The sequence below is a fragment of the Streptomyces sp. NPDC032472 genome, from assembly GCF_040636955.1.
Classification (GTDB): domain Bacteria; phylum Actinomycetota; class Actinomycetes; order Streptomycetales; family Streptomycetaceae; genus Streptomyces.
Genome location: NZ_JBEZVK010000047.1, coordinates 1 through 51,705, shown reverse-complemented (window position 1 = coordinate 51,705; position 51,705 = coordinate 1). Strand labels below are relative to the sequence as shown.

Below are 51,705 nucleotides of genomic sequence, written 5' to 3'. Positions count from 1 at the left end.
CGCCGCGCGGGCTGAAATCAGCCCCGCCGGCGTTTGAGGCGCTGGGGGAGGGTCCGGGGGCGGAGCCCCCGGTTTCGGGAAGGGGCGGGGTGGGGAACGGCCCCGCGCAGCGGACCCACCGCACGCCCCCCGGACCGCAACCCCGGGGGGTGGTTACCCCGTTCGGGTCGGATCGTTGTACCGGGCGGGTGCCCGGGCCGCCACCGCGGCCGACCGCACCTCCCGCCAGGTGCCCGCACAACAGGGCCGGCCCCCGCCACCGACCCACCCCGAGGACACCATGACCGCGCCCGGACCCCCACCCCCGCTCGCCGGCGGCCGTACCGGCGCCGACGCCCTGCGCCCCCTCCTCGACACCGTCCTCGACGCCCTCGCCACCGGCGCCCGCGCGCGCGGCGGCCCGCTCCCCGCCGGCGGCCCCGACGTCGTCACCGCCCGCGTCACCGCCGCACTCGGCGACGTGCTCCCCGCCCACGGCACTGGTGCACACGAAGCCCTGCGCACCCTCGTCCACACCCTCGCCGAAGGCGCCGCCGACCCCGCCGAGCCGCTGTGCGCAGCCCACCTGCACGGCCCGCCCCTCGCCGTCGCCACCGCCGCCGACCTCGCCGCGAGCGCCCTCAACCCCTCCCTGGACTCCTGGGACCAGGCCCCCGCCGCCTCGGCGATCGAAGCCCTCGTCACCCGGGCCCTGGCCGCCGAGTTCTACGCCACCCCCGGCGCCCCCGGCACCGCCACCCCCGACGCCCTCGTCACCACCGGCGGCACCGAAGCCAACCAGCTCGCCGTCCTCCTCGCCCGCGAACGCCACGGCCCCGCCCTCACCGTCCTCCACGGCGAGGGCGCCCACCACTCCGTCCCCCGCGCCGCCTGGCTCCTCGGCCTGCGCCCCGCCACCGCCCTGCCCACCCCCTCCGGCGTCCTCGACCCCGCCCGCCTCGCCGACGCCCTCGCCGCCATCCCCGGACCCGCCCTCGTCACCGCCACCGCCGGCACCACCGACGCCGGCCTCATCGACCCCCTCGACGCCATCGCCGACGTCTGCTCAGCCCACGGCGCCGACCTCCACGTCGACGCCGCCTACGGCGGCCTCCTCGCCCTCAGCCCCCGCCACCGCCCCCGCCTGGCCGGCCTCCACCGCGCCCACTCCCTCACCATCGACCTGCACAAACTCGGCTGGCAGCCCGTCGCCGCAGGCCTCCTGGCCGTCCCCGACACCCGCCTGCTGGCCCCCCTCGCCCACCGGGCCGACTACCTCAACCCCGCCGACGACACCGAAGCGGGCCTCCCCGACCTCCTCGGCCGCTCCCTGCGCACCACCCGCCGCCCCGACGCCTTCAAGATCGCCGCCACCCTGCGCGCCCTCGGCCGCGACGGCCTCGCCCACCTCGTCGACCGCACCTGCGAGCTCGCCCACCAGCTCGCCGCCCGCCTAGACGCCCACCCTGCCTTCGAACTCCACGCCCCACCCACCCTCACCACCGTCCTCTTCCGCCCCACCCACACCGACGACAAAACCCTCGCCGACCTGCGCCGCACCCTCCTGCACACCGGCCACGCCGTCCTCGGCCGCGCCACCGCCGACGGCCGCCTCTGGCTCAAGGCCACCCTCCTCAACCCCCACACCACCCCTCAGGACCTGGACACCCTCGTCACCCTCCTGGAAGGCAGCAACCGCCGATGACCGCCCCACTCGATGCACCCCACGACCTCGTCGGAATCGGCATCGGCCCCTTCAACCTCTCCCTCGCCGCCCTCGCCCACGGCCTGCCCGCCCAGGGTGCAGGCGCACTCGCCACCGCCTTCTACGACGAACGCCGCACCTTCCGCTGGCACCCCGGGCTCCTCATCGACGGCACCACCCTCCAGGTCCCCTTCCTCGCCGACCTCGTCACCCTCGCCGACCCCGCCAGCCCCTGGAGCTTCCTCAACTACCTCAAGCACAAAGAGCGCCTCTACCCCTTCTACTTCGCCCAGCAGTTCCACATCCAGCGCGCCGAATACGACGCCTACTGCCGCTGGGTCGCCGACCGCCTCCCCGGACTCCACTTCGGCCACCAGGTCGACGCCGTCCGCTGGAACCACGAACACGACCTCTTCGAAGTCGACTTCACCCAGCTCGACGCCGACGGCGAAGCCGAAGCCCTCGGCCGCACCCACACCCGCCACCTCGTCCTCGGCATCGGCACCGCCCCGTACGTCCCCGAACCCCTGCGCCCCCTCGTCGAGGCGCCCACCGTCCCCGTCATCCACTCCGCCGACTACCTCGACCACCGCGCCCGCATCCTCGGCGCCGACCACGTCACCGTCATCGGATCCGGCCAGTCCGGCGCGGAAGTCTTCCTCGACCTTCTGCGCTCCCGCCCCGCCGGCCGCGAACGCCTCACCTGGCTCGCCCGCACCCCCTCCTTCGCCCCCATGGAGTACAGCAAGCTCGGCCTGGAACACTTCACCCCCGACTACACCCGCTACTTCCACTCCCTGCCCGAAGCCGTCCGCGACCGGCTCATCCCCGCCCAATGGCAGCTCCACAAGGGCATCGACACCGACACCATCGCCGCCATCCACCACGAGCTCTACACCCGCACCCTCCACGGCGGCTGGCCCGACGCCGTCCTCACCCCCGGCGTCACCGTCCGCACCGCCGGCCGCGTCGCCACCACCAAGGTCGAACTCCACCTCGAACACGCCGAGCAGAGCGCCCGCTCCCGCCTCACCACCGACGCCGTCGTACTCGCCACCGGCTACCGGGAACGCCCCCTCACCCGGCTCCTCGCCGGCCTCGACCCGTACCTGCGCAAGGACTCCTCCGGCCGCCCCCGCATCGACGAACGCCACCGCATGGTCCTCGACCCCGGCGTCACCGGCAGCATCTTCGTCCAGAACGGCGAACGCCACACCCACGGCGTCGGCGCCCCCGACCTCGGCCTCGCCGCCTGGCGCAGCGCCGCCATCCTCAACACCCTCACGGGCAAGAACCCCTACCCCGAACCCACCCGCACCGCCTTCACCACCTTCGGCCTCGAACACCGCGAACCCGCCCGCCCCCGCCCCACCGTCGAACTCCGCCCCCTCGTGGACCACCCGTAGCCCCGGACAGGTGACGCGCTGCTATGGTGTGCCGCCAAAGCCACGGCACAACGGGGGAGTTGATGCTGGAACCCGGACGACGCCCGCGGCGTGCCGGCAAGGGCTGGATCATCACCGGCCTGATCGCCCTGACTCTGTTCCTTGCCGCCGAGACGGCCGCGGGCCTGCTCCCCGACCTGTTCAAAGCGGCCTTCGGTGAAAGACCCCGGTATCTGGCACTCGGCACGGCGGCCGCCCTGGCGGTCGCCGGGACCGCGATGTACATCCGGTACCGGCGCTCCCGAACGGAGACCGCCGACGGGCTGCCGGAGATCACCCCGGAACGGCTCCAACGGGCCAGAAACGGACTACTGCACCGCGTCCACCAGACGTGGACCCGCGACCTGGACCACCGATGGGACGACACCGTCCGCATCGAGCTCGGCCTGCTGGACTCACCCGACGCCGTCGACGACCCCTGGGCAGCAACACGCCTCACCACACAGACCGGCACGCCACTGCCCCACGGCACCAGGATGCGAACGGTGTACGAGCAGCACGGCTCGCAGCTCCTCGTCCTCGGCGCGCCCGGCGCCGGCAAGACGGTCCACATGCTGGAGCTGACCCAGGCGCTGGCCGAACGGGCCATGACGGACGGCGAGGCGCCCGTTCCGGTCTTCCTCTGGACGAAGTCGATCCGGGTCGCCACAAGCAATGCGCCACCGAGATCAACGGATTCCTCTCCGCCGACGGGCACCCCCAGGGCGGCATCGCAGTCTCCTGCAGAACCGACGAGTACGAGGCCCTCCCCGAGCGGCTGACCGTCAACGGAGCCGTCGTCGTCCAGCCGCTCCCCGTCTCCGTGGTGCACGGCTTCCTCAACGACGCCGGACCGAGACTCGAAGGCGGAGCGCCGTCCACAGCTTCGGCGCGCCCGAGAAACGCCGGGCCCTCGTCTACGAGGCCTTCCTGGAGAAGATGATCAGCCGGGACCGCACCCTGCGCGGCCGGAGAGTGCCCGCCCGGTACGGCGTGGACGAGGTGACCAGGCGGCTGATGAACATGGCGCGTGACGTGTCGCAGCTCAGCATCCGGGCGGCGTGACCCGGTTCGGCGAGGGCCGGGGGCCGGAGACCACCGGCGTGGCCCCCGCCCCCCAGCACCGCGAACCGGCTAGAACACCGGTACGCCGGCCCGCGTCAGGCGCCAGTCCACCGACGCGAACTGCGCCGGGTCGACCGTCCCCTTCGCCTTCACCCACTGGATGATCGTGTTGCGGATCTCGTCCGAGTTCGCCCACAGCTGCTTCGCCTGCGGCACGTGCGGGAACGCCCCGCCGCCCGAGGCCCGGTAGTTGTTCACCGCCAGCACGAACCGCGCCGCCGGATCCACCGGCTTGCCCTGGAACGACAGCCCCGAGATCCGCGAACCCTTCGGCTGCGCGATGTCGATGTCGTACGACAGCCCGTACACCGCGTCGTAGTTGTAGTCCGGAGTCGCCTCCGCGTTCGTGATCTTCGCCGGATCCACCACCTCACCCGGAGCCGTCTGCACGAAGTACTTCGCCGAGTACTCCAGGTAGTCCTTCAGCTGCGCACCCGTCAGCAGCCGCGCCTCCAGCGTGTTCTCGAACGGGTACAGGCCCGCCGCATCCTTGATCGTCACCTGCCCCGCCGGAATCGCCGCCGTCCGCGAGAAGCACGAAGCCTGCGACAGCACCGGCAGCGCCGCCCACTCCGTACCGGCCAGCGCCCCCTTCACCGTCTCCGCCTGAACGTGGTTGATCAGGTCGATGATCGCGACGTCCTTCACCGGACCCTCCGCCGACGACATCGCCTGCGTGGAGGTGCCGATCACCTGGTTGACGTACGCCACCACCTTGCGGTGCTCGTCCGACAGCAGCCGCACGATCTTCGGGTCCTCCTCGGCCGTGTTGGAGTTCAGCACCTGCGCCGACACCTTCGCCACCGACCAGCGGCCCTTCGCCCACGTCAGCTCGAAGTCGAACAGCGTCAGCCGCTGCCCCCACTTCAGCGGCTCCGACAGCACCACGTCCTTGCCGGTCGCCTTGTTCTTCACCCGGTACTCCGGGATCTCCGTGTGCGCGTGCCCCACCAGGATCGCGTCGATCCCCGGCACCTGCTCCGCCACCAGACCCGCCGCGTTCTCGATGTACGGCAGCTGGTCACCGTACGACGACGTGCCGCTCGACCCCGAGTGCGCCGACACGATCACCACGTCCGCGCCCATCGACCGCAGCCGCGGCACGTACTTCGCCGCCTGCTCCTCCAGCCCCGGGAACGTCATCTTCCCCTGGACGTTCGCCTTGTCCCAGATCGCGATGCCCGGGTTCGTCAGCCCCAGCACCGCCACCTTCACGTCCGGCCCGTGCGGCGTGCGCAGCCGGTGCATGCTGTACGGCGGGAACGCCGGCTGCAGCGTCTTCGCATCCAGCGCGTTCGCCCCCAGCAGCGGGAAACGGCACTGCTCCTGGAACTTGCGCAGCACCGGGATGCCGTAGTTGAACTCGTGGTTCCCGAGCGCCGCCGCGTCGTAGCCGATCGCGTTCATCGCCTGCGCCATCGGGTGCACCGGACCGCGCCGCGCCGTGATCGGGTCGACCTTCGCGTAGTAGTACGACAGCTGCGTGCCCTGGATGGTGTCACCCGCATCGATGAGGAGGGTGTTGCAGCGCCCCTTCTCCGCCCGCACCCGCTCCACCAGCGTCGAGATCTTCGCCAGGCCGACGTCGTTGTGCGCCTTGTCGTCGAACTCCTTGTCCGTGAAGTAGTCCCAGTTGAAGACGTTCCCGTGCAGATCGGTCGTCCCCATCACCGTGAACGCGTACGTCCGCGGGGTCTTGGAAGAAGCAGCAGAAGCAGAACCGGAAGCGGCAGGTGCATCAGCCGCGGCGGCCGGGGTGCTCGTGGCCCCCGCCAGAGCCACGGCCGCGCCGGTGGCAGCCGTGGTGCCCAGAAACGTCCTGCGGTCGAACGCCATTTACATCTCCCCTGTTGAGGCCTGTACAACGCGCGTAGATTCTGACTGATGGGTAACAAGCCGCAACACCCCCGCCAGGTTTCGAAACGATGACCACACCGCAGCACATGGCAGTGCGACAGTGAATCCATGACCACCCAGGACGCACCCCACCAGCCCTACGGCACCCCCGAGGTCCCCCGCGTCGCCGTCCGCGGCGAAGCCCGGCTCGAAGTCGAACCCGAAATCGCCCGCATCGGCATCACCGTCAGCGCCCGCGGCACCGACCGGCGCACCGCCCTCGAAGACCTCACCCGCCGCAACACCACCGTCCTCGAACTCGTCAAGAGCTACGGCGAAGCCGTCGAAAAACTCGAGACCGGCGCCTTCTCCATCACCCCCGAACTCACCCGCCACGGCCGCGCCGAACGCATCCGCGCCTACCACGGCCGCGTCCACGTCACCGCCGAACTCAGCGACTTCACCGCCCTCGGCGAGCTCACCACCCGCCTCGCCGACCTCGAACTCACCAGCGTCGACGGCCCCTGGTGGGCCCTGCGCCCCACCTCGCCCGCCCACGGCGAGGCCCGCCGCCAGGCCGTCCTCGAAGCCGTCCAGCGCGCCCGCGAGTACGCCGTCGCCCTCGGCGCCGAACTCGCCGCCCTCGTCGAGCTCGCGGACATCGGCTCCGAGAACGCCACCCCCTACGGCGCGCGGCCCGCGGGCGGCGGCATGCGCTCCATGGCCTTCGCCGGCGATGCGGAATCCGCCGCGCCGCCCCTCGACCTCGAACCCCAGCGGCAGACCGTTTTCGCCCAGGTCGACGCCCGCTTCACGATGACGCCGCCGCAGCTCTGAAACGCCCGCGGGGGTGCTCATCAGAGCACCCCCGCGCACATTCAACAATTGTCAACAACCTTTTGCCCAAAGGTTGTTGAGTGGACACCCGGAACCAATTACCTACCCATTGGTAGGGGCATACGCTCGCCCCATGCGCCGAGCAAAAATCGTATGTACCCTGGGCCCCGCAACCGACTCATACGACCAGATCAAAGCCCTGGTCGAAGCCGGAATGGACATCGCCCGCCTCAACCTCAGCCACGGCACCTACGCCGAACACGAGGAGCGCTACCAGCGCGTACGCAAGGCCTCCGACGAGACCGGCCGCAGCGTCGGCATCCTCGCCGACCTTCAAGGCCCGAAGATCCGCCTCGGCCGCTTCAGCGAAGGCCCCGTACTCCTTGAACGCGGCGACACCTTCACCATCACCGTCGAAGACGTCGAAGGCGACCGCCACACCTGCGGCACCACCTACAAGGGACTCGCCGCCGACGTCACCACCGGCGAACGCATCCTCGTCGACGACGGCCGCGTCAGCCTCGAAGTCACCGCCGTCGACGGCCCCCGCGTCCACACCCGCGTCATCGAAGGCGGCATGGTCTCCGACCACAAGGGACTCAACCTCCCCGGAGTCGCCGTCTCCGTCCCCGCCCTCTCCGACAAGGACATCGACGACCTCCGCTGGGCCCTGCGCACCGGCGCCGACGTCATCGCCCTCTCCTTCGTCCGCAGCGGCCGCGACATCGAGGACGTCCACCGCATCATGGACGAGGAAGGCCGCCGCCTCCCCGTCATCGCCAAGGTGGAAAAGCCCCAGGCCGTCGAGGTCATCGACGAAATCGTCGCCGCATTCGACGGCATCATGGTCGCCCGCGGCGACCTCGGCGTCGAAATGCCTCTCGAACAAGTCCCCATCGTCCAAAAGCGCGCCATCAAACTCGCCAAGCGCAACGCCAAACCGGTCATCGTCGCCACCCAAATGCTCGACTCGATGATCGACAACTCCCGCCCCACCCGCGCCGAAGCCTCCGACGTCGCCAACGCCGTCATCGACGGCACCGACGCCGTCATGCTCTCCGGCGAAACCAGCGTCGGCAAATACCCCGTCGACACCGTCAAAACCATGTCCCGCATCGTCGAAGCCGCCGAAGAGGACATCCTCGCCAAGGGCCTCCCCCCGCTCACCGACCGCAACAAGCCCCGCACCCAGGGCGGAGCCGTCGCCCGCGCAGCCGCCGAAATGGGCGACTTCCTCGGCGCCAAATTCCTCGTCGCCTTCACCCAGAGCGGCGACACCGTCCGCCGGCTCTCCCGCTACCGCTCACCCATCCCCCTCCTCGCCTTCACCCCCGACCCCGCCACCCGCTCCCAGCTCAACCTCACCTGGGGCGTGGAAACCTTCCTCGGACCCCACGTCGACTCCACCGACGCGATGGTCGCCCAGGTCGAGGAGGAACTCCTGCGGATCGGCCGCTGCGTACGCGGCGACGTCGTCGTCATCACCGCCGGCTCCCCGCCCGGAGTCACCGGCTCCACCAACCTCGTCCGCGTCCACCACATCGGCGACGCGGTCCGCTAGTCGGCCGCCCCTCCCCACCGCCCCGCACGCCCCCGCCCGGACCCGTACACCGGCCGGGGGCGCAGCCGTAAGGGGAGGCGAGGGCGAGACGAGGGGAGGACGGGGAGAGAGGGGGAGACGAGGGGAGAGGAGGTGGGGAAAGGAACCGGAATCACTGCGTCACCACCCCGCCCCACGGCACAATCCATGGAGTCGGCAACGAAACACCCGCACCACCCCACCCCACTTGGAGCAGCCGGTGTCGTCGCAGGAAACCCCCATATCCCTCACGCCGCAACAAGCCGCCACCGGCGTCGTGATCACCGTCCCCCTGCCCGACGGCACCACCGCCACCCTCCGCATCCCACCCGCCCGCAACGGCGACCTCGTCCGCGCCCGCATCGGCGACCGCGAAGTCCTCCTCCGCATCCAGATCGCCGGCGCCCCCGCACCACCCGCCAAGTCCAACCCCCTGGGCTGCCTCCTGGGCCTGGTCATCGCCATCGCCGTCATCGCCGGCATCGTCGCCCTCAGCAACAACGACGACGACCACAAGCGCCCCACGGCCCGCGCCACCCCCACGTACTCCTACTCCCCGGCCCCCCTGCCCTCCCTGAACCTCGACCTCGACCCGACCACCGCTGCCCCCGAACCCAGCCCCTACGACGAGGGCACCTGCCTCAACGGCAGCCTCCCCGACTCCACCACCGCCACCCGCGTCACCGGCGTGAAGGAAGTCCCCTGCTCCGCCTCCGACGCCCACTACCGCGTCATCCAGCGCTTCTCCTTCACCAAGGACATGGACCGCTGCAACGCCAACTCCGACACCCAGTACGCCTTCTCCCACAGCTACACCCGCAACGGCGTCCCCATCAACGAATACGTCTACTGCCTGATCGGCCTCGGCTCCTACGCCCGCCCCTGACCTCACACCAGCGACCGCCCCGGCCCCAGCCGAACGAACGTCACGGCCGCATGCACCACCACCGCAACCGGCAGGGCAACGAACACCTCACCCGGCATCGCGCCGAGCACGGCCAGAGAGCAACACACCAGAACAGCCAGGAAAGTGGGCACCGCCGAAAGGAAGGCGATCCGCACCCGGATACGACGACTCACCACACAACTCCTCAAGTCCATCGAACAACAGTGAAAAGGACGTGCCGGGCCCGTCAGGCCCCCGCAGCCCGACGAGCCGCATCCACATAGGCGGCCAACTCACGCCACTCATCGGCCACGGCATCGGCGGGCTCCCCGGACATGGCGGCCGGATCCTCCTGCCAAGCACCCCGCACACCAGCCGCGATACCGGCGTCCCCACCGGTGAACAACACGCTCAGCTCGTCCATACGGGCAACCAGCCGCCGTACCGCCGGATCCGCGACAGGAGTCCCGGCCACCCGCAGCCGATCCACCCGCCGATACAGCTCGGGCCACTCCACCTCCAGCAGGTAATGAGCCGCATCCGCCAACCCGGCCGCCCGCGACCGCAAAACCCCCATCTGCTCGGCATCCAGATGTCGGCGCAGCACGCCCTCACCCTCGGGACCGGCACCCCCGATCGCCCGCAACGCCTCGACCAGCGCATCCGCCGTCGGAGCCTGCCCGGCGGCCAACCGCTCACCCAGCCCCACCAGGCGATCCCGCAACACCCCGAGCGCGGCCAGGGAAGCCTCGACACTCGCCAGGTGATCACGGACCAGCCGCACCGGATCCACCCCGCGGTCGAGGCAGACGGCAATCGACTCCAGGCCCAACCCCAGGCCGCGCAGCGCAAGCACCTGGTACAGCCGCACCAGGTCCCCCTCGGAATACTCCCGATGCCCGCCCGCGGTGCGGCGGGACGGACTGAGCAGACCTATGGCGTCCCAATGGTGCAGCGTGCGTACGGTCAGACCGGAGGCCGCAGCAAGCGGCCCCACTCTCCAGGACATGGGTGCGTTCATGCACCCACCATGCATCCTGACGCCGCGTAAGGATCAAGCTAGTGCTTCGCCCCGACGTGAAGGTCCATGAGCGCCGCGGATTCCTTCCGGGCGATGGAGACGTTGAAGGGGTTGCTGCCCCGGGCCAGAATGGTCCACCGCACCCCGACCTTGGTCAGAGTTTCGGTGCAGAGGCGCCGGATGTCGTCGGACGTGTTGGTGAAGAAGTAACGCGGGTACTCGTACCGCTTGCCGTTGCGCACGGTCCAGTTGGTCGTGCGGCAGCCGTCCGAGTGAATGAGCCCCCGGATGAACTCCCAAGGGGGCGCGTCCACGATCTCCTGCTGCCAACCCTCCAGCGCGATGCGCCGCTCGTTCTTCTTGCCCGGCCCGTGCTGCGGGAACAGGCATATCCAGTGTTGTGTGTACGACTTGACCTCCACACAGCCGCCGCGCTGCCGCCGGCTCACCCTCGGGAGGGGCATCACGCGGCGCATGGCCTCCTCGGCGGCATCTATGAGCCCGGGCCATACAGTCCCGCAGAAGACGGAGAGGTGGTGCTGCTTGCACTTGGAGATGATGTGGCCGTCGCCGAGGTAGAGGCCCAGCAGATAGGCGTACGCCGCGTGGTCGAAGGCGCGGCCGGTGCACCGGGGGCAGTCCGTGGGCGGCACGTAGGTCTCGCCCCGGCGCTTGCGGTCCTCGTACCGCCACCAGCCCACAGTGCCCCGCGGGACCCCGAGCCGCTCGGCGACTTCGGCGTTCCTCATGCCGCCGCGTAACAGGAGGAGTGCGGATTCCCGCACCGAAGGGTTGTGCTGTTCCATGTCTTTCCAGCCTCGCGGTCTAGTGCTTGGGGCCGACGTGTAAGTCCATCAGCGCCACGGATTCCTTGCGGGCCACCGAGACGTTGAACGGGTCGCTGCCGCGTGCCAGGACAGTCCACTGGACGCCAACCTTGGTGAGGGTGTCGGTGCAGAGCTTCCGGATGTCGTCCGACTTGTTGGTGAAGAAGTAGCGCGGGTACTCGTAGCGCTTCTTCACCCCGCCGACGATCCGGGTCGTCCAGTTGGTGATCCGGCACCCGTCGGAGTGAATCAGACCCCGGATGAACTTCCAGGGGTGCGCGTCGACGATCTCCTGCTGCCAAGGTTCGAGGATGATGCGCCGCTCGTGCTTTCTGCCCGGCCCGTGCTGGGGGAACATGCATAGAAGATGCTTCGAGTAGACCTTGACGTTGTGGCAGCCGACCTTGCGCACTCGGCAGACCTGGTTGAAGGGGAACACCCGCCGCATGGCCTGCTCGGCGGCCTCCATGATGCCGGGCCAGCGATCGTCGCAGGTGACCATGAGATTGGGTACCCGGTGGGCCGAGTAGCGGCTTATGTGGCCGTCGCCCAGGTAGAGGCCCAGCAGGTACGCGTAGGCCTCGGTGTCCAACGCGTGGCCGTCACAGCGGGGGCAGTCGGGCCGGTGCGGCCCGGGGCACTCGCCACGCTTGGCCCGATCCATGTGCTTCCAGTAGCTGACAGTGCCGAGCGGAACGCTCAGGCGTCGAGCCACCTCGGCATTCCGTATGCCATCGCGGAGCAGGGCAAGGGCCGTTTGGCGTACTTCGAGGCGGTGGAATCCCATGCCGCCACTGTGCGTGATGCGAAGTGGCTATGTGTAGTAAAAAGCGAACGTTCACGCGAAGGTGAACGTCCGCTTTTCGGACAGTGCCGGGTATGGGATTCGAACCCACACGTCCTCTCGGACAGAGGTGTTTGAGACCTCCGCGTCAGCCAGTTGCGCCAACCCGGCGGGAGTGCCACGTCGGAGTGTACCGGGTGACCGCGCGGCAGCGCTGCTAGGTAGGCTCATCCCAGCAGTCCAGCCCGCATCGAGGAGCCATCCGTGACCGCCGAGCACGAGTCGACGCCCATGCCCGACGCCGACCAGTCGCACGTTCCGCCGCTGACGACCCGTGTCGTCATCGCCGAGGACGAGGCGCTCATCCGTCTCGACCTCAAAGAGATGCTCGAGGAGGAGGGCTACTCCGTGGTCGGCGAGGCCGGGGACGGGCAGAGCGCCGTCGAGCTGGCCCGTGAGCACCGGCCCGACCTGGTGATCCTGGACGTGAAGATGCCCGTGCTCGACGGGATCTCCGCCGCGGAGAAGATCGCGGAGGAGTCCATCGCCCCGGTGCTGATGCTCACCGCGTTCTCGCAGCGCGACCTGGTCGAGCGGGCCCGGGACGCCGGGGCCATGGCGTACCTGGTGAAGCCGTTCAGCAAGAGCGACGTCGTGCCGGCCATCGAGATGGCCGTGTCCCGGTTCGCGGAGCTGCGGGCGCTGGAGAAGGAGGTCGCGGACCTCTCGCAGCGCCTGGAGACGCGCAAGCTGGTGGACCGGGCCAAGAGCATCCTGCAGACGCAGTACGGGCTGACGGAGCCGGCGGCGTTCCGCTGGATCCAGAAGACGTCGATGGACCGCCGCATGTCGATGCAGCAGGTCGCCGAGGCGGTCATCGAGGACGCCGAGGAGAAGAAGAACGCCGCCAAGGGGTAGCTCCCCCCTGTTCGGCGTCTTGCCCCCTTTCCGGCGTCCGGCGCCGAGGTACGCGTGAGGCCCGCCACCGGGTTCGGTGGCGGGCCTCGTGGCGTGTCCGGGGCGGGTCAGTCCTCGCCGAGGTAGGCCTTGCGGACGTCCTCGTTGTGGAGGAGGTCCCGGCCGGTGCCGGAGAGCACGATCTTGCCGATCTCCATCACGTGGGCCTGGTCGGCCAGCGAGAGCGCCGCCTGGGCGTTCTGCTCGACGAGCAGGATGGTCATGCCCGTGGACTTGAGCTCGGCGATGGTGGACATGATCTTCTGCATCATCAGCGGGGAGAGGCCCATGGAGGGCTCGTCCAGCATGAGCAGCTTGGGCTGGGACATGAGGGCCCGGCCCATGGCGAGCATCTGCTGCTCACCGCCCGAGAGGGTGCCGGCGGCCTGCTTGCGGCGTTCGCCCAGGATGGGGAACATCTCGTAGGCGCGCTGGATGTCCTTCTCGATGCCGTCCTTGTCGGAGCGCAGGAAGGCTCCGAGCTGGAGGTTCTCGGCGATCGTCAGCCGGGGGAAGATGTGGCGTCCCTCGGGGGAGTGGGCGAGGCCCAGGGAGACGATCTTGTGCGCGGGTACGCTGCCGAGGGGCTGGCCGTCGAAGGTGATGCTTCCGGAGCGGGGCTTGATGAGTCCGGAGAGCGTGCGCAGGGTGGTGGTCTTGCCGGCGCCGTTGGTGCCGACGAGGCAGACGATCTGGCCTTCTTCGACGGTGAAGGAGATGCCCTTGACGGCCTCGATCTTGCCGTAGGCGACCTTGAGGTCGTTGACCTCGAGGAGTGCGGTCACTTGGCTTCTCCGTCCTTGCTGGTGGTGCTGTCCGCCGGTGCCGCGTCAGCGGCCTCGGTGGTCTCGGCCTCGGCGACCTCGGCCTCGGTGGTCTCGGCCTCGGTGGTCTCGACCTCGGCCTCGGTGGTCTCGGCCTCGGTGGTCTCGGCCTCGGCCTCGGCGTCCGTGGCGTCCGCGGCTGCCGCCTCGGGGGCGTCGGCCTCGGGGGCGTCGGCCTGCGGGGCGTCGGCGTCGGGGGTGTCGTCGGCCTCGGCGGGCTCCGCGTCGGCCTGCTCCGCGTCGGCCTGCTCGGCGGCGGCCGCCTCGGCGGCTTCGACCTCCGCGGCCTCCGCCGCGCCCGGGTCGCCTTCGAAGGGCTCGCCGAGGTAGGCGGCGATGACGCGCTCGTCGCCCTGGACCTCGGCGGCGGTGCCCTCGATGAGCTTCTCGCCCTGGACCAGGCAGGCGACGCGGTCGCAGAGGTTGAAGATGAAGCGCATGTCGTGCTCGATGACGAGGACGGCGATGCCCATGTCCCGGATGGCGAAGATGAGTTCTTCGGCGGCGCGGGTTTCCTGCGGGTTCATGCCGGCGGTGGGCTCGTCGAGGAGCAGGAGGCCGGGGTCGCTGGCGAGGGCGCGGGCGATTTCGAGCTTGCGCTGCTCGCCGTAGGGGAGGTTCTTCGCCAGGTGCTGGGCCTTGTGCTCCAGGCCGATGAACTCGAGGAGTTCCATGGCGCGGGCCTCGGAGGCGGCTTCGGCCTTCTTGAAGCCGGGGCCGCGCAGGAGGGCCGACCAGAGGCCTTCCTTGGTCCGGGTGTGGCGTCCGACGAGGACGTTCTCCAGGACCGTCATGTTGGCGAAGAGGCGGATGTTCTGGAAGGTGCGGGCGATGCCTGCCGTGGTGACGAGGTGGGGCTTGGGCGGCAGGACGGTGCCCTTGTAGCTGACGGTGCCCTCGGTGGGGACGTACAGGCCGGTCAGGCAGTTGAAGAAGGTGGTCTTGCCGGCGCCGTTGGGGCCGATGAGTCCGACGATCTCGCCCGAGTTGACCTGGAGGTCGACGCCCTTGACGGCGGTGAGGCCGCCGAAGCGCATGGTGACGCCCTTGGCTTCGAGGACGGTCTCGCCGGCCGGGGTGGCGGCGGGCTTGGTGGTGGTGTCGGTGCTGGTGGTCATGGTGTTCACGCACCCGCCTTGGCGGTGGCCAGGTCGGTGGGGGCCTGGTCAGCGGTTTCGTCGTGGTACTCGAGCTGTGCACGCTTGTTGGCGATGAGGCCTTCGGGGCGCAGGCGCATGAGCAGGATGAGGGCGATGCCGAAGCCGAGGAGCTGGTAGTCCTGGAGGAACTGGAGCTTCGCCGGGATGAGGAAGAGGAGCGCCGAGCCGAGGATCGGGCCGCGGATGGTGCCCATGCCGCCGAGGATGACGGCGGCGAGGAGGAACGCGGAGTTCGGCGGGACGGGGCCGGCGAAGACGTAGTTCTCGGGGACGACCGTGGTGTTGACGTGGGCCTGGACGGTGCCGGCGAGGCCGGCGAGGGTGGCGCCGAGGGCGAAGGCGATGAGCTTGACGCGGAAGCCGTTGATGCCCATGGCTTCGGCGGCGGTCTCGTCCTCGCGGATGGCGACCCAGGCGCGGCCGATGCGGCTGTTGCCGGCGCGGGCGAAGACCGTGATGACGAGGGCCATCACGAGGAGCATCAGGAGGTAGTAGTTGGCGTAGGCGCCGAGGGTGATGCCGAAGACGGTGTGGGACTCCCCGAAGTTCCACCCGAAGAGGTCGAGGTGGGGGATGTTGGGGATGCCGTTGGGTCCGTTGGTGACCTGGGGGCCGGAGGTGCCGTCGAGGTTGCCCATGGCGATGCGGAAGATTTCTCCGAAGCCGAGGGTGACGATGGCGAGGTAGTCGCCGCGCAGGCGGAGGGTCGGGGCGCCGATGACGACGCCGAAGACCAGGGAGGCGAGGGCGCCGACGATGACGGCGGCCCAGAAGGGGAGGTGTACGCCGAAGGCGGAGGCGGTGCTTCCGGAGACCAGGGCGGCGGTGTAGGCGCCGACGCCGAGGAAGGCGACGTAACCGAGGTCGAGGAGGCCGGCGAGGCCGACGACGACGTTGAGGCCGAGGGCGACGGTCGCGAAGATCAGGATGTTGACCGCGATGAGGGTGTAGGTGTCGCCGCTCTGCTGGATGAAGGGGAAGGCGACGAAGGCGGCCATGGTCGCGATGATGGTGACCTGGCGGTTGTTCGCGGTGATCTCGGTGAAGCGGTCGGTGACGCCGGACTTGAGGAGTCCGGTGGCGGCGAGGCTGACCGTGATCAGGTACGCGATGAAGAGCTGCGGTTCCTTGTCATCGGTGTCGATGCCGAAGGTGATCACGTACAGGGCGAAGGCGTAGACGCCGACGATGATCAGGATCTCGGCCCAGGAGGGCAGCTTCTTGGCGGCGGTGGCCTTGCGGGTGTCGTCGGGGAGCTTGAACGCGGCGATGGCCGGGATCAGGGAGCCGACGAGGGCGAGGTAGGCGCCGGGTTCGAGGTTGACGACGCCGCCGAGTTCGACCGAGATGGCGATGGCCGTGAACCAGGTGGTGGCGGCGGCACCGAGGGCGAGGAACCGCAGGGCGTTGCGGGTGCCCTTGGGGGCGAGCCAGCCGAGGCCCTTGACGCCGAGGGCGGAGAGGGCGTAGAGGCCGGTGAGGAGTGCGCCGAAGAGGCTGAGGAGCTGGAGGGGCGCCGGGTTGCCGTAGATGGTGAGGTCGCCGGGGAAGGCGGCGGTCCAGGTCCAGGCGGTGAAGGCGCTGACGATGGTGAGGAGCGAGCCGCCGGCGATGGCGTACAGCATGGTGGTGCTGCTGGCGGTCTCCTCGGCGATGCCGGGTTCCAGGGTGGCTTCGTTGGTGGTCATGGTTCTCACGCCCGATCCGCGACGCGTTCGCCGAGCAGGCCTTGGGGCCGCACGAGGAGGACGACGATGAGGAGTACGAAGGCCCAGACGTTGGACCAGGCACCGCCGCCGAGCTGCTGCATGCCCGGGATGTCCTCGATGTAGGCGATCGAGAGGGACTCGGCGAGGCCGAGGACGACGCCGCCGACCATGGCTCCGTAGATGTTGCCGATGCCGCCGAGGACGGCTGCGGTGAAGGCCTTGAGTCCGAGGATGAAGCCCATCTCGAAGTTGATCTGGCCCTTGTCGACGCCGTAGGCGACGGCGGCGACGGCGGCGAACGCGGCACCGATGGCGAAGGCCATGACGATGATGCGGTCGGTGTTGATGCCCATCAGCTTGGCGGTGTCGGGGTCCTGGGCGGTGGCCTGCATGGCGCGGCCGCTGCGGCTCTTGGCGACGAAGAGGCCGAGGGCGAGCATGCAGAGCGGGGCCAGGGCCAGGACGAAGGCGTCCGAGCGCTGGATGGCGAGGTTGTCGGTGATCTGGAAGGCCTTGCCGGTGAACTCGGGGAAGGTCACGGCCTTCTTGGCGTTCGGGTAGAACTGCCAGACGAGCTGCTGGAGCGCGATCGAGAGGCCGATGGCGGTGATGAGGGGTGCCAGCCGGGGGGCGCTGCGCAGGGGGCGGTAGGCGAAGCGTTCGGCAGCGGTCGCCACGGCGACGGAGGCGAGGGCGCCTCCAAGGATCATGAGGGGTATCGCCACCAGGAGCGAGGTTCCGCTCGGGAGTGCGGTGTAGGTGGTGAGGGCGCCGAAGCCCCCGATCATGAAGATCTCGCCGTGGGCGAAGTTGATGAGCTGGACTATGCCGTAGACCATGGTGTACCCGATGGCGATGAGGCCGTAAAGGGCACCGAGGGACAGGCCGTTGGCCAGCTGTTGCGGCAGTTCGTGCACCGCAGGGCCTCCGATGTGCGTGTCGGATAAGAGTCCGCGCGAGGGCGCTGTTTGCGCCCTCGCGCGGCTTTGTTCTTGGGGTGGGTCAGGTGTGGTTGCCGTGAGGCGTGGCGACTACTGGTTGAAGGTGTCGCTCTTGACGTCGATCCACTTGCCGCCCTCGACCTTGTAGACCGTGAGCTGCTTGTTGGTGGTGTCGCCGTTCTCGTCGAAGGAGACCTTGCCGGTCACGCCGTCGAAGGAGACCTTGCCGAGGGCGTCGACGACCTTGGCGCGGGCATCGGTCGGGACCTTGCCGTTGTTGGCGGCGACGACGGCCTTGACGGCCTGGATGACGGCCCAGCCGGCGTCGTAGGAGTAGCCGCCGTAGGCCGCGTAGGGGTCCTTGTAGCCGCCGGCCTTGTAGTCCTCGATGAACTTCTTGGCGGTGTCGAGCTTCTCGACGGGGGCGCCGATGGAGGTGGCGAGGTCGCCGTCGTTGGCCTCGGCGGAGGCGGAGATGAAGGCGGGGTCGTAGATGCCGTCGCCGCCGAAGAGCGGGACGTTGGCGCCGGTCTTCTTGATCTGGTCGGAGAGGAGGCCGCCCTCGGGGTACTGGCCGCCGAAGTAGACGGAGTCGGCGCCGGAGGACTTGACCTTGTCGGCGGTGGAGGAGAAGTCGGTCTCCTTCACGGTGACGTGGTCGGTGCCGACGACCTCGCCGCCGAGCTTCTTGAACTCCTCGGAGAAGATGCCGGCGAGGCCGGCGCCGTAGGTCTGCTTGTCGTCGACGACGAAGACCTTCTTCTTGCCGGCGTCCTTGAAGAGGTACTGGGCGGCGAACTTGCCCTGGACGACGTCGGTGGCGGCGGTGCGGAAGTAGGTCTTGAAGGGGCGCTTGAACTCGCCCTTGCCCCAGTTGTCGCCCTGGCTGAGGGCGGGGTTGGTGTTGGCGGGGGAGACCTGCGCCAGGTTGGCGGAGGCGAAGACGCCCTGCATCTGCTGGGCGACACCCGAGTTCAGGGGGCCGACGACGCCGAGAACGTCCTTGTTGCCTACGAGCTTGGTGGCATTTGCCTGTCCGGAGGCAGGAACTGCCTGGTCGTCGAGCGCTTCGACCTTGAATTCGACGCCGGGGACCTCATTGTTCTTGTTGGCGGTCTTTGCCGCGAGGTCGACCGAGTTCTTGATGCCCTGGCCGAGGGCCGAGAGCGAACCGGTCAGAGGGGCGTCCACGCCGATGACGACGACGGTCTTGGAGCCGTCGGCCTTGTCCCCGGTCTTCCCCGCGTCGCGCGATCCGCAGGCGGTGAGGGTCAGTGCTCCCGTGGTGATCACGGTGGTGAGGACAAGCAGAGAACGGTGTCGCACGATTCTTCCTTTCCCTGGCGCGGCCGCCTCAGTTGAGGTGCCGATGGGTCGCCGGGCCGCACTGGGAGTTCCACGGCCGTGCTGGGTTGCGCCGAGTGGCGCGGTGACTGGCCGTGACTCTAGGCCCGAGGTGGCGAGCGCGGGGAGCGGGCAAAGGAGGATGTGACTGTCTTGTTATGCCAAAACCAAGAATGCGTGGTGAGAGTTCGGACAGATCGGACGTTTGGCGACGTCGGAGAATGTCCACATCGCGAGAATTCCCCGGATCTCTAAGGGGCTTGAGGGCCTCATGGTCCTGTCATCGATCAAAACCGGCCGAATGTCGCGGTACGTGTCCGAAACAATCCCCGGGGTGGCATTCCGCGCGGGAAAAAGGGGATTCTGTGGGGCGTGGGCATTACTGAGGGTAATGACGCTTCTTGATCCACTTCGGGTGATTGGATCTTGGTCGGTGGGCCCGCACTGCCCCCGACCTGCGCGGGCGCCCCGCGGTGCCCGATGCCCGGAAGGCGGACACGGTGCGCGGGATTCCGGTCACCCGGCCGGGCTGGGCGGCCGCCAGTTCTCCGAGCTCCACGTGGCCCCGTTCTGCTCGGCGCAGCGCTGCGCCACGAGCCGGTCGACCGCCTCAAGTGCCTTGTCCAGACCGTGAGTTCGCTCCTCGGCGCGGCCTGCGGCGACGGCCTCCTCGTGGATCGCGTACTGCTCGTTCGACAGGCCCTTCTGCTCCCAGTCCAGGCCGGCCCACTTACTGCCCTTCAGGGCCTCTTTCGCCCAGTAGCCAACCAGACTTGTGCATACCTGGGCAGGTGAGGACGGGCTGGGTTCCGTTTCCCGGGGGGATTTGGGGGCGGATGCGGTGCAGGCGGTGCCTGCGAACAGGGCGAGCGCCGCGAGGAGGGCGGCGGCGCCGTGGCGGGCCGTGCGGGGTGGCTGCGTACCCATGTCCAGGACGGTAGGCCGTCACCTTCGGTGACACAACGGCCGGGGCGGCACCGGGTGCGGACTGGCGGATTCCGTGCGGTTGCGGGCGGGTCGGGCGGCCCGCGGATCGCGGATCGGGCCGCGCGCGGCGCTCGCGTACGCGGCTCGCGGACGAGGCTCGCGTACGGGGCGCGGCGCCGCCGTGGAGCGCGGCAGGCCCGGATCCTGCCCTTCGGCGGGGCGGGATCCGGGCCTGCGGGGGCCGGGCGGGGCCGGAGCGCGGGCTCCGGGCGGGTGTCAGGCGTCGGCGGCCGCGGCGGCCCCGCCGTCGCGCAGCAGGCAGGTCAGGCGGGCGCTGCAGACCCGGCGGTCCTGCTCGTCGGTGATGACGATCTCGTACGTGGCGGTGGAGCGGCCGCGGTGCACGGGCGTGGCCGTGCCGGTGACCAGGCCCGAGCGGGCCCCGCGGTGGTGGGTGCAGTTGAGGTCCACCCCGACGGCGATCTTGTTGATGCCGCCGTGGAGCATCGCGCCGACCGAGCCGAGGGTCTCGGCCAGGACGGCGGAGGCCCCGCCGTGCAGCAGTCCGTAGGGCTGGGTGTTGCCCTCGACCGGCATGGTGCCGACCACGCGGTCCGCGGAGGCCTCGAGGATGCGGATGTCCATCCGCTCGCCGAGGTGGCCCGCCGAGAACAGCGCGGGCAGGTCGATGCCCAGGGCCGCGTACTCGTCGAGGACCTCCTGCGGGAACTTCACAGCGTGCTGCTCGCCCATGGGCCGGCTCCGTTCGTCAACGCTCGTTAACCATCTTGTCCTGACGTCGTTCTATCAGGCCGGTTCGAAGCGCACGACGACGGACTTGCTCGCAGGGGTGTTGCTGGTGTCCGCGGTGGAGTCGAGCGGGACCAGCACGTTCGTCTCGGGGTAGTAGGCGGCCGCGCAGCCTCGGGCGGTCGGGTAGTGCACGACGCGGAAGCCGGGGGCGCGCCGCTCGACGCCGTCCTTCCACTCGCCGACCAGGTCGGTGTACGCGCCGTCGGCGAGCCCGAGCAGGGCCGCGTCCTCGGGGTGGACTAGGACGACGCGGCGGCCGCCGGTGATCCCGCGGTAGCGGTCGTCGAGGCCGTAGATGGTGGTGTTGTACTGGTCGTGGCTGCGCAGGGTCTGCAGCAGCAGCCGGCCCTCGGGGAGGTCGGGGTACTCCACGGGCGCGGCGGTGAAGTTCGCCTTGCCGGTCTTGGTGGGGAAGCGGCGCTCGTCGCGCGGGGCGTGCGGGAGGCGGAAGCCCTCGGGGCGGGCGGCGCGGGCGTTGAAGTCCTCGAAGCCGGGGACGACGCGGGCGATCCGGTCGCGGATGGCGCCGTAGTCGCGCTCGAACTCCTCCCACGGGGTGGCGGAGGCGTCACCGAGGACGGCGCGGGCCATGCGGGCCACGATCGCCGGCTCGGAGAGCAGGTGCGGGGAGGCGGGGGCGAGGTTGCCGCGGGAGGCGTGGACCATGCCCATGGAGTCCTCGACGGTGACGAACTGCCGGCCCGAGGCCTGGACGTCCTTGTCGGTGCGGCCCAGCGTCGGCAGGATCAGGGCGCGCCGGCCGGTGACGGCGTGGGAGCGGTTGAGCTTGGTGGAGACGTGCACCGTCAGGCAGGCGCGGCGGATCGCGGCCTCGGTGACCTCGGTGTCGGGGGTCGCGCCGACGAAGTTGCCGCCCATCGCGAAGAGCACCTTGGCCTTGCCGTCGCGCAGGGCCTCGATGGAGCGGACCACGTCGTAGCCGTGGTGGCGGGGCGAGGTGATGCCGAATTCCCGGTCGAGGGCGTCGAGGAAGGCGGGGGCGGGGCGCTCGAAGATGCCCATGGTGCGGTCGCCCTGGACGTTGGAGTGGCCGCGCACGGGGCAGACGCCGGCGCCGGGGCGGCCGATGTTGCCGCGCAGCAGGAGCAGGTTGACGACCTCGCGGATGGTGGCGACGCCGTGCTTGTGCTGGGTCAGGCCCATCGCCCAGCAGACGATGGTGCGCTTCGAGGCCAGGATCATGGCCAGGGCGCGCTCGATCTCGGGGCGGGTCAGGCCGGTGGCGGTGAGGGTCTCGGCCCAGTCGGCGTCCTGGGCGGCGGCGCGCAGTGCGTCGAAGCCGTGGGTGTGCTCGGCGATGAACTCCTCGTCGAGGGCGCCTTCGGTCTCGATGACCAGCTTGTTCAGGAGGCGGAAGAGGGCCTGGTCGCCGCCGATGCGGATCTGCAGGAACAGGTCGTTGAGGGCGGTGCCGCGGAGCATGCCGAGCGGGGTCTGCGGGTTCTTGAACCGCTCCATGCCGGCCTCGGGCAGCGGATTCACCGAGATGATCTTCGCCCCGCCGGCCTTGGCCTTCTCCAGGGCGGAGAGCATGCGCGGGTGGTTGGTGCCCGGGTTCTGCCCGGCGACGATGATCAGGTCGGCCTGGTGGAGGTCCTCCAGGGTGACGCTGCCCTTGCCGATGCCGATCGTCTCGTTCAGGGCCGAGCCCGAGGACTCGTGGCACATGTTGGAGCAGTCGGGCAGGTTGTTCGTGCCGAATTCGCGGGCGAAGAGCTGGAACAGGAACGCGGCCTCGTTGCTGGTGCGGCCCGAGGTGTAGAAGAGGGCCTCGTCGGGGGAGGCCAGGGCGCGCAGCTCCTCGGCGATGATCGCGAAGGCCCGCTCCCAGCTGACCGCCTCGTAGCGCTCGGCGCCCTCGGCCAGGTACATCGGCTCGGTGATGCGGCCCTGCTGGCCCAGCCAGTACCCGGAGCGGCCGGCCAGGTCCGCGACCGGGTGGGCGGCGAAGAAGTCCGGGGTGACCCGGCGCAGCGTGGCCTCCTCGGCGACGGCCTTCGCGCCGTTCTCGCAGAACTCGGCGGTGTGCCGCTTGTCGCCCTCGGGCCAGGCGCAGCCGGGGCAGTCGAAGCCGTCCTTCTGGTTGACCTTGAGCAGGGTGCGGGCGGTGCGGGCCAGGCCCATCTGCGCCTGCGCGATCTGCAGGGTGTGCTTGATCGCGGGGAGGCCGGCCGCGGCGTGCTGCGGGGGCGCGACCTGCGGCGCGTCCTGGACGGGATCACCTGCGGGCGGCTTGGCGGCCATGTCGCTCCCCTTTGAGCAGTCGAGCAGTCGAGCAGAGCGCCGCGGCCCGGGGCCGCGGCGCATTCGCGTATGCGTCCGATCCTGTCACGCCCGGGCGACATCGCCGACTCCGGAATTGTCGGCGGGGCCGCCTAGGATCGGGGACGTGGCAGAGAACGCATCGAAGAAGACCGACCAGACGACCGCAGCGGACCGCCCCCGCCTGATGCTCATGGACGGGCACTCCCTGGCGTACCGGGCGTTCTTCGCGCTGCCCGCGGAGAACTTCACCACGGCCTCCGGGCAGACGACGAACGCCATCTACGGCTTCGCGTCGATGCTCGCGAACACGCTGCGCGACGAGGCGCCCACGCACTTCGCGGTGGCGTTCGACGTCTCGCGCAAGACGTGGCGCTCGACGGAGTTCCCCGAGTACAAGGCGAACCGCTCCAAGACCCCCGACGACTTCAAGGGGCAGGTGGAGCTGATCGGCGAGCTCCTGGACGCGATGAACGTGCCGCGGTTCGCCGTCGACGGCTTCGAGGCCGACGACGTGATCGCGACGCTCGCCACGCAGGCGGAGGCGCTCGGCTTCGAGGTGCTGATCGTCACCGGCGACCGGGACTCCTTCCAGCTCGTCTCCGAGCACACCACCGTGCTGTACCCGACCAAGGGCGTCTCGGAGCTGACCCGCTTCACCCCGGAGAAGGTCGAGGAGAAGTACGGGCTGACCCCGCAGCAGTACCCGGACTTCGCGGCGCTGCGCGGCGACCCGTCCGACAACCTGCCCGGCATCCCGGGCGTCGGCGAGAAGACCGCCGCCAAGTGGATCACCCAGTTCGGGTCGTTCGCGCAGCTGGTGGAGCGCGCCGAGGAGGTCAAGGGCAAGGCCGGGCAGAACTTCCGCGACCACCTGGAGGCCGTGAAGCTCAACCGCGTCCTGACCGAGATGGTCAAGGACGTCGAGCTGCCCAAGACCCCGGCCGACCTGGCCCGCGCCCCCTACGACCGCTCCGCCCTGACCGGCGTGCTGGACGTGCTGGAGATCCGCAACGCCTCGCTGCGCGAGCGGCTGCTCGCGGTGGACCCGGGCGCGGAGCAGGAGCAGGCCCCCGCCCCGGCGGCCGGCGTGGAGCTCGACGGCACGGTGCTGGGTGCGGGCGAGCTCGCGCCGTGGCTGGAGAGCCACGCGGGCGGCCCCCTCGGCGTGTCCACCGTGGACAGCTGGGCGCTGGGCCAGGGCAATGTGAGCGAGGTCGCACTGGCCGCGGCCGACGGCGCGGCCGCCTGGTTCGACCCGTCCGAGCTGGACGAGGCCGACGAGAAGGCCTTCGCCGCCTGGGCCGCCGACCCGGCCCGGCCCAAGACCGTGCACAACGCCAAGGGCCTCATGCGGGTCTTCCCCGAGCACGGCTGGAGCCTGGCCGGCGTCACCATGGACACCGCGCTCGCCGCCTACCTGGTCAAGCCGGGCCGCCGCTCCTTCGCCCTCGACGTGCTGTCCGTGGAGTACCTGGGCCGCGAGCTGCAGCCCCCGGCCGCCGACGGCCAGCTCGCCTTCGGCGCCGACGACAGCGCCGAGGCCGATGCGCTGATGGCGCAGGCCCGCGCCGTCCTCGACCTCGGCGAGGCCTTCACCGGCAAGCTGGCCGAGGTGGGCGCCGCCGAACTGCTCCACGACATGGAGCTGCCGACGTCCGAGCTGCTGGCCCGGATGGAGCGGGCCGGCATCGGCGCCGACCGCGACCACCTGGAGGCAATGGAGCAGCAGTTCGCGGGCGCCGTGCAGCAGGCGGTGAAGGAGGCGCACGCGGCGGTGGGCCACGAGTTCAACCTCGGCTCGCCCAAGCAGCTCCAGGAGGTCTTCTTCGGCGAGCTGGACCTGCCGAAGACGAAGAAGACCAAGACCGGCTACACCACCGACGCCGACGCCCTGGCCTGGCTCGCCACGCAGACCGACCACGAACTTCCGGTGATCATGCTGCGGCACCGGGAGCAGGCCAAGCTGCGCGTCACCGTCGAGGGCCTGGTCAAGACGATCGCCGCCGACGGCCGGGTCCACACCAGCTTCAGCCAGACCGTCGCCGCGACCGGCCGCCTGTCCTCCACCGACCCCAACCTGCAGAACGTGCCGGTGCGCACCGACGAGGGCCGCGCCATCCGCCGCGGCTTCGTCGTCGGCGAGGGGTACGAGTCCCTGATGACCGCCGACTACAGCCAGATCGAGCTGCGCGTCATGGCCCACCTCTCCGAGGACGAGGGCCTGATCGAGGCCTTCGCCTCCGGCGAGGACCTGCACACCACCGTCGCCTCCCAGGTGTTCTCGGTGGAGCGCTCCGAGGTCGACGCCGAGATGCGCCGCAAGATCAAGGCCATGTCGTACGGGCTCGCGTACGGGCTCTCCGCCTTCGGCCTCGCCCAGCAGCTGGGCGTGGAGCCGGCCGAGGCGCGCGGCCTGATGGAGACCTTCTTCGAGCGGTTCGGCGGGGTCCGCGACTACCTCCAGCGCGTGGTCGACGAGGCCCGCGCCACCGGCTACACGGCGACGATCTTCGGCCGCCGCCGCTACCTGCCCGACCTCAACAGCGACAACCGCCAGCGCCGAGAGGCCGCCGAGCGGATGGCGCTGAACGCGCCGATCCAGGGCACCGCCGCCGACATCGTCAAGGTCGCCATGCTCCGCGTGGACAAGGCGATCGCCGACGCAGGCCTGGCCTCGCGGATGCTGCTCCAGGTCCACGACGAAATCGTCCTGGAGATCGCCCCCGGCGAGCGCGAGCGGGTGGAGGAGCTGGTCCGCCGCGAGATGGCCCACGCCGTCGAACTGCGCGCCCCGCTGGACGTCTCGGTGGGCGTCGGCCCCGACTGGGAGTCCGCGGCCCACTGACGGCGCCTGCGGCCCGACGCCCGCCCCGCCGACCCCCGCCTGCCCCACCGGGTCAGGCGGGGGTCGGTGCGTTTTGGGGTCACGGAGCGGGGACGGGCGTACGGGACTCCTCGGGCGCCCGGTGGCCGGCGCCGCGGTGGCGGAGCCGGACCAGGGCCCCGTACACGACCAGGGCCACGGCGAGGCCGGCGCCCGCGCCGAAGCAGACGGTCGGGATGATGTCGAGCGGCGAGCGGATCCGGTCGTAGAAGGTGAAGAAGCGCATCACCCGCAGCGTCGTTCCGACCGCCATGCCCGCCGCGAGCAGGAGCGCCGCGTACAGGATCCCGGCACGCCCGAGGACCGGCACCGCCGCGGGCGCCGGCCGGTCGGGCTGCCGGCGCAGCGCGGTCACCGCGAACCAGAGCAGGACCCCGGCCGCCAGCGCCGACGACCCGTACTGCGCGTACGTGTACAGCGGCAGGCCGAAGGCGATCGGCTCGCCCAGCCACGGCAGGGCGTTCGTCCCCCACCGGTCCAGGTGCGTGAAGCCGTCCCACACCACGTGGGTCAGGGAGCCGGCCACCGCCGACAGGTAGAACCACAGCGCGAGCACCGCCGGCCGGCGGCGGCCGCCGCGCCAGCGCTCGCCCCGTACCAGGGCGTGGACGCGGCCCTGGCACGCCCGCGGCACCAGCGCCACCAGCGGCTCGCGCAACAGCACCCAGCAGGCCGCCAGCCCGGCGGTCAGCACGGCGTCCGCGGTGAACACGCCGGCCAGGGAGTGCGTGAACGCCCCGTACCGCATGACGCCCGAGACCACGGCGTCCCCGAAGTAGAAGGTGTCCGGCGCGAACGAGCCGAGGACGAGCGCCGACGCGACCAGAGGACCGCGCGCCCGTCCGGACCGGCGGACCGCCGGCAGCACGGCGGCGGCATGGCTGAGAGTGAACGGCACGGCACCTCGTGGGGGACTCGGAGGAAGTCGGGTCACGCTTCCTTTACTTCGGGCCAATGCGCCCCGAACGGTCCCGACAGTATGCGTGAGCTGCACGTGACGTGGGGAAGTGGTGAAGCCTGGCTGCCGGTCGGTGCAGGGTGAAGGGAGCTGACGTAGGGTCACGCCGACGTCGAGGGGGAGGGGATCCGGCTCATGTCGGCTCGGTTAAGGGCTCGTGCGACGGACCGCGTGACGGATCGCGTGACGGATCGCGTGACGGATCGTGTGGCGGCCCGTGTGACGGACCGTTTGGCGGATCGGATATCGGCGCGCGGTGTGCGCGCGCTGACCAGAGGCGGGGCGACCGCCGTGGTGTCGGCGCTCGTTGCCGCCGCGCTGACCGCCTCTCAGGGGCCCTACCCGGACCGGATCGCCGCGGCCGGCGAGAGCGGCGCCGGCGCACAGGCCGCCCCCGCCCCGGCGGGCGGAACCGGCGGGGACGGTGCCTGGTCCGCCGAACTCCCGCCGCCGGTCGGCCTCGAACCGTCCGCCGCCCCGCTGCCGCAGGGGACCGGGAGCGAACCGGCCGCCGCGGCGGCCGCGTCCGCCAACCAGCCCGTGGCCATGGGCGGGGCGGAGGGAGCGCAGGGGATCCCCGCGAGCGTGCTGGCCGCGTACCGGCTGGCGGAGCAGCGGATCGGACAGAGCGATCCGGGGTGCGGGCTGCGCTGGCAACTGCTCGCGGCCATCGGGAAGGTCGAGTCCGGGCACGCGCGCGGCGGCCGGGTCGACGCCGCCGGCACCACGCTGCAGCCGATCCTGGGCCCCGTCCTCAACGGCAACGGCTTCGCCGGCATCCGCGACACCGACGGCGGGGCCTACGACGGGGACGCCGTGTACGACCGGGCGGTCGGGCCGATGCAGTTCATCCCGTCCACCTGGGCGGCGTGGGGCCAGGACGCCGACGGCGACGGCCGCCGCAACCCGAACAACGTCCACGACGCGGCGCTCGCGGCCGGGCGCTACCTGTGCGCGGGCACACGGGACCTCCGGGCGGGCGCGGACCTGGACCGGGCGGTGCTCTCGTACAACCAGTCCGCGGAATACCTGCGGACGGTGCGGTCCTGGTTCGCGTACTACCTCAAGGGCGCGCACGAGATCCCGGACGGCGCGGGCCCGGGCACCCCGGCGAAGCCCAGCCCGAAGCCGACGCCTACGCCTACGCCGAAGCCGAGCCCGACGCCTACGCCTACGCCGACTCCGAGTCCCAAGCCGACGCCGAGTCCGACGCCTACGCCTACCCCGAAGCCGACGCCCACGCCGACTCCCAGTCCGAAGCCCACCCCGACCCCCACCCCGAGCCCGAAGCCGACGTCCACACCGACTCCCAAGCCCAGCGGGAGCCCGAGCCCGGGCCCGAGCGCGAAGCCCAGCCCCGGCGTGAGTGCCGGTTCGCCGACGCCTTCCGCCTCCGTACGAACGCCGTAGTCGAACGGTTCTCATCTCGGCCGCGCATTGCTACGGTGCCTCCGCCCTGACGCCCAATCAGATCCGGAGGCACCGGCATGCGCGCATTCGCCGCCGCCGCCATCGGGCTGGCCGCCGCGCTGGCCCTCGTCCTCGCCGTCACGGCGCTCGGGGCGCCCGAAGGCACGACCTCGCCCAAGCCGCTGCTCACCACCGCGCCCACCGCGCCCGGACAGGAGTAGGGGAGGCCCGGCCATGCGACGCAGAGCGAGCCTCGTCCTCCTCGCCGCGGCGGTGTTCTGCGCGGCCCTCGCGCCGCTGCTGCGCTGGTACGCGTACCCGCGGCTCGCCAAGATCCCGCCGAACCAGTACCAGGAAGTGGTCCTGGAGGCCAAGGACGCGACCCTCCTCGACTACACCGGCGGCATGCAGCCCAAGAAGGTCGACAAGGTCACGATCATCCAGACCCTCAAGGGCAACGTCGAGGCGTCGAGGGAGATCGAGGCGAGCGCCGGCAAGGACGTGGTGGTGTGGGACACCCTGACCCACATCGTCGGCCCGGACGGGAAGATGGTCTCCCAGATCCCGGAGCGCTACATCTTCGACGCCCACACCCAGGCCCCCGTGCACGCCACCGGGGAGTCGGTGGACGGGGACCCGGTCCGCCGCGAGGGCATCGAGTTCAAGTGGCCGTTCTTCACCGAGCCGCGCGACTACCTCTACTTCGACGCGCAGACCCGCACCTCCGCGCCCATCCACTACGTCGGCCCGCGCCGCTACAAGGGGATGGACGTCTACTACTACGAGCAGGACGTGCCCTGGACGAAGGTATCGCTGCCGAAGAAGATGCCGATCGAGGGCATCGACCCGGCGACCTTCGAGCAGAGCACCGGCACCAGCCTCTGGTACCGGACCAAGGCGATGTTCTGGGTCGACCCGGTGACCGGGGCGCCCGTCAACGCCGAGCAGGTCATCGAGCAGGAGATGCGCGGCGGCATCGCGGCGGGGGCGCCGGAGGGGCGGCTGACCGTGTTCGCCGGGCACGTGACGATGCGGGAGGACTACGGCCGGCACACCGTCGCGCTGGTGAAGTCCAACCGGACGAAGGTCCTCGCGCTGCACACGTACGCGCCCGTCGGCCTGGCGGCGGGCGGGTTCGTCCTGTTCGGGCTGGCGCTGTGGCTCGAGGCCCGCGGCCGACGCGGCCCTACCGCCTGAGGCGGGCGTTGGTGTGCCGGGTCGGCTCGGCCGTCGACGGGTCTTCCGGCCAGGGGTGCTTGGGGTAGCGGCCGCGGAGCTCGGCGCGGACCGCGTGGTAGCCGCCCTGCCAGAAGGAGGCGAGGTCCGCGGTGACCGCGGCGGGCCGGCCGGCCGGTGACAGCAGGTGCACCAGTACGGGTACCCCCGCCACCCGCGGGGTCTCGGCCAGGCCGAACAGCTCCTGAAGCTTCACGGCGAGGACCGGCTGGTCCGCGGAGTAGTCCACCCGGATGCGGGAGCCGCTCGGCACCTCGATCCGCTCCGGCACCAGCTCGTCGAGGCGGGCGGCCTCGCCGGTGGCCCAGGGCAGGAGGCGGCGCAGGGCCTGGCCGGCGTCGACCCGGGCGAGGTCGGCGCGGCGGCGGGCGGTGGAGAGCTCCGGCTCCAGCCAGTCCTCCGGGCGGGAGAGCAGGGCCTCGTCGGAGACGTCCGGCCAGGGCGCGCCGAGGGTGCGGTGGAGGAAGGCGAGGCGCTCGCGCAGCGCCACGGCCTCCGCGGACCAGCGCAGCAGCGCCGCCGGGCCCTCGGCGGCGAGGCCCTCGAGGAGGGCGGCGCGGACCAGGGCCGGGTCGGGGGAGGGGAGGGGGCGGGTGCGCAGGGGGATCGCGCCGAGGCGGTCCGCTGCGCGGGCCACGACGTCGCCGGCCTCCCAGTGGACCTCCTCCGCGGAGGTCCGCAGGTGCTCGGCCGCCGCCAGAGCCGTTTGCTCGTCCAGGCCGGCGGCGAGCCGGATGCGGGCGTCGGCGGATCCGGCCCCTGTTCCGCGGTCGGCGACCGCGATGGCCAGCCAGGCCCCGTCCCCGAGCCGGGACCCCTCTCCCACGCCGGCCCCCGTCCCGGAGGCCATGAGGTACTGCCCGGGCCCGCGGCGGCGCGCCACGCGCTCCGGGAACGCGAGTGCGGCGACGACCCCGGCGACGTGGTCGTCGGCCGGGCCGTGCCGCCCGGCTTCGCCGCCCGGAGCCTGGTGCTCCCCGCCCCGCCCTTCCTCCGTTCCCCGGGCTCCGCCCGGCCCCGCTCCGGGGGCTCCGCCCCCGGATCCCCGCGCCTCGAACGCCGGCGAGGCCGGATCGCCCGGCGCGCGGCGGCCCGGGTCGCAAGCCCGGGCCGCGGCGGAGCCGCTGTCGGACGCAGCGGGAAGGGGCGGGGTGGGGGACGGCTCGGCGGTGGCCAGGGCCGCGGCCAGCCGCTTGGCCTCCGCCCGCCAGCGCGCCGCGTACGCATCGCCCCCGCCCCGCGCCGTCCGCCACACGGCGACCAGGTCGTCCCCGTACGCCCGCGGCGCCTCCTCGCTGAGCAGCGCCACCACCTCGGCCACCCGGCGCGCAACACCGGCGGACGCTGCGAGGGCGGACGTGCCGTCCAGGAGGGCTCGGGAGAGGCGGGGGTGGAGGCCCAGGCGGGACATCACGGTGCCGCGCGGCGTGGCGCGCCCCGCCGCGTCCACCGCGCCGATCGAGGACAGCACCGACCGCGCCGCGGCCATCGCCCCCGCCGGCGGCGGATCCAGCAGCGCGAGCCCCGACGCCTCGGGGTCGCCCCAGCAGGCGGCCTGCAGGGCGAACGCGGTCAGGTCCGCCAGCTTGATCTCGGGCGCGGGAAAGGCCGGCAGGCGGCCGTGCTCGGCCTCGGCCCAGCAGCGGTACACCACCCCCGGCGCCTCCCGCCCGGCCCGCCCGGCCCGCTGCCGGGCGGCGGCCCGCGAGGCCCGTACCGTGGTCAGCGCGCCGAGCCCCCGCGCATGGTCGGTCCGCGGCTCCCGAGCGAGCCCGGAGTCCACCACGGCCCGCACGCCGGGCACGGTCAGGCTGGACTCGGCGACGGCCGTGGCGAGGATGACCCGCCGCCGGCCGGGGTCCGCGGGCGCGAGCGCGGCGTCCTGGACGGCGGCCGGTGCCCGGCCGTGGACCTGGAGCAGGTCGACGGCGGAGTCGAGACCGGCCAGCAGGGCCGCGACCCTCGCGATCTCCCCCACGCCCGGCAGGAAGCACAGCACGTCCCCCTCCCGCTCCGCCAGCGCCCGCCGCACCACCGCGGCCACGTGCGCCAGCTGCGCCGGGTCCACGCGCATCCCGTGCGGCGGCCGCACGGGCCGGGCCGGCGGGGCCCAGACGGTCTCCACCGGGTACGACACCCCGGCGGCCTCGACCACCGGCGCCCCGCCGAGCAGCCTGGCCCAGCCCTCCGCGTCGGTGGTCGCCGAGGCCGCGACCAGCCGTAGCTCCGGCCGCAGGGTCTCCCGTACGTCCAGCAGGAAGGCCGCGACCGTGTCGGCGTCCAGATGCCGCTCGTGGCATTCGTCGAGGACGACCACGTCGACCCCGGCCAGCTCCTGGTCCCGCTGGAGCCGCTGCAGCAGCACACCGGTGGTGACGACCTCGACCACCGTGCCCGGCCCGGCCTTGCGCTCCCCGCGCACCGTGAAGCCGACCCGGCCGCCCACCTGCTCGCCCAGCAGCCACGCCATCCGCCGCGCCGCGGCCCGGGCGGCGATCCGCCGCGGCTCGGCGACCACGACCCGGCGGCGCGGGCCGTCGCCGACGAGCCCGGCGAGGACCAGCGGCACCAGCGTGGTCTTGCCGGTGCCGGGCGGGGCGCACAGCACAGCGGTGCCCGGCCCGCCCGGGCCGTCCAGCGCGGACAGCAGCGCGGGCACGGCCTCCCGTACGGGCAGGGCGTCCAGGGCGGCGGTGCGTACGGGCGAGGCGGCCACGGCTCAGACCCCGTCCGCCCGCTCGCACACGAAGATCGCGGTCCCGGGGATCAGGTGGCCGCGCAGCGGGGACCAGCCTCCCCACTCCTGGCGGTTCCACGCGGGCCACTCCGGCTCGACCAGGTCGAGCAGCCGGAAGCCGCCGGCGACGACGTCGCGGACCCGGTCGCCGAGGGTGCGGTGGTGCTCCACGTACACGGCGCGCCCCTGCTCGTCCTGCTCGACGTACGGGGTCCGGTCGAAGTAGGAGGCGGAGACGGACAGCCCCTCGGGGCCCGGCTCGTCGGGGAAGGCCCAGCGGATCGGGTGGGTCACGGAGAAGACCCAGCGGCCGCCGGGCCGCAGCACCCGGTGGACCTCCCGCATGACGTTGACCGGGTCGGCGACGAAGGGGACGGCGCCGTACGCGGAGCAGGCGAGGTCGAAGGAGCCGTCGCGGAAGGGCAGGCGCCCGGCGTCGGCCTCGACCAGCGGCACGGCGCCGCCGTCGATGCGCAGGGCGTGCTGGAGCTGGCGGTGGGAGAGGTCCAGGGCGACGGGGCGGGCGCCCCGGGCGGCGAGCCAGCGGGAGCACTGGGCGGCGCCGGCGCCGATCTCCAGGACGTCCTTGCCCTTGAGGGAGTCGGCCGGGCCGAGGAGTGCGGCCTCGGCCTCGTCCAGGCCCTCGGGGCCCCAGACGAAGCGGTCGTCTCCGAGGAACGCGCCGTGCTCGCTCTGATACTCGTCGGCGTTGCGGTCCCACCAGCCGCGGCTGGCCCGGCTGCTCTCCGCGTCGTCGGCGTCACGGCGCGTGGCATCGGCGTCGTCCCCGGCGCCTTCGGGTGTGTCGTACTTCGCGTCTTCGGGGACGTAGTCCTCTTGGTTCATGGGGCCCGTCGTCGTAGTCTGCGGAAGAGGTCGGGAGGGCCATCGGGGTCCGCCCGCCCATGAATTGTGCCGGTTGTGCGGTGATCCGCCCGCGGTGTGCGCCTTCGCGCATTGACCGTCCCCGGCTGCCCCCGTATGCTACAAGTTGCGCTGCGAGCCTGTGCTCCTCAGACCTAGCAGGCTGCGCTTGCATCTGTTGATGTCCCCTCGGTTCTCGAGGCCCCTGTCGCTGTAGGCGGCTCCGGGCTTCCTTGGCTGTCCGGCTTCTTCGGCAGATGCCGATAAGGGCTCCCGGCGTAGCAGTACCTACGACTTCAATGTCCGTACCGGAGCCCTTTCCCACATGACGAGCAGCACCGAGACCACCGCCACCACTCCGCAGGTTGCGGTCAACGACATCGGTAACGAGGAAGCCTTCCTCGCCGCGATCGACGAGACGATCAAGTACTTCAACGACGGCGACATCGTCGACGGCGTCATCGTGAAGGTCGACCGGGACGAGGTCCTGCTCGACATCGGTTACAAGACCGAAGGCGTCATCCCGAGCCGCGAGCTCTCGATCAAGCACGACGTCGACCCGAACGAGGTCGTCAAGGTCGGCGACGAGATCGAGGCCCTGGTTCTCCAGAAGGAGGACAAGGAAGGCCGCCTGATCCTCTCGAAGAAGCGCGCCCAGTACGAGCGTGCCTGGGGCACCATCGAGAAGATCAAGGAAGAGGACGGCATCGTCACCGGTACCGTCATCGAGGTCGTCAAGGGTGGTCTCATCCTCGACATCGGCCTCCGCGGCTTCCTCCCGGCCTCCCTGGTCGAGATGCGCCGTGTCCGCGACCTGCAGCCCTACGTGGGCAAGGAGCTCGAGGCCAAGATCATCGAGCTGGACAAGAACCGCAACAACGTGGTCCTGTCCCGCCGTGCCTGGCTCGAGCAGACCCAGTCCGAGGTCCGCCAGACGTTCCTCACCACCCTGCAGAAGGGTCAGGTCCGCTCCGGCGTCGTCTCCTCGATCGTCAACTTCGGTGCCTTCGTGGACCTGGGTGGCGTCGACGGCCTGGTCCACGTCTCCGAGCTGTCCTGGAAGCACATCGACCACCCGTCCGAGGTTGTCGAGGTCGGCCAGGAGGTCACCGTCGAGGTCCTCGACGTCGACATGGACCGCGAGCGTGTCTCCCTGTCGCTGAAGGCGACGCAGGAGGACCCGTGGCAGCAGTTCGCCCGTACCCACCAGATCGGCCAGGTCGTTCCGGGTAAGGTCACCAAGCTGGTTCCGTTCGGTGCGTTCGTCCGCGTGGACGAGGGCATCGAGGGTCTGGTCCACATCTCCGAGCTGGCCGAGCGCCACGTGGAGATCCCGGAGCAGGTCGTCCAGGTCAACGACGAGATCTTCGTCAAGGTCATCGACATCGACCTGGAGCGTCGCCGGATCTCGCTGTCCCTCAAGCAGGCCAACGAGTCCTTCGGTGCCGACCCGGCGTCGGTCGAGTTCGACCCGACCCTGTACGGCATGGCCGCGTCCTACGACGACCAGGGCAACTACATCTACCCCGAGGGCTTCGACCCCGAGACCAACGACTGGCTCGAGGGCTACGAGACCCAGCGCGAGACCTGGGAGCGCCAGTACGCCGAGGCGCAGGTCCGCTTCGAGCAGCACCAGGCCCAGGTCATCAAGAGCCGCGAGGCCGACGAGGCCGCTGCTGCCGCGGGCGAGTCCGCCCCGGCCGCCGGCAACGCCGGTGCGGGCATCTCGGGTGGTTCCTACTCCTCGGAGTCGGACGAGACCTCGGGCGCCCTGGCCTCCGACGAGGCCCTGGCCGCGCTCCGCGAGAAGCTGGCCGGCGGCCAGAGCTGATCGCAGGACCGCAGCACCACTCGCACCCCGGTGTGAGCTGAGCTGAAGGCAAGGCCCGTCCCCGCAAGGGGGCGGGCCTTGCTGCTGTTTGCGGTGCGCGTTTGTTCGCGGCACTCGGGTTCGCGGCACGCGGGCTTGCGGTGCGCGGGCTTGCGGTGCGCGGGTTTTCCGGCGCTCGCAGCGCGTTCCTGTGAATGCCGCCGAACGGGGAATGGCCCGGCCCCCTCGCACGTTCTTCGGAGAGATCGCGAGGAGGAGTGGTGACGGTGCTTGATCCACAGGGTTTGTACGAATGGGACGCCAAGGGCCTGGCGGTGGCGGACTTGGCGCTCGCCCAGGACTCGGCCGGGCTGGTCATGCTCTACCACTTCGAGGGGTACATCGACGCCGGTGAGACCGGAGAGCAGATCGTCGAGCGGCTCCTCGACACCCTGCCCCACCAGGTGGTGGCCCGCTTCGATGCGGACCGCCTGGTCGACTACCGGGCCCGGCGCCCGCTGCTGACCTTCCGGCGCGACCACTGGACCGAGTTCGAGGAGCCCAGCATCGAGGTCCGCCTCGTGCAGGACGCCACCGGCGCGCCGTTCCTGCTGCTGTCCGGCCCCGAGCCCGACGTGGAGTGGGAGCGCTTCGCCGTCGCCGTCCGGCAGATCGTCGAGCGCCTCGGCGTGCGCCTCTCGGTCAACTTCCACGGCATCCCCATGGGCGTCCCGCACACCCGCCCCGTGGGCATCACCCCGCACGGCAACCGCACCGACCTCATGCCGGGCCACCGCAGCCCGTTCGACGAGGCCCAGGTGCCCGGCAGTGCCGAGTCGCTCGTCGAGTTCCGCCTCGGCCAGGCCGGGCACGACGTGCTGGGCGTCGCGGCGCACGTGCCGCACTACATCGCCCGCTCCCCGTACCCCGACGCGGCGCTGACCGTACTGGAGGCCATCACGGCCGCGACCGGCCTGGTCCTGCCGGGCGTGGCGCACGCGCTGCGCACCGAGGCGCACCGCACCCAGACGGAGATCGACCGGCAGATCCGCGAGGGCGACGACGAGCTCGTCTCCCTGGTCCAGGGCCTGGAGCACCAGTACGACGCGGCCGCCGGGGCCGAGACGCGCGGCAACATGATCGCCGAGCCGGCGGAGATCCCGTCCGCGGACGAGATCGGCCGGGAGTTCGAGCGGTTCCTCGCCGAGCGGGAGGGCGAGGGGTAGTTCCCCGGGGCTCCGGGGTCCGGGGGGGTTCGCTCCCGGGCTCCCGCTCCCGGGCTCCCGCTCCCGCACCCCCGCATCCGGAGTTCCGGCCGGGGTGGCCTTGTGCCGCCCCGGCCGTACGCGGGTGCGGGCGCAGGGTCTAGTCTGCTGGGCATGCTGAGGGTTGGCCTGACAGGCGGAATCGGTGCCGGCAAGAGCGAGGTCTCGCGGCTGCTGGCAGGGTACGGGGCGGTCGTCGTGGACTCCGACCGCATCGCGCGGGAGGTCGTGGAGCCCGGCACGCCCGGCCTCGCGGCCGTGGTGGAGGCCTTCGGGAAGTCCGTGCTGACCCCCGAGGGAACGCTCGACCGGCCCAGGCTCGGGTCGATCGTCTTCGCCGACCAGGAGAAGCTGAAGACCCTCAACGCGATCGTGCACCCGCTGGTCCGGGCCCGGTCCGCCGAGCTGGAGGCCGCCGCCGGGGACGATGCGATCGTCGTGCACGACGTCCCGCTGCTCGCCGAGAGCGGCCTGGCGCCGCTGTACGACCTGGTCGTCGTGGTCGACGCGGCACCCCAGACGCAGCTCGCCCGGCTGACCGCCCTGCGCGGGATGCCCGAGGAGGAGGCCCGGGCCCGGATGGCCGCACAGGCGACCCGCGAGCAGCGCCTCGCCGTGGCCACCCTGGTGATCGACAACGACGGTCCGCTGGAGGCCCTGGAGCCCCAGGTGCGCACCGTGTGGAAGGAACTCACCGACCGGGCGGCCGCGGCTTCCGCACAGGCCTGACGGGCCGGGGCGGGCCGGGGCGGCACGGGTCGAGACGGGGGCGAGGCGTAGGCGGCAGGCGCTCTCGGGGCGGGTGCGGTGCGTGCGCCGGGAGTGGCGGCCGCCGTGGAATAGCGATCCCGGGTCGGTGCGTTGAACGCGCCGGGAAAAGGGAAGGAGCAGACCGTGTCCGACACCACGCCGCAGGCCTCGTCCTCCGGTGCGTCCCCGGCGACGCACGTCATCGACTTCCGTGCCGCAGAGCAGCTGCTGGCCGCGCGCGACCCGCGCGGCGCACTCAAGCTGCTCGACTCGGTCATAGCGGCCCACCCCGAGAGCATGTCGGCCCGGCTGCTGCGCGCCCGGGCGTTCTTCGCCTCCGCCCAACTGCGCTCGGCTGCCGAGGAGTTCGAGCGCGTCCTCGAACGGGAGCCGGACAACGCCTTCGCGCACTTCGCGCTGGCCCGCACCCATGAGCGCTCCGGCCGGCCCGACCGGGCGCGCCGGCACTTCCGCCTCGCCGCGGCGCTCGACCCGCAGCCGGACTACGTCGCGGCCGCGCGCTTCGACGCGTAGGCCCGCTCCGGCGCCTGGCCCTCGCTCGGGGCGCGGGCGCGCCGTGGGCGGTCAGTGGTGGGGCGGCTCGTACGGGGGGACGTCCGGTCCGGGCTGGTAGTGCGGGCCCTGGTGGATGTGGTGGAGCACGACGGCCAGGTCCACGGTCGCGATCACCGCGACCGCCCCGCAGGCCGCCGCCCACCCGGGGTGGTCCGTCAGCGAGAACAGGGCCGTGCCGAGGGCCGCCCAGAGCAGCCCCCACATACTCAGCCAGAACCGCAGCCGCAGCGCACTGCGGGCGGTCACCGGCTCGTTTCCGGAACGCATGGCCTCATCGCCTCGCCGTGTCCAGCCCCTCCCTCCATGGTCCCACCTGCGGCCCGAAGCCCCGAACGCCCAGCTCAGCTCGGATGTCAGTGGCCACGCCTAGACTCGGCGGAGGGACGCGAGATCCCTGCGGAAGCCGGCGAGAAGGCAGCGAAGGGGGCAAGGTGACAGCGCAGCCGTTGCAGCCGCCGCAGCATGCCCTCCCGCAGCACGCCCTGCTGCGGCACCCCGCGGTCTTCCTGCCCGACCCCGTTCCGCGCCGGGGCCGCATCGCCTTCTGGTCCGCGGACCCGGAACCCCTGCCCGAGGTGCCGGGCGGGACCGCGACACGGATCGACGTGGTGCGCCCGTACGGCAGCGCGGGGCGCACCCGGACCGTCCCCGCCGTGACCCTGGCCGTGGGTGACGCCTTGGCGCTGCTCGCCCGCGCCCCGTACGGTCCCGCGGCGCATCCGGCCACCCGCGCCTGGGGCACCGCCGCCGTGCACGCGCTGGCCCTCGTCGCGCGGGGCCGCCTGCTGCCCGGGCTCACCGCCGAGGACGTCGACGCCTGGCGCGCGGGCCCGCTCGACCCCGACGACGTCGTCCACCTGCGGGCCGTCGCCGCCGCCCTGCCGTCCGAGGGGTACGCCACGCCGCTGCCCGGCCGGCGGCCGCTCCAGCTGCCCGAACCGGAGGCGCTGGTGCGGGCGTTCCTCGACGCCGTCGCCGACTGCCTGCCCCGTACCCCGGCCGCGCCCGTCGCAGCCGGGTTGCCGTTCGCCGCGCAGGAGCCGCAGCGGGTGCCGCAGATGCGGGACTGGGCCGCGCAGGTGGCCTCCGGCGCCGATGCGGGCGTCGGGATCTCGCTGCGGCTCGACCTGTCCTCGTTCCGCCTCTTCGACGCGGACGGGGCGGAGGGGACGTCCGAGGACGGGGCCGACGCCCCGGAGGAAGGGGTGGAGCTGCGGCGGGCCGGTGCCGCCGTCGTCCAGGTGCACAGCCTGGCCGATCCGACCCTGCTGACCGACGCCGCGCCGCTGTGGGCCGGCGCCGCCCCCGCCGGCTTCGGGCCGCGCGCCCGTATCGACGCCGTACTGGCCCTGCGCCGGGCCGCCCGGGTCTGGCCGCCGCTGCTGCGCCTGCTGGACCGGCCGGTTCCCGACGTCCTCGCCCTGTCCGACCCGGAGCTCGAAGACCTGCTGGGCACGGCGGCGACCAGGCTGGCCGCCGCCGGGGTCCCCGTGCACTGGCCGCGCGAGCTCGTCCGCAGCCTGTCCGCGACCGCCGTCGTGCGGTCCACCGCGCCCGGCTCGGCCACCGACGGCACCGCCTTCTTCGACGCCGACCACCTCTTCGCCTTCTCCTGGGAACTCGCGCTCGGCGGCGACCGGCTGACCCCGGGCGAGATGGACGCGCTGGCCCTCGCCCACCGGCCGATCGTGCGGCTGCGCGACCAGTGGGTCCGCGTCGATCCCGAGCTGGTGCGCAAGGCCCGCAAGCGGGACCTGGGCCTGCTGGACCCGGTGGACGCGCTGGCCACCGTACTGACGGGAGCCGCGGAGGTCGACGGCGAGCAGGTGGAGGCGGTTCCGGTCGGGGCGCTGGCCGCGCTGCGGGAGCGGCTGACCGGCGAGCTCGCCCCGCTGCCGCAGCCCGCCGCCCTCAAGGCCACCCTGCGCGACTACCAGGCCCGCGGCCTGGCCTGGCTGGACCTGATGACCTCGCTCGGCCTCGGCGGCTGCCTCGCCGACGACATGGGGCTGGGCAAGACCGTCACCCTGATCGCGCTCCACCTGCACCGCGACCGGCCCGAGCCGACGCTCGTCGTGTGCCCGGCCTCGCTGCTGGGCAACTGGCAGCGGGAGATCGAGAAGTTCGCGCCCGGGGTCCCGGTGCGCCGCTTCCACGGCGGCGGCCGCAGCCTCGACGGCCTGGCCGGGGGATTCGTGCTCACCACGTACGGGACGATGCGGGCCAGCGCCGCCCGGCTCGCCGGGCAGCCCTGGGGCATGGTCGTCGCCGACGAGGCGCAGCACGTCAAGAACCCCCACTCGGCGACCGCGAAGGCGCTGCGCACCATCCCGGCGCCGGCCCGGGTGGCGCTGACCGGCACCCCGGTGGAGAACAACCTCTCTGAGCTGTGGGCGCTGCTCGACTGGACCACACCGGGGCTGCTGGGCCCGCTGACGGCCTTCCGTGCCCGCCACGCCCGCCCGGTGGAGCACCAGCAGGAGGAGGACGGGGGCAACGAGGCGGCGGTCGCCCGACTGGCGGCGCTCGTGCGGCCGTTCCTGCTGCGGCGCAGGAAGTCCGACCCGGGCATCGTCCCCGAACTGCCCCCGAAGACGGAGACCGACCATCCGGTGGCCCTCACCCGCGAGCAGGCCTCGCTGTATCAGGCCGCGGTGGACGAGGCGATGGCCGTGATCGGGGGCAGCGAGGGCATGGCGCGACGCGGCATGATCATGAAGCTGCTGGCGTCGCTGAAGCAGATATGCAACCACCCCGCGCAGTACCTGAAGGAGGAGCAGCCGCGGATCCCGCACCGCTCGGGCAAGCTCGCCCTGCTGGACGAGCTGCTGGACACGATCCTGGCGGAGGGCGGCTCGGTGCTGGTGTTCACCCAGTACGTGACGATGGCCCGGATCATCGAGCGGCACCTGTCGGCGCGGGGCATCTCCCACCAGTTCCTGCACGGCGGGACCCCGGTCGCGCGCCGCGAGGAGCTCGTGGACCGCTTCCAGTCCGGCGAGGTACCGGTCTTCCTGCTGTCGCTGAAGGCCGCCGGGACCGGGCTGAACCTGACCCGGGCCGGGCATGTGATCCACTTCGACCGGTGGTGGAACCCGGCCGTGGAGGAGCAGGCCACCGACCGCGCCTACCGCATCGGCCAGGACCAGCCCGTCCAGGTCCACCGGATCATCGCCGAGGGCACCGTGGAGGACCGGATCGCCGAGCTGCTGGAGGCCAAGCGGGCGCTGGCCGAGGCCGTCCTCGGGTCGGGCGAGGCTGCGCTGACCGAGCTGACCGACCGCGAGCTCGCCGACCTCGTCTCCCTGCGGAGGCCCGCATGATCACCGCGCGGGACGACCGCCGCCGCACCTTCGAGACCGTGCCCGCCGGCGCGGAGGCCGCCAGTTGGTGGGGCCGGGCCTGGGTGTCGGCCCTGGAGGCCGCCGCCCGCGATGGGGCCCGGCTGGCGCGGGGGCGTGCGTACGCCGCCGAGGGGCATGTCGACGCGGTCACCGTCACCCCCGGCCGGCTCGTGGCCTACGTCCGGGGCAGCCGGGCCCGCCCCTACCGCACCGAACTGCTGCTGGCCCCCCTCGGCGACGCCGAGTGGGCCGAACTGCTGGAGGCCGTGGCCGGAGACCCGGCGGCGCTGGCCGCGCTGCTGGAGCGGGAGGTCCCCCGGGCACTGGCCGGGACGGTCCTGCCCGGCCCGGGCGAGCTCGTGCCGCGCTGCTCCTGCCCCGATGTGGCCCGTCCGCCCTGCAAGCACGCCGCCGCCCTGTGCTACCGGGCGGCCCGCCTCCTCGACGAGGACCCGTTCCTGCTGCTGCTCCTGCGCGGCCGCGGCGAGCGGGAGCTCCTCGACGAACTGACCCGCCGCAACGCCGCCCACGCCGCCCGGGAGCGGCCCGCAGCGGACGCCGCACTCCCCGGCGTCGCAGCGCGCGCCGCGCTCGCCCGGAGGGTGCTGCCGCTGCTGCCCGCGCCGTTCCCGCCGCCCGCGGCCCCGGGGCTGCCGCCCGCCTGCCCTGCCGACCCCGGCGATCCGGGCGCCCCGGACCCACTCGTCCTGGACCAGCTCGCCACCGATGCGGCGGCGCGCGCCTTCGCCCTGCTCACCACCGGCGAGGACACGGTCGGGGGGCTCACCCTGTGGCAGGACGCCGTCCGGCTGGCCTCCGCGCACCACACGGCGGGCCTGACCGGCGCCGCCCGCACGCTGTTCCGGGACCTGGCCCGGGCCGCCGGCCGCACCACCACCGACCTGGCCCGGGCCGCGGCGGCCTGGCGGCAGGGCGGCCCGGCCGCGCTCGCCGCGCTGGAGGAGCCCTGGGACCCGCCGGCCGGGCCCTTCGACCGGGCCCGTCCCGCGCTCCTGGCCGCCGCCCTCGGCCCCTTCCGCCCCGAGCGCAACCGGCTCACGGCGCGCACCCGCCAGCTCCGACTGGGCCGAGACGGACTCTGGTACGCCTACGAGTCCCGCCCGGACGCCGAGGACTGGTGGCCCACCGGCACCCCCTCCCCGGACCCGGTCACCGCCCTGCGGGGCTGACGCCGGCCGCCCAGGCGTCCAGCGCGGCGAAGTCGCGGGCGCGCAGGCCGTGGCGGGGGTGGATGCGCAGCAGCAGGGCGGGCGCCGGGTGGTGGGCCTCGACCCAGGCCCGGTCGCGCGGGTTGATCATGTCGTCGACCCAGGCGAAGGGGCGGCCCGCGGCCCACTCCAGCAGCGGCCGGGTCTTCCAGGACAGCCCGTCGGGGTCGCGCGCGAACAGTTCCGGCCACTCGATGACGGGAAGATCACCGGGCAGCCCGATGCGCGGGGCGATCAGGGTGTTGGCCTCGTGCATCCAGGTGGTGGCCCAGGCCAGCTCGAAGGGCAGCGCGCGGAGCCGGGCGCCGTGGGAGGGGTGCAGGCGGACCCGCAGACCGCGCCGGGCCTTGCGGGAACCGGGGGAGCGGTAGGACATCCAGATCGTGGGGTGCATCCGGTGGCTGGTGTATCCGCGCAGCCCCGCGAGGCGGGAGCGGAAGGGGTTGAGGGGGCCGTCCACGTCGAGGAGGAGCAGCGGGCGATCGGTCATGGAGGAGGCCCTACCCATTACACGATGGAGTGAAATGCCTATCTGCTCTATAACCCGAATGGGCTTACCGCGTTGGTTCCGGTGCGGGTGCAGCACCCGTGAACTCCTCCGGAAAGCAGGGAAACTCATGCGTCACAGTCGCCGGAACGGCTTGATCGCGGCGGTGGTTGCGGGCGGTGGCCTCGCGGTCGCGGGTGTGGGCGGGTTCGCATTCGCCGATGCGGAAGCGGGCGGCACGGCCGAGCGGTCGCCGGGCCTGCTGTCCGGGAACCTGGTGCAGCTGCCGGTGCACGCGCCGGTGAACGTGTGCGGGAACACGGTGAGCGTCGCCGGGCTGCTCAACCCGGCCGCCGGGAACCGCTGTACGAACGAGGGGGGCGGGAGCGGCGCACAATCCGGGACGGCCCCCGCCCAGCCCGCGAAACCGGGGTCGGCCAACGGGGGCGGCGCCCACGCGGGAGGAAGCGGAAAGGACTCCCCGGGTGTGCTGTCCGGCAACGGCATCCAGCTCCCGGTCGACCTCCCGGTCAACATCAGCGGCAACGCGGTGAGCGTCGCCGGGGTCGGCAACGGCACCTCCGGCAACACCTCGGTCAATGGCGAGACCCCCGGCACCGCCAAGCCGCCGCAGCAGCCGGCCCGGCCCCCGGCCACCCAGCGCCCGGTGACCCCGCCCGCCCCGCAGCAGCCCGGCCCGGCCCTCGCCCACACCGGCGCCGAGGGCCTCGGCTACCTCCTGCCCGGCAGCGGCGCCCTCCTGCTCGGCGGCGTCCTCCTCTACCGCCGCTTCCGCACCCAGTAGCCGCGGCACGGGCAGTGGCTCCGGCCCGGTACGCCCCGCCCCGCTCAGGCCGCCGCCGCGGCTCCCGCCTCCGGCCCGTGGCCGTGCCCCCTCCCGGGCCCGTGCTCGGATCCCGGCTCAGGGCCGGGCCCGGCCTCCGGGTCCGCGGGCTCCGGGGGCAGGCGCCACGCGTCGAGGATGGCGTCGATGCGGGGTGCCAGGCGGGCCCGGGCCGCGAAACGCGGGACGCCCGACATCAGCAGGGCGTCGTACTCGGTGTCGGTGTGTCGTACCGCCGCCCGGACCGCCACCGAGACCGCGGCCTCGTCCAGCGCCCGGCCGGCCGCCGTGCGCCCGACCCGGCCGCTGCCGCGGACCGAGGCGTGCGCGGCGATGGCCCGGGCCCGTTCCGGCGGGCAGCCGGGGAACAGCCTGCGTATCTCCGCGGCGAAGGCCGCCGTGAACCGGACGTCCTCCGCCGCGCGGCGCGCCCGGTCCCGCTCCCGCCGGCGCGCCCGCGCCTCGGCGTCCGCGAGACAGGCCCGTTCCGCCCGCGCCAGGGCGGGCTCCTCCACCAGGATGCCCTGGCGCTCGTAGCGGCGGCGGCGCCGGTTGAAGCGGACGACGACCGCGGACAGCGAACTGGCCTCGCGCGCCCGCCGGGTGAGGGCCGCATCCCCGCGCGGCAGGTAGACCAGATGCCCCAGGTCGGCGCAGTCCAGGCAGCGCGGCACCCCCGCCTCGCGCACCAGGTGCCGCAGCGGGCTCCGACGGCATTGGGCGCAGTGGACCTGCTTCACCGACTCGAAGACGACCAGACTCATGCCGTGGTGATACCGCCGTCCGGCCCCTTTATCACCTTTCCCGGCGCAGCGCCTGACGTTCCGCCAACTCTCCCTCGATGTCCGGATGTCCCTCTACCGTGACTACGGGGCCTGCGGTATGGCCGTGGCGCCCGTGACGGAGGGGGAAGACATGGGTGGACGGCAGGCCGCGACGGCGACGACGCATCCCCCGATACCCGCGCCGGCCGAGGCCGCCGCACACCTCGCGGGCCGCGAGGTGGTCATCGAGCCCGGCGGCAGCACCGGCTGGCACTACCACCGCGTCCCGCTCATCGCCCTGGTCAAGTCCGGGACGCTGACCCGCATCCTGCACGACCGCACGGTGGTCGTGCACCCGCCCGGCAGCAGCTTCGTCGAACCCGCGGGCCTGCGGCACGTCCACCTCGGCCGCAACCTCGGCACCGTCCCCGTCGTGCTGTACGTGACCAGCACGCTCGCGGAAGGCGAACCGTTCTCCCTGCCCGCCGGCCCTCCGCCCCCCGGCCCCCGGCCCGCTCAGACCAGGCGGCGTATCTCCCCGCGCACCCGGTAGAACCCGCCCGACGCCGCATGCAGCCCGTCCACCACGTACCGGGCGCCCGGCTCCCGGATCCCCCGCGGGAACTGCACGTTCCACGAGCGCTCGAAGCCGCCCGAGACCACCTGTACCCGCAGCCGGCCGCCCTGCTGGACGCACTCCACGACCACGCCGTCCGCCGGGGCCGCCGCCACCGAGACGCTCGCCAGCGCCGCGGCCGACGCCGCCGGCCGGGCCACCGGCAGGGCCGCCGCGGACTTCACGTCCACCGCCACCGGCACCGTGCCCTGCTGGGCCGCGGCGATCGCCGCCTCGCTCGCGTCCACGCACACCAGCGAGCCGTCCGTGGTGACCAGGTACAGCCGCTCGTCCAGGTACTGCATCGACAGGGCGGAACCGCTGCCCGTGCCGAGCTTCCACAGCCGGGTCCCGTCCGCGGCGAAGCAGTACACCGACGAGGAGGAGTCACCGGCGAAGACGTGCTGCCCGTCAGGCGAGGTCGCGCACGCGTACACCGCCGCATCGCAGTGGTACGTGGCCTCGATCGCGCCGGTCCCCTTCGCCAGCCGCTGCACCGCGTTGCGCCCGGTGCCGGCGAAGACCGCATCGGCCTCCTGCCAGCCGAACAGCACCCCGCCGCTGGTCGCGGTGTGCCACAACTCGCCACTGCCGTCCGGGGCGTACGCCGTCACCCCGCGCGTGTGGCCGTGGTAGACCGCGTCCGCATCGGCCCGCACCATCCACGCATTGGACCCGGCGGACCTGCGCGACCACTGGAACTCGTCCTCGTGGTCGATGACCGTCAGACCGCCGTTCGCATCCGAGACGTTGAGCACGCCCTCGTGGATGTCCAGCCAGAAGATGTCCACGTCATCGGCGATGTCGTACGCCTTGAACGGCACCTTCGCCGACAGGTCGTACACCCCGCCGTCGTCACAGCCCGCATAGATCCAGAACTCGTCCGCCACCAGGCACTTCACCCCGTCCGGCAGCGAATACCGGGCCAGCACCTCGCCGCCGTGGCTCAGCGTGTAGACATCGCCCGCCTGGTTGCCGACCCAGGCGCGCTCCTCGTCCACATGGATCCCGAACGCCGACGCGCCCGTGCGGAACCGCCACAGCACCGGGGCCACCGCGCGCGCCGTCGACGGTGCGGACGCCACCTGCCGGCGCGTCACCGGACGCGCCGCGCGCTGCCCCCGGACCGCTGGCGCGTACCCCTTGCGGACCTTCTCGCCGATCTTCTTGGCGGCGGCCGCCCGCGCCTTCTCGGCGCTCGCGAAGGACGAGCTCTGCACCTGGCCGCCCGCGCCGATGCGCCCGTACCGCACGGTCACGGCCGTGCCGTCCACGGTCACCTCGTAGAACTTGTGCGCCCCGCCGCCATCCTGCGACAGCTCCAGATACGTCGTCTCGCGAGCCATGACAGACCCCTCCCCAAGGCCGGGCCCGACGGCTCTCTCCCGCCGGTGATCCCTGGTGAAAAACGCTACGGGCGACCACTGACAATGGGCCCGTGCACCTCGAAGCGATCACCTGGCAGCGGATGGCCGAGCGGCTCGCAGGCCATCTGGACGACCACCGGCCCGACCCCGCGGAGCCGGCCTGGCAGCGCGTCGGCATCGACGGCGCGCCGGCCGCCGGCACCGGCACGCTCGCCGGACAACTCGCCGACGCCGTGCGGCTGAACGGGCGCACGGCCCTGGTCGTGGCGACCGACGGGTTCCTGCGGCCGGCCTCCCTGCGCTACGAGTTCGGCCGCCAGGACGTGGAGAGCTACCTCGGCGGCTGGTACGACACCGCCGCCCTGTGGCGGGAGGTGTTCGGCCCGACCGATCCCGGCGGTACCGGCCGCGTCCTGCCCGACCTGTGGGACCCGGTGACCGACCGGGCCACCCGCAGCCCGTACACCGAACTCCCGCCGGGCGCCGTCGTGATCGTCCACGGCCCGCTGCTGCTGGGCCGCTGGTTCCCCTTCGACCTCAGCGTGCACATCCGGCTCTCTCCCGGAGCGCTGCGGCGCCGCACGGAGGAGTCCGCCCGCTGGACCCTGCCCGCCTTCGCCCGCTACGAGGCCGAGACCGACCCCGCGTCCCTCGCCGACGCCGTCGTCAGGGCCGACGACCCGCGCCACCCCGCCTGGACGGGCCTCGCCGGCTGACCCCGCGCGACCCGGTCCGGGCACGGACGTCAGGGACCCGCAACAAAGCGGTCCCGGCCGGGTGCCGATCGGGATCCGGCCATCGCCCCGGCCGGGGACCGGGCCCTACGGTGCTGTCACGCTTCGAACGGCGGCCACCCGGTGGCGCCCCGGCAGAGGGAGACGGCAATGGGAAGACGGTCGAGGGGGTCGGCGCTCGCCGCGCTGGCCCTGGGCGGGGCCCTGACCCTGGCAGCCTGCAACGGGGACACCGACGGGGGAGCCGCCGACCCGGCCCCCGGCGCCACCCAGGCCCCGCCCTCCGCCACATCCCCGGCCCCGCCCGGCGGTCCGCTGCCCTCGGCGCCCGCGAAGGCCACGCCGAAGCCGACCGCCTCGGCCACCGCCACCGCCGCCGTAAAGCCGAAGCCGCCGGCCCCCGCCCCCACGTGCGACCACAAGATGCCGATCTCGCCGGACGAGATCGCCGTCTACCGCTACACCCCCGAGGGCGGCGCCCACAGCCTGATCGTCAAGCACGGAAACTGGGGCTGCCCCGGACCGGGCGGGGCAGCCCCCTTCGTGACGGTCGGCGAGGAGACCTTCATCTCCGTCAACGAGGACGCCAAGATCAGCGCCCTCACCCCGATCGTGGCGAGCACGGTGAGCAAGCCGATCACCATCAACGAGCTCGGCGAATGGCTGATCGCCCACCCCGACAAGGGCCTGGTCTTCCACTACAACGTGGACCACCACGGCTGGATCGAAACCCTCGGCCAGGAGGAGTACACCCCCGCCCCGTAGCTCCGCAGCCTCCGGAGCCGCGTGGGCCGTACACAGCTCCCGTCGTACGGCGCTACGGCCGCCCGCCCAGCCGGGTGACGGCCAGCGCCGCCGCCCGGCAGCCCGCCCGGGCCGCCTCCTGCGGACCGGCGCCCGCGAGCCGGGCCGCCAGGAACCCGCCGGTGAAGGCGTCCCCCGCGCCCGTGGAGTCCACCGCCCGCACCGGCTCCGCGGCGACCTCGGCCGTGACCCGGCCGCCCTGCGCGACCAGCGCCCCGGCCGGGCCCCGGGTGACCACCACCAGCGGCACCCGCTCGCTCAGCACCGCGGCCGCCCGGGCCGCCCCGGCCGGCTCCGGCAGGCCGGCCAGCAGCCGGGCCTCGTCCTCGTTGGGGAGCAGGACGCAGGCCCCCGCCGCGGCGTCGAGGAAGCGCCGCGTGCCGAGGGTGAGCAGGAACCCCGCCGAGGCCGGGTCCACGCTGACCGGCACCCCGCGGGCCCGGGCCGCCGCCAGCGCGACCTGGGCCAGCTCCCGGCTGCTGTCGGCGAAGAACAGGTAGCCGGACAGGTGCAGACGGGCGACCCCGTCCAGCAGGTCGGGCGCCCAGTCGTCGGGGGACAGGCGCAGGGCGGCGCCGCTGTCGGTCAGGAACGTCCGCTCGGCGTCCTTGCCGACCAGCGCCACCACCGTCCCCGTCGGCTCCACCGGGTCGACCAGCAGCCGCGGCCGCACTCCCGCGTCCAGGAGCGCCTGCTCGTGCCACTGCGCCGATTCCGTGCCCACCCGGGCCAGCAGCCGCACGTCCGCCGCCCCGGCGTGGGCCGCCCAGCAGGCCACGTTGGCCCCGGCGCCCCCGGGCAGGGTCCGGATGCGGGCGGCCGTGTCGGTCGCCGGAGTCAGCGGCTCCGGATGCACCGCCACGACATCGGTGACCACGTCCCCGATGACCAGCAGCGCCCCCGGCCCCGCCCCCGCCGCGGTCACGCCCGCTCCGCCCAGGACCCCGCGATCCGGGCCCCCAGCACGACGTTGCCCCGCACCGCCGCGAGGTTGGCCTCCAGCGAGGCCCCGGCCGTCGCCCGTACCAGGAAGGCCAGCAGGTACGGCGTCACCGCCTGCCCCGTGATCCCCTGCCGCCGGCACTCCTCCAGAGCCTCGGCCAGGACCCGGTCGTGCAGCGCCGGGTCCAACTGCTCGGCCTCGTCGACCGGGTTGGCGACCAGCAGCGCCGACTCGGGCCCACCCAGCGCGTCCTGGGCCGCCATCACGGCCGCGACCTCCTGCGGCCGGTGCACCGTCCAGTCCACCGGCTCGCCCGAACTGGCCAGGTAGAACCCGGGGAAACGTTCCGTTCCGTACCCGAGCACCGTCACCCCCAGCGTCTCCAGCCGCTGCAATGTGGCCGGCACGTCCAGGATCGACTTCACCCCCGCGCACACCACCGTGATCCGCGTCCGGGCCAGCAGCGACAGGTCCGCCGACTCGTCCTGGGTCTCGGCGAACTCCCGGTGTACGCCGCCCAGCCCGCCCGTGGCGAAGACCCGCAGCCCGGCCCGGGCGGCCAGGAACGCCGTCGCCGATACCGTCGTCGCACCGCTCGCGCCGGCCGCGAAGGCGGGCGCCAGATCGCGGTGGCCCAGCTTGCGCACGCCCTCACCGCCGGCGATCCGCTCCAGCTGCTCCTTGTCCAGGCCCGCGTGCGCCACTCCGTCGATCACCGCGATCGTCGCCGGGACGGCCCCTTCCGCGCGGACCAGCCCCTCCAGTTCGGCGGCCACCGCCAGGTTGCGCGGGCGCGGCAGGCCGTGCGTGATGATCGTGGACTCCAGTGCGACGACGGGCCGCCCGTGTTCGAGGGCCTCGCGGACCTCCTCGGACAGGACGACGGGACCGCCGGACGGGGCCGGGGACGAGGACGCGGAAGTGGTGTGCTGTGGCATGTACCCATCCATGGCACGGGAGGTGCGCCCCGAAACGCGCTCCCCGCGGGCTCGTCCGAACACCACCGCACACGGGCGCCCCGTGCGCACGCCCTGGCCGAAACCCGCGGTCGCCCGCTGGACAGGGTGCCTCCTGCGGCGGGCGGAACCTGGACGCTGTGGCCACCCCGGCGCGCGTCCCGGCCGCACTACGCTGGCGCCCCATGAGCACCAGTGATCACTCTGCCGCAGCGGCGGCCTCGGCCTCCTTCGCCGTCTCCGTCCCCGACCTCCCGGACGCCGCCCTGGAGCCGGAGGAGCTCGACCCCGGGCAGATCGTCTCCGGCGCGCCCGTCGTGACCGGCAAGGTGCTGTGGGAATCCCCGGACGGCCGGCAGATCCGCGGCATCTGGCAGATCACCCCGGGCGTCGTCACGGACGTCGAGGCGAACGAGCTGTTCGTGGTGGTCAGCGGCCGCGCCACCATCGAGGTCGAGGGCGGCGCGACCCTGGAGGTCGGCCCCGGCTCCGCCTGCGTGCTCCGGGAGGGCGACAGGACCACCTGGACCGTGCACGAGACGCTGCGCAAGGCCTACCACATCAGCTGCTGACCGCCGGGTGGCGGCGCGAGGTGAACAGCGCGAGCGCCGCCAGCGGCAGCAGCAGGGCGGCGCCGATCGCGTTCAGCCAGCCGTAGCCGGCCTGCGACATGACCAGGCCGGCGCAGGCGCCGCCCAGACCCGCGCAGGTGTTCATCGTGAGGTCGCTCAGCCCCTGCACGGCGGCGCGCGCCCCCGAGGGCACCGAGTCGGTCAGCAGCGCCGAGCCGGAGACCATGCCGGCCGACCAGCCGAGGCCGAGCAGGAAGAGCCCCAGTGCGCTCTGGCCGTGGTCCGGCCCGGCGGTACCGGCGAGCAGCGCGGCCAGCGACAGCAGACCGGCCGCGAGACCGATCACGGACAGCCGGCCGAGCCGGTCCGCGAGCCAGCCCATCACGGGCGAGAAGGCGAACATGCCGGCGATGTGCCCGCTGATCACCAGGCCGATCAGCTGCAGCCCGGCGCCGTGGTGGCCGAGGTCGACCGGGGTCATCACCATGATCGAGACCATGGTGGTGTGCGACACGGCTACGGTGGCCAGCGCCAGGCGGGCGCGCGGCGACGCCTTGACGGCCGCGAACCCGGCACGCAGCGAGTGGCCGCCTTGGCCCTGCTCGGCGGGCGAGGCCAGCGCCCGGGCCGTCAGCAGCGGATCCGGCCGCAGCAGGACGCCGAGCAGGGTGCCCGTGAGGACGAAGACGGCGCCGGCCCATACGAAGGGGCCGGCCGTCTCCGGGATGGAGGTCCCGGCGAAGCTGCGGCTGGCCGGGGCCGACAGGTTCGGGCCGAGCACCGCGCCCAGGGTGGACGCCCACACGACCACGGAGATGGCCCGCGCCCGGTGGTCCGGGGCGGCCAGGTCGGCGGCCGCGAAGCGGGCCTGGAGGTTGGCGGAGGAGGCGGCTCCGAAGGCGGCCATGCCGAGCATCAGCAGCGGGAAGCTCTTGACCGCGGCGGCCAGCACCACCAGGGCCGCGCCGGCGGCGCCGATCCCGTACGCGAGGACCAGCCCGGGGCGGCGGCCGCGGCGGGTCATCAGGGCGGCGAGCGGCAGCGAGACGAGGGCGGTGCCGACCACGGCGGCGGTGGAGGCGAAGCCGGACAGGGCCTCGGTGCCGCTGACCTCGGTCGCGAGGGCGGGGGCCAGGGCGATGCTGATGGGGACGCCGAGGCCGCCCAGCATCTGGGAGGCGATCAGGACGGAGGAGGTGCGGCGGCGCAGGCGGGGCAGTTCCGCGGGGTCCGGGGTCGCCCCGGCGGGCCGGTCGGTGCCGGTACCGGTACCGGCACCCGTGCCGGGTATCGCGGTCACGCGGGCCACCCCTGGTGCGGGCGGTGCGGGGTGTCTGCTGCAGTGGAGGTAGTCACCGCAGCAGTGTCCCAGCCCTTACCGCCCGGCGGAACCGGTGGACCGACCCGGCCGCTGCGCGGAGCCGTTCCCCACCCCGCTGTGTCCGATAGCGGCTTCGCCGCGGGCGGGTCCTGCGGCCCCGGCCCCGCTCGCCTCGATCGCCGGCGCGGCTCAAAGATCGGGGCTCCGCCCCGGACCCCGCGCCTCAAACGCCGGCGGGGCTGGATGAATCCAGCCCGCGCGGCGTTTGAG

The 51,705-nt window shown here is 72.6% G+C and carries 46 protein-coding genes and 1 tRNA gene; 23 read left to right on the top strand and 24 right to left on the bottom strand.

The window, feature by feature from the left end; translation table 11 throughout:
- Positions 1-280: 280 nt before the first annotated feature.
- From AB0F11_RS27185 to AB0F11_RS27170, 4 genes are all read left to right on the top strand, one after another.
- Positions 281-1,684 carry an aminotransferase class V-fold PLP-dependent enzyme gene (locus tag AB0F11_RS27185; RefSeq protein WP_362178862.1) on the top strand — a complete coding sequence of 468 codons (1,404 nt, stop codon included), beginning with the start codon at positions 281-283 and terminating at the stop codon, positions 1,682-1,684.
- Positions 1,681-3,090, top strand: coding sequence for a SidA/IucD/PvdA family monooxygenase (locus AB0F11_RS27180; RefSeq protein ID WP_362178847.1), 1,410 nt, complete (start codon positions 1,681-1,683; stop codon positions 3,088-3,090). Before AB0F11_RS27185 ends, AB0F11_RS27180 begins: the two co-directional genes overlap by 4 nt.
- A gap of 62 nt (positions 3,091-3,152) precedes the next feature.
- The gene (locus tag AB0F11_RS27175) at positions 3,153-3,890 is read left to right on the top strand and encodes a hypothetical protein (RefSeq protein WP_362178844.1); all 738 of its coding nucleotides are present in this window, start codon (positions 3,153-3,155) and stop codon (positions 3,888-3,890) included.
- Positions 3,891-4,047: 157 nt separating this feature from the next.
- Positions 4,048-4,173 carry a hypothetical protein gene (locus tag AB0F11_RS27170; protein WP_362178841.1) on the top strand — a complete coding sequence of 42 codons (126 nt, stop codon included), beginning with the start codon at positions 4,048-4,050 and terminating at the stop codon, positions 4,171-4,173.
- A 69-nt stretch (positions 4,174-4,242) separates the two neighbouring features.
- Here the strand turns inward: AB0F11_RS27170 and AB0F11_RS27165 are convergent, their stop codons facing one another.
- On the bottom strand, positions 4,243-6,069 hold the full coding sequence (locus tag AB0F11_RS27165) for a 5'-nucleotidase C-terminal domain-containing protein (RefSeq protein ID WP_362178839.1): 1,827 nt from the start codon (positions 6,067-6,069) through the stop codon (positions 4,243-4,245).
- Between the two features lie 129 nt (positions 6,070-6,198).
- Here AB0F11_RS27165 and AB0F11_RS27160 point away from each other — a divergent pair, with 129 nt between their 5' ends.
- From AB0F11_RS27160 to AB0F11_RS27150, 3 genes are all read left to right on the top strand, one after another.
- On the top strand, positions 6,199-6,906 hold the full coding sequence (locus AB0F11_RS27160) for an SIMPL domain-containing protein (RefSeq protein ID WP_362178836.1): 708 nt from the start codon (positions 6,199-6,201) through the stop codon (positions 6,904-6,906).
- Between the two features lie 133 nt (positions 6,907-7,039).
- Positions 7,040-8,467 carry a pyruvate kinase gene (gene pyk / locus AB0F11_RS27155; protein ID WP_362178833.1) on the top strand — a complete coding sequence of 476 codons (1,428 nt, stop codon included), beginning with the start codon at positions 7,040-7,042 and terminating at the stop codon, positions 8,465-8,467.
- Positions 8,468-8,705: 238 nt separating this feature from the next.
- Positions 8,706-9,371: a hypothetical protein gene (locus AB0F11_RS27150; protein ID WP_362178830.1), complete on the top strand. Its 666-nt coding sequence runs from the start codon at positions 8,706-8,708 to the stop codon at positions 9,369-9,371.
- 2 nt (positions 9,372-9,373) lie between these two features.
- Here AB0F11_RS27150 and AB0F11_RS27145 read toward each other — a convergent pair whose 3' ends face one another.
- The 5 genes from AB0F11_RS27145 to AB0F11_RS27125 form a co-directional block, all read right to left on the bottom strand.
- Positions 9,374-9,565: a hypothetical protein gene (locus AB0F11_RS27145; protein WP_362178827.1), complete on the bottom strand. Its 192-nt coding sequence runs from the start codon at positions 9,563-9,565 to the stop codon at positions 9,374-9,376.
- A gap of 53 nt (positions 9,566-9,618) precedes the next feature.
- A complete protein-coding gene (locus AB0F11_RS27140; RefSeq protein ID WP_362178824.1) occupies positions 9,619-10,392 on the bottom strand; it encodes a MerR family transcriptional regulator in 774 nt (257 codons plus the stop codon).
- Positions 10,393-10,430: 38 nt separating this feature from the next.
- Entirely contained in the window at positions 10,431-11,198 is a 768-nt protein-coding gene (locus AB0F11_RS27135) for a helix-turn-helix domain-containing protein (RefSeq protein ID WP_362178821.1), read from the bottom strand.
- A 19-nt stretch (positions 11,199-11,217) separates the two neighbouring features.
- The gene (locus tag AB0F11_RS27130) at positions 11,218-12,006 is read right to left on the bottom strand and encodes a helix-turn-helix domain-containing protein (RefSeq protein WP_362178819.1); all 789 of its coding nucleotides are present in this window, start codon (positions 12,004-12,006) and stop codon (positions 11,218-11,220) included.
- 84 nt (positions 12,007-12,090) lie between these two features.
- Positions 12,091-12,174: transfer RNA gene (locus tag AB0F11_RS27125), tRNA-Leu, on the bottom strand.
- 120 nt (positions 12,175-12,294) lie between these two features.
- Between AB0F11_RS27125 and AB0F11_RS27120 the strand changes: the two genes are divergently transcribed.
- Positions 12,295-12,921, top strand: a complete 627-nt coding sequence (locus tag AB0F11_RS27120) for a response regulator (RefSeq protein ID WP_362178859.1) — start codon at positions 12,295-12,297, stop codon at positions 12,919-12,921.
- Positions 12,922-13,028: 107 nt separating this feature from the next.
- Here AB0F11_RS27120 and AB0F11_RS27115 read toward each other — a convergent pair whose 3' ends face one another.
- The 8 genes from AB0F11_RS27115 to AB0F11_RS27080 form a co-directional block, all read right to left on the bottom strand.
- The gene (locus AB0F11_RS27115; protein ID WP_362178816.1) at positions 13,029-13,745 is read right to left on the bottom strand and encodes an ABC transporter ATP-binding protein; all 717 of its coding nucleotides are present in this window, start codon (positions 13,743-13,745) and stop codon (positions 13,029-13,031) included.
- A complete protein-coding gene (locus AB0F11_RS27110; protein ID WP_362178856.1) occupies positions 13,742-14,902 on the bottom strand; it encodes an ABC transporter ATP-binding protein in 1,161 nt (386 codons plus the stop codon). The genes AB0F11_RS27115 and AB0F11_RS27110 overlap by 4 nt, the downstream gene beginning before the upstream one ends.
- A 5-nt stretch (positions 14,903-14,907) precedes the next feature.
- Positions 14,908-16,632, bottom strand: coding sequence for a branched-chain amino acid ABC transporter permease (locus AB0F11_RS27105; RefSeq protein ID WP_362178814.1), 1,725 nt, complete (start codon positions 16,630-16,632; stop codon positions 14,908-14,910).
- Between the two features lie 5 nt (positions 16,633-16,637).
- The gene (locus AB0F11_RS27100) at positions 16,638-17,570 is read right to left on the bottom strand and encodes a branched-chain amino acid ABC transporter permease (protein WP_362178811.1); all 933 of its coding nucleotides are present in this window, start codon (positions 17,568-17,570) and stop codon (positions 16,638-16,640) included.
- A 114-nt stretch (positions 17,571-17,684) separates the two neighbouring features.
- Complete coding sequence (locus AB0F11_RS27095; protein WP_362178809.1) at positions 17,685-18,920, bottom strand: branched-chain amino acid ABC transporter substrate-binding protein; 1,236 nt, start codon at positions 18,918-18,920, stop codon at positions 17,685-17,687.
- A 534-nt stretch (positions 18,921-19,454) separates the two neighbouring features.
- Positions 19,455-19,865 carry a hypothetical protein gene (locus AB0F11_RS27090; RefSeq protein WP_362178806.1) on the bottom strand — a complete coding sequence of 137 codons (411 nt, stop codon included), beginning with the start codon at positions 19,863-19,865 and terminating at the stop codon, positions 19,455-19,457.
- Positions 19,866-20,141: 276 nt separating this feature from the next.
- Complete coding sequence (locus AB0F11_RS27085; protein WP_362178804.1) at positions 20,142-20,618, bottom strand: hotdog fold thioesterase; 477 nt, start codon at positions 20,616-20,618, stop codon at positions 20,142-20,144.
- Positions 20,619-20,672: 54 nt separating this feature from the next.
- Positions 20,673-22,943, bottom strand: coding sequence for an FdhF/YdeP family oxidoreductase (locus AB0F11_RS27080; protein WP_362178801.1), 2,271 nt, complete (start codon positions 22,941-22,943; stop codon positions 20,673-20,675).
- 145 nt (positions 22,944-23,088) lie between these two features.
- Between AB0F11_RS27080 and polA the strand changes: the two genes are divergently transcribed.
- The gene (gene polA / locus AB0F11_RS27075; protein ID WP_362178798.1) at positions 23,089-25,809 is read left to right on the top strand and encodes a DNA polymerase I; all 2,721 of its coding nucleotides are present in this window, start codon (positions 23,089-23,091) and stop codon (positions 25,807-25,809) included.
- 79 nt (positions 25,810-25,888) lie between these two features.
- On the opposite strand, the gene AB0F11_RS27070 is transcribed toward polA, so the two are convergent.
- Positions 25,889-26,746: a DUF4184 family protein gene (locus AB0F11_RS27070; protein ID WP_362178795.1), complete on the bottom strand. Its 858-nt coding sequence runs from the start codon at positions 26,744-26,746 to the stop codon at positions 25,889-25,891.
- 318 nt (positions 26,747-27,064) lie between these two features.
- On the opposite strand from AB0F11_RS27070, the gene AB0F11_RS27065 reads away from it, so the two are divergent.
- The 3 genes from AB0F11_RS27065 to AB0F11_RS27055 all read left to right on the top strand — a co-directional run bounded on the left by AB0F11_RS27065 (position 27,065) and on the right by AB0F11_RS27055 (position 29,413).
- Entirely contained in the window at positions 27,065-28,216 is a 1,152-nt protein-coding gene (locus AB0F11_RS27065) for a lytic murein transglycosylase (RefSeq protein WP_362178792.1), read from the top strand.
- 77 nt (positions 28,217-28,293) lie between these two features.
- A complete protein-coding gene (locus tag AB0F11_RS27060; protein ID WP_362178789.1) occupies positions 28,294-28,437 on the top strand; it encodes an SPW_0924 family protein in 144 nt (47 codons plus the stop codon).
- Positions 28,438-28,450: 13 nt separating this feature from the next.
- Positions 28,451-29,413, top strand: a complete 963-nt coding sequence (locus AB0F11_RS27055; protein WP_362178787.1) for a DUF3068 domain-containing protein — start codon at positions 28,451-28,453, stop codon at positions 29,411-29,413.
- Here AB0F11_RS27055 and AB0F11_RS27050 read toward each other — a convergent pair.
- Positions 29,403-32,168, bottom strand: coding sequence for an ATP-dependent helicase C-terminal domain-containing protein (locus AB0F11_RS27050; protein ID WP_362178784.1), 2,766 nt, complete (start codon positions 32,166-32,168; stop codon positions 29,403-29,405). The genes AB0F11_RS27055 and AB0F11_RS27050 overlap by 11 nt on opposite strands.
- 3 nt (positions 32,169-32,171) lie before the next feature.
- Positions 32,172-33,035 (bottom strand): class I SAM-dependent methyltransferase, encoded by an 864-nt coding sequence (locus tag AB0F11_RS27045; protein WP_362178781.1) that lies wholly within the window; start codon positions 33,033-33,035, stop codon positions 32,172-32,174.
- A gap of 343 nt (positions 33,036-33,378) precedes the next feature.
- On the opposite strand from AB0F11_RS27045, the gene rpsA reads away from it, so the two are divergent.
- The 4 genes from rpsA (at position 33,379) to AB0F11_RS27025 (ending at position 37,412) form a co-directional block, all read left to right on the top strand.
- The gene (gene rpsA / locus AB0F11_RS27040) at positions 33,379-34,884 is read left to right on the top strand and encodes a 30S ribosomal protein S1 (protein WP_361902070.1); all 1,506 of its coding nucleotides are present in this window, start codon (positions 33,379-33,381) and stop codon (positions 34,882-34,884) included.
- Between the two features lie 266 nt (positions 34,885-35,150).
- Entirely contained in the window at positions 35,151-36,089 is a 939-nt protein-coding gene (locus AB0F11_RS27035) for a PAC2 family protein (protein WP_362178778.1), read from the top strand.
- A gap of 153 nt (positions 36,090-36,242) precedes the next feature.
- Positions 36,243-36,857 (top strand): dephospho-CoA kinase, encoded by a 615-nt coding sequence (coaE, locus tag AB0F11_RS27030; RefSeq protein ID WP_362178775.1) that lies wholly within the window; start codon positions 36,243-36,245, stop codon positions 36,855-36,857.
- 165 nt (positions 36,858-37,022) lie between these two features.
- On the top strand, positions 37,023-37,412 hold the full coding sequence (locus AB0F11_RS27025; protein WP_362178772.1) for a tetratricopeptide repeat protein: 390 nt from the start codon (positions 37,023-37,025) through the stop codon (positions 37,410-37,412).
- Between the two features lie 51 nt (positions 37,413-37,463).
- On the opposite strand, the gene AB0F11_RS27020 is transcribed toward AB0F11_RS27025, so the two are convergent.
- The gene (locus AB0F11_RS27020) at positions 37,464-37,721 is read right to left on the bottom strand and encodes a DUF6343 family protein (RefSeq protein ID WP_362178769.1); all 258 of its coding nucleotides are present in this window, start codon (positions 37,719-37,721) and stop codon (positions 37,464-37,466) included.
- Positions 37,722-37,900: 179 nt separating this feature from the next.
- Between AB0F11_RS27020 and AB0F11_RS27015 the strand changes: the two genes are divergently transcribed.
- Together AB0F11_RS27015 and AB0F11_RS27010 are read left to right on the top strand one after the other, a co-directional pair.
- A complete protein-coding gene (locus AB0F11_RS27015) occupies positions 37,901-40,777 on the top strand; it encodes a DEAD/DEAH box helicase (protein ID WP_362178853.1) in 2,877 nt (958 codons plus the stop codon).
- Entirely contained in the window at positions 40,774-41,988 is a 1,215-nt protein-coding gene (locus AB0F11_RS27010; RefSeq protein WP_362178766.1) for an SWIM zinc finger family protein, read from the top strand. The genes AB0F11_RS27015 and AB0F11_RS27010 overlap by 4 nt, the downstream gene beginning before the upstream one ends.
- On the opposite strand, the gene AB0F11_RS27005 is transcribed toward AB0F11_RS27010, so the two are convergent.
- On the bottom strand, positions 41,969-42,517 hold the full coding sequence (locus AB0F11_RS27005; RefSeq protein WP_362178763.1) for a hypothetical protein: 549 nt from the start codon (positions 42,515-42,517) through the stop codon (positions 41,969-41,971). The genes AB0F11_RS27010 and AB0F11_RS27005 overlap by 20 nt on opposite strands.
- A 127-nt stretch (positions 42,518-42,644) precedes the next feature.
- On the opposite strand from AB0F11_RS27005, the gene AB0F11_RS27000 reads away from it, so the two are divergent.
- The gene (locus tag AB0F11_RS27000) at positions 42,645-43,319 is read left to right on the top strand and encodes a chaplin (RefSeq protein WP_362178760.1); all 675 of its coding nucleotides are present in this window, start codon (positions 42,645-42,647) and stop codon (positions 43,317-43,319) included.
- Positions 43,320-43,363: 44 nt separating this feature from the next.
- On the opposite strand, the gene AB0F11_RS26995 is transcribed toward AB0F11_RS27000, so the two are convergent.
- On the bottom strand, positions 43,364-44,122 hold the full coding sequence (locus AB0F11_RS26995) for a DUF2293 domain-containing protein (RefSeq protein ID WP_362178758.1): 759 nt from the start codon (positions 44,120-44,122) through the stop codon (positions 43,364-43,366).
- Between the two features lie 151 nt (positions 44,123-44,273).
- Between AB0F11_RS26995 and AB0F11_RS26990 the strand changes: the two genes are divergently transcribed.
- Positions 44,274-44,675, top strand: coding sequence for a cupin domain-containing protein (locus tag AB0F11_RS26990; RefSeq protein ID WP_362178756.1), 402 nt, complete (start codon positions 44,274-44,276; stop codon positions 44,673-44,675).
- Here AB0F11_RS26990 and AB0F11_RS26985 read toward each other — a convergent pair.
- Positions 44,639-46,084: a WGR domain-containing protein gene (locus tag AB0F11_RS26985; protein ID WP_362178755.1), complete on the bottom strand. Its 1,446-nt coding sequence runs from the start codon at positions 46,082-46,084 to the stop codon at positions 44,639-44,641. The two genes, AB0F11_RS26990 and AB0F11_RS26985, sit on opposite strands and share 37 nt — an antisense overlap.
- A 92-nt stretch (positions 46,085-46,176) precedes the next feature.
- On the opposite strand from AB0F11_RS26985, the gene AB0F11_RS26980 reads away from it, so the two are divergent.
- Positions 46,177-46,821 (top strand): uridine kinase, encoded by a 645-nt coding sequence (locus tag AB0F11_RS26980; protein WP_362178753.1) that lies wholly within the window; start codon positions 46,177-46,179, stop codon positions 46,819-46,821.
- A gap of 168 nt (positions 46,822-46,989) precedes the next feature.
- Complete coding sequence (locus tag AB0F11_RS26975) at positions 46,990-47,604, top strand: hypothetical protein (protein ID WP_362178751.1); 615 nt, start codon at positions 46,990-46,992, stop codon at positions 47,602-47,604.
- 52 nt (positions 47,605-47,656) lie between these two features.
- Here AB0F11_RS26975 and AB0F11_RS26970 read toward each other — a convergent pair whose 3' ends face one another.
- Both AB0F11_RS26970 and AB0F11_RS26965 read right to left on the bottom strand, forming a co-directional pair.
- Positions 47,657-48,568 carry a PfkB family carbohydrate kinase gene (locus AB0F11_RS26970; RefSeq protein ID WP_362178748.1) on the bottom strand — a complete coding sequence of 304 codons (912 nt, stop codon included), beginning with the start codon at positions 48,566-48,568 and terminating at the stop codon, positions 47,657-47,659.
- Entirely contained in the window at positions 48,565-49,524 is a 960-nt protein-coding gene (locus tag AB0F11_RS26965; RefSeq protein ID WP_362178745.1) for a pseudouridine-5'-phosphate glycosidase, read from the bottom strand. Before AB0F11_RS26965 ends, AB0F11_RS26970 begins: the two co-directional genes overlap by 4 nt.
- 203 nt (positions 49,525-49,727) lie before the next feature.
- Between AB0F11_RS26965 and AB0F11_RS26960 the strand changes: the two genes are divergently transcribed.
- Positions 49,728-50,114, top strand: a complete 387-nt coding sequence (locus tag AB0F11_RS26960; protein ID WP_362178743.1) for a cupin domain-containing protein — start codon at positions 49,728-49,730, stop codon at positions 50,112-50,114.
- Here the strand turns inward: AB0F11_RS26960 and AB0F11_RS26955 are convergent.
- Positions 50,104-51,333 carry an MFS transporter gene (locus AB0F11_RS26955; RefSeq protein ID WP_362178850.1) on the bottom strand — a complete coding sequence of 410 codons (1,230 nt, stop codon included), beginning with the start codon at positions 51,331-51,333 and terminating at the stop codon, positions 50,104-50,106. The two genes, AB0F11_RS26960 and AB0F11_RS26955, sit on opposite strands and share 11 nt — an antisense overlap.
- Positions 51,334-51,705: the final 372 nt, after the last annotated feature.

Excerpts from the sequence above, each read along its gene's own strand:
- AB0F11_RS27185 (WP_362178862.1), top strand. The coding sequence starts at position 281 with ATGACCGCGCCCGGACCCCCACCCCCGCTCGCCGGCGGCCGTACCGGC.
- AB0F11_RS27180 (WP_362178847.1), top strand. The coding sequence starts at position 1,681 with ATGACCGCCCCACTCGATGCACCCCACGACCTCGTCGGAATCGGCATC.
- AB0F11_RS27175 (WP_362178844.1), top strand. The coding sequence starts at position 3,153 with ATGCTGGAACCCGGACGACGCCCGCGGCGTGCCGGCAAGGGCTGGATC.
- AB0F11_RS27170 (WP_362178841.1), top strand. The coding sequence starts at position 4,048 with ATGATCAGCCGGGACCGCACCCTGCGCGGCCGGAGAGTGCCCGCCCGG.
- AB0F11_RS27165 (WP_362178839.1), bottom strand. The coding sequence starts at position 6,069 with ATGGCGTTCGACCGCAGGACGTTTCTGGGCACCACGGCTGCCACCGGC.
- AB0F11_RS27160 (WP_362178836.1), top strand. The coding sequence starts at position 6,199 with ATGACCACCCAGGACGCACCCCACCAGCCCTACGGCACCCCCGAGGTC.
- pyk (WP_362178833.1), top strand. The coding sequence starts at position 7,040 with ATGCGCCGAGCAAAAATCGTATGTACCCTGGGCCCCGCAACCGACTCA.
- AB0F11_RS27140 (WP_362178824.1), bottom strand. The coding sequence starts at position 10,392 with ATGAACGCACCCATGTCCTGGAGAGTGGGGCCGCTTGCTGCGGCCTCC.
- AB0F11_RS27135 (WP_362178821.1), bottom strand. The coding sequence starts at position 11,198 with ATGGAACAGCACAACCCTTCGGTGCGGGAATCCGCACTCCTCCTGTTA.
- AB0F11_RS27130 (WP_362178819.1), bottom strand. The coding sequence starts at position 12,006 with ATGGGATTCCACCGCCTCGAAGTACGCCAAACGGCCCTTGCCCTGCTC.
- AB0F11_RS27120 (WP_362178859.1), top strand. The coding sequence starts at position 12,295 with ATGCCCGACGCCGACCAGTCGCACGTTCCGCCGCTGACGACCCGTGTC.
- AB0F11_RS27110 (WP_362178856.1), bottom strand. The coding sequence starts at position 14,902 with ATGACCACCAGCACCGACACCACCACCAAGCCCGCCGCCACCCCGGCC.
- AB0F11_RS27105 (WP_362178814.1), bottom strand. The coding sequence starts at position 16,632 with ATGACCACCAACGAAGCCACCCTGGAACCCGGCATCGCCGAGGAGACC.
- AB0F11_RS27090 (WP_362178806.1), bottom strand. The coding sequence starts at position 19,865 with ATGGGTACGCAGCCACCCCGCACGGCCCGCCACGGCGCCGCCGCCCTC.
- AB0F11_RS27085 (WP_362178804.1), bottom strand. The coding sequence starts at position 20,618 with ATGGGCGAGCAGCACGCTGTGAAGTTCCCGCAGGAGGTCCTCGACGAG.
- AB0F11_RS27080 (WP_362178801.1), bottom strand. The coding sequence starts at position 22,943 with ATGGCCGCCAAGCCGCCCGCAGGTGATCCCGTCCAGGACGCGCCGCAG.
- AB0F11_RS27060 (WP_362178789.1), top strand. The coding sequence starts at position 28,294 with ATGCGCGCATTCGCCGCCGCCGCCATCGGGCTGGCCGCCGCGCTGGCC.
- AB0F11_RS27055 (WP_362178787.1), top strand. The coding sequence starts at position 28,451 with ATGCGACGCAGAGCGAGCCTCGTCCTCCTCGCCGCGGCGGTGTTCTGC.
- AB0F11_RS27045 (WP_362178781.1), bottom strand. The coding sequence starts at position 33,035 with ATGAACCAAGAGGACTACGTCCCCGAAGACGCGAAGTACGACACACCC.
- rpsA (WP_361902070.1), top strand. The coding sequence starts at position 33,379 with ATGACGAGCAGCACCGAGACCACCGCCACCACTCCGCAGGTTGCGGTC.
- coaE (WP_362178775.1), top strand. The coding sequence starts at position 36,243 with ATGCTGAGGGTTGGCCTGACAGGCGGAATCGGTGCCGGCAAGAGCGAG.
- AB0F11_RS27020 (WP_362178769.1), bottom strand. The coding sequence starts at position 37,721 with ATGCGTTCCGGAAACGAGCCGGTGACCGCCCGCAGTGCGCTGCGGCTG.
- AB0F11_RS27010 (WP_362178766.1), top strand. The coding sequence starts at position 40,774 with ATGATCACCGCGCGGGACGACCGCCGCCGCACCTTCGAGACCGTGCCC.
- AB0F11_RS27005 (WP_362178763.1), bottom strand. The coding sequence starts at position 42,517 with ATGACCGATCGCCCGCTGCTCCTCCTCGACGTGGACGGCCCCCTCAAC.
- AB0F11_RS27000 (WP_362178760.1), top strand. The coding sequence starts at position 42,645 with ATGCGTCACAGTCGCCGGAACGGCTTGATCGCGGCGGTGGTTGCGGGC.
- AB0F11_RS26995 (WP_362178758.1), bottom strand. The coding sequence starts at position 44,122 with ATGAGTCTGGTCGTCTTCGAGTCGGTGAAGCAGGTCCACTGCGCCCAA.
- AB0F11_RS26990 (WP_362178756.1), top strand. The coding sequence starts at position 44,274 with ATGGGTGGACGGCAGGCCGCGACGGCGACGACGCATCCCCCGATACCC.
- AB0F11_RS26985 (WP_362178755.1), bottom strand. The coding sequence starts at position 46,084 with ATGGCTCGCGAGACGACGTATCTGGAGCTGTCGCAGGATGGCGGCGGG.
- AB0F11_RS26975 (WP_362178751.1), top strand. The coding sequence starts at position 46,990 with ATGGGAAGACGGTCGAGGGGGTCGGCGCTCGCCGCGCTGGCCCTGGGC.
- AB0F11_RS26965 (WP_362178745.1), bottom strand. The coding sequence starts at position 49,524 with ATGCCACAGCACACCACTTCCGCGTCCTCGTCCCCGGCCCCGTCCGGC.
- AB0F11_RS26960 (WP_362178743.1), top strand. The coding sequence starts at position 49,728 with ATGAGCACCAGTGATCACTCTGCCGCAGCGGCGGCCTCGGCCTCCTTC.